Annotated in this window: 53 protein-coding genes, 2 rRNA genes and 1 riboswitch (2 of these 56 running past the window's edge); of the genes, 52 read left to right on the top strand and 3 right to left on the bottom strand. The window is 47.6% G+C overall.

The annotated features are described in order from the left end of the window. From SK066_RS00055 to SK066_RS00065, 3 genes are all read left to right on the top strand, one after another. Window positions 1-370 (top strand): 23S ribosomal RNA (locus tag SK066_RS00055); it begins 2553 nt to the left of the window's first position. Window positions 371-436: 66 nt separating this feature from the next. Further along, window positions 437-553 (top strand): 5S ribosomal RNA (gene rrf, locus SK066_RS00060). A gap of 398 nt (window positions 554-951) precedes the next feature. Beyond that, window positions 952-1716, top strand: a complete 765-nt coding sequence (locus SK066_RS00065) for an SDR family oxidoreductase (RefSeq protein ID WP_320543194.1) — start codon at window positions 952-954, stop codon at window positions 1714-1716. A gap of 441 nt (window positions 1717-2157) precedes the next feature. Here the strand turns inward: SK066_RS00065 and SK066_RS00070 are convergent, their stop codons facing one another. Continuing rightward, window positions 2158-2682, bottom strand: coding sequence for a hypothetical protein (locus SK066_RS00070; protein ID WP_188778163.1), 525 nt, complete (start codon window positions 2680-2682; stop codon window positions 2158-2160). Window positions 2683-3181: 499 nt separating this feature from the next. Between SK066_RS00070 and SK066_RS00075 the strand changes: the two genes are divergently transcribed. The 9 genes from SK066_RS00075 to rsmI all read left to right on the top strand — a co-directional run bounded on the left by SK066_RS00075 (window position 3182) and on the right by rsmI (window position 11746). Further along, window positions 3182-5059 carry an aminotransferase class I/II-fold pyridoxal phosphate-dependent enzyme gene (locus SK066_RS00075; protein ID WP_407673726.1) on the top strand — a complete coding sequence of 626 codons (1878 nt, stop codon included), beginning with the start codon at window positions 3182-3184 and terminating at the stop codon, window positions 5057-5059. 23 nt (window positions 5060-5082) lie between these two features. Next, window positions 5083-5751, top strand: a complete 669-nt coding sequence (tmk, locus tag SK066_RS00080; RefSeq protein ID WP_320543195.1) for a dTMP kinase — start codon at window positions 5083-5085, stop codon at window positions 5749-5751. A gap of 484 nt (window positions 5752-6235) precedes the next feature. Further along, window positions 6236-6565, top strand: a complete 330-nt coding sequence (locus SK066_RS00085) for a cyclic-di-AMP receptor (RefSeq protein WP_188778160.1) — start codon at window positions 6236-6238, stop codon at window positions 6563-6565. Between the two features lie 483 nt (window positions 6566-7048). Further along, window positions 7049-7492 carry a YaaR family protein gene (locus SK066_RS00090; RefSeq protein WP_188778159.1) on the top strand — a complete coding sequence of 148 codons (444 nt, stop codon included), beginning with the start codon at window positions 7049-7051 and terminating at the stop codon, window positions 7490-7492. 22 nt (window positions 7493-7514) lie between these two features. Then, window positions 7515-8489 carry a DNA polymerase III subunit delta' gene (gene holB / locus SK066_RS00095; protein ID WP_320543196.1) on the top strand — a complete coding sequence of 325 codons (975 nt, stop codon included), beginning with the start codon at window positions 7515-7517 and terminating at the stop codon, window positions 8487-8489. 302 nt (window positions 8490-8791) lie between these two features. After that, entirely contained in the window at window positions 8792-9592 is an 801-nt protein-coding gene (locus SK066_RS00100) for a PSP1 domain-containing protein (RefSeq protein ID WP_188778157.1), read from the top strand. Between the two features lie 30 nt (window positions 9593-9622). Next, the gene (locus tag SK066_RS00105; protein ID WP_320543197.1) at window positions 9623-10006 is read left to right on the top strand and encodes an initiation-control protein YabA; all 384 of its coding nucleotides are present in this window, start codon (window positions 9623-9625) and stop codon (window positions 10004-10006) included. Window positions 10007-10097: 91 nt separating this feature from the next. Beyond that, window positions 10098-10844 (top strand): tRNA1(Val) (adenine(37)-N6)-methyltransferase, encoded by a 747-nt coding sequence (locus SK066_RS00110; protein WP_320544763.1) that lies wholly within the window; start codon window positions 10098-10100, stop codon window positions 10842-10844. Further along, the gene (gene rsmI, locus SK066_RS00115) at window positions 10841-11746 is read left to right on the top strand and encodes a 16S rRNA (cytidine(1402)-2'-O)-methyltransferase (RefSeq protein ID WP_320543198.1); all 906 of its coding nucleotides are present in this window, start codon (window positions 10841-10843) and stop codon (window positions 11744-11746) included. Before SK066_RS00110 ends, rsmI begins: the two co-directional genes overlap by 4 nt. A 437-nt stretch (window positions 11747-12183) precedes the next feature. Here the strand turns inward: rsmI and SK066_RS00120 are convergent, their stop codons facing one another. After that, window positions 12184-12438 (bottom strand): AbrB/MazE/SpoVT family DNA-binding domain-containing protein, encoded by a 255-nt coding sequence (locus SK066_RS00120; protein WP_188778153.1) that lies wholly within the window; start codon window positions 12436-12438, stop codon window positions 12184-12186. A 467-nt stretch (window positions 12439-12905) separates the two neighbouring features. Between SK066_RS00120 and SK066_RS00125 the strand changes: the two genes are divergently transcribed. The 11 genes from SK066_RS00125 (at window position 12906) to SK066_RS00175 (ending at window position 24261) form a co-directional block, all read left to right on the top strand. Beyond that, the gene (locus SK066_RS00125; protein ID WP_320543199.1) at window positions 12906-14228 is read left to right on the top strand and encodes an HD domain-containing protein; all 1323 of its coding nucleotides are present in this window, start codon (window positions 12906-12908) and stop codon (window positions 14226-14228) included. A gap of 71 nt (window positions 14229-14299) precedes the next feature. Further along, window positions 14300-15067: a TatD family hydrolase gene (locus SK066_RS00130; RefSeq protein WP_320543200.1), complete on the top strand. Its 768-nt coding sequence runs from the start codon at window positions 14300-14302 to the stop codon at window positions 15065-15067. Window positions 15068-15262: 195 nt separating this feature from the next. After that, a riboswitch (cyclic di-AMP (ydaO/yuaA leader) is annotated at window positions 15263-15496 on the top strand. Window positions 15497-15813: 317 nt separating this feature from the next. Continuing rightward, the gene (locus SK066_RS00135) at window positions 15814-16914 is read left to right on the top strand and encodes a resuscitation-promoting factor (RefSeq protein WP_188778147.1); all 1101 of its coding nucleotides are present in this window, start codon (window positions 15814-15816) and stop codon (window positions 16912-16914) included. A 213-nt stretch (window positions 16915-17127) separates the two neighbouring features. Continuing rightward, window positions 17128-17685: a ribonuclease M5 gene (rnmV, locus tag SK066_RS00140; protein WP_188778145.1), complete on the top strand. Its 558-nt coding sequence runs from the start codon at window positions 17128-17130 to the stop codon at window positions 17683-17685. After that, window positions 17678-18562, top strand: a complete 885-nt coding sequence (rsmA, locus tag SK066_RS00145; RefSeq protein WP_188778143.1) for a 16S rRNA (adenine(1518)-N(6)/adenine(1519)-N(6))-dimethyltransferase RsmA — start codon at window positions 17678-17680, stop codon at window positions 18560-18562. The genes rnmV and rsmA overlap by 8 nt, the downstream gene beginning before the upstream one ends. A 130-nt stretch (window positions 18563-18692) precedes the next feature. Continuing rightward, window positions 18693-18968, top strand: coding sequence for a biofilm formation stimulator Veg (veg, locus tag SK066_RS00150; protein ID WP_188778141.1), 276 nt, complete (start codon window positions 18693-18695; stop codon window positions 18966-18968). 225 nt (window positions 18969-19193) lie between these two features. Further along, the gene (gene ispE / locus SK066_RS00155) at window positions 19194-20048 is read left to right on the top strand and encodes a 4-(cytidine 5'-diphospho)-2-C-methyl-D-erythritol kinase (protein WP_320543201.1); all 855 of its coding nucleotides are present in this window, start codon (window positions 19194-19196) and stop codon (window positions 20046-20048) included. A gap of 176 nt (window positions 20049-20224) precedes the next feature. Continuing rightward, a complete protein-coding gene (purR, locus tag SK066_RS00160) occupies window positions 20225-21061 on the top strand; it encodes a pur operon repressor (protein WP_188778139.1) in 837 nt (278 codons plus the stop codon). Window positions 21062-21255: 194 nt separating this feature from the next. After that, window positions 21256-21540: a septation regulator SpoVG gene (spoVG, locus tag SK066_RS00165; RefSeq protein WP_188778136.1), complete on the top strand. Its 285-nt coding sequence runs from the start codon at window positions 21256-21258 to the stop codon at window positions 21538-21540. Between the two features lie 192 nt (window positions 21541-21732). Beyond that, window positions 21733-23127 (top strand): bifunctional UDP-N-acetylglucosamine diphosphorylase/glucosamine-1-phosphate N-acetyltransferase GlmU, encoded by a 1395-nt coding sequence (gene glmU, locus SK066_RS00170; protein WP_320543202.1) that lies wholly within the window; start codon window positions 21733-21735, stop codon window positions 23125-23127. A gap of 180 nt (window positions 23128-23307) precedes the next feature. After that, a complete protein-coding gene (locus SK066_RS00175; protein ID WP_188778134.1) occupies window positions 23308-24261 on the top strand; it encodes a ribose-phosphate diphosphokinase in 954 nt (317 codons plus the stop codon). An 86-nt stretch (window positions 24262-24347) separates the two neighbouring features. On the opposite strand, the gene SK066_RS00180 is transcribed toward SK066_RS00175, so the two are convergent. Beyond that, window positions 24348-24548: a hypothetical protein gene (locus tag SK066_RS00180; protein ID WP_188778132.1), complete on the bottom strand. Its 201-nt coding sequence runs from the start codon at window positions 24546-24548 to the stop codon at window positions 24348-24350. A gap of 240 nt (window positions 24549-24788) precedes the next feature. Here SK066_RS00180 and pth point away from each other — a divergent pair, with 240 nt between their 5' ends. From pth to lysS, 29 genes are all read left to right on the top strand, one after another. Then, window positions 24789-25349, top strand: a complete 561-nt coding sequence (gene pth / locus SK066_RS00185; RefSeq protein WP_188778130.1) for an aminoacyl-tRNA hydrolase — start codon at window positions 24789-24791, stop codon at window positions 25347-25349. 245 nt (window positions 25350-25594) lie between these two features. Beyond that, window positions 25595-29119, top strand: coding sequence for a transcription-repair coupling factor (mfd, locus tag SK066_RS00190; protein WP_320543203.1), 3525 nt, complete (start codon window positions 25595-25597; stop codon window positions 29117-29119). After that, complete coding sequence (locus SK066_RS00195) at window positions 29106-30221, top strand: peptidylprolyl isomerase (RefSeq protein WP_250345675.1); 1116 nt, start codon at window positions 29106-29108, stop codon at window positions 30219-30221. Before mfd ends, SK066_RS00195 begins: the two co-directional genes overlap by 14 nt. Window positions 30222-30366: 145 nt before the next feature. After that, window positions 30367-32001, top strand: a complete 1635-nt coding sequence (locus SK066_RS00200) for a putative polysaccharide biosynthesis protein (protein WP_320543204.1) — start codon at window positions 30367-30369, stop codon at window positions 31999-32001. A gap of 18 nt (window positions 32002-32019) precedes the next feature. Further along, window positions 32020-33504, top strand: a complete 1485-nt coding sequence (yabN, locus tag SK066_RS00205; protein WP_320543205.1) for a bifunctional methyltransferase/pyrophosphohydrolase YabN — start codon at window positions 32020-32022, stop codon at window positions 33502-33504. A gap of 133 nt (window positions 33505-33637) precedes the next feature. Further along, the gene (locus tag SK066_RS00210; protein ID WP_188778119.1) at window positions 33638-33910 is read left to right on the top strand and encodes an HU family DNA-binding protein; all 273 of its coding nucleotides are present in this window, start codon (window positions 33638-33640) and stop codon (window positions 33908-33910) included. Then, complete coding sequence (locus SK066_RS00215) at window positions 33910-34185, top strand: RNA-binding S4 domain-containing protein (protein WP_188778117.1); 276 nt, start codon at window positions 33910-33912, stop codon at window positions 34183-34185. Before SK066_RS00210 ends, SK066_RS00215 begins: the two co-directional genes overlap by 1 nt. Before the next feature lie 314 nt (window positions 34186-34499). Next, window positions 34500-34871 (top strand): FtsB family cell division protein, encoded by a 372-nt coding sequence (locus SK066_RS00220; protein WP_320543206.1) that lies wholly within the window; start codon window positions 34500-34502, stop codon window positions 34869-34871. A 137-nt stretch (window positions 34872-35008) separates the two neighbouring features. After that, complete coding sequence (locus SK066_RS00225; protein WP_320543207.1) at window positions 35009-35521, top strand: S1 domain-containing RNA-binding protein; 513 nt, start codon at window positions 35009-35011, stop codon at window positions 35519-35521. 162 nt (window positions 35522-35683) lie between these two features. Beyond that, entirely contained in the window at window positions 35684-36616 is a 933-nt protein-coding gene (locus tag SK066_RS00230; protein ID WP_320544764.1) for a protein kinase domain-containing protein, read from the top strand. 103 nt (window positions 36617-36719) lie between these two features. Beyond that, window positions 36720-38153 carry a tRNA lysidine(34) synthetase TilS gene (gene tilS / locus SK066_RS00235; RefSeq protein WP_320543208.1) on the top strand — a complete coding sequence of 478 codons (1434 nt, stop codon included), beginning with the start codon at window positions 36720-36722 and terminating at the stop codon, window positions 38151-38153. Window positions 38154-38208: 55 nt separating this feature from the next. Beyond that, window positions 38209-38748, top strand: coding sequence for a hypoxanthine phosphoribosyltransferase (gene hpt, locus SK066_RS00240; RefSeq protein ID WP_320543209.1), 540 nt, complete (start codon window positions 38209-38211; stop codon window positions 38746-38748). A 170-nt stretch (window positions 38749-38918) separates the two neighbouring features. Then, complete coding sequence (gene ftsH, locus SK066_RS00245) at window positions 38919-40964, top strand: ATP-dependent zinc metalloprotease FtsH (RefSeq protein ID WP_188778105.1); 2046 nt, start codon at window positions 38919-38921, stop codon at window positions 40962-40964. A 506-nt stretch (window positions 40965-41470) separates the two neighbouring features. Beyond that, entirely contained in the window at window positions 41471-42415 is a 945-nt protein-coding gene (gene nadA, locus SK066_RS00250; RefSeq protein ID WP_320544765.1) for a quinolinate synthase NadA, read from the top strand. A 52-nt stretch (window positions 42416-42467) separates the two neighbouring features. Beyond that, window positions 42468-44336, top strand: a complete 1869-nt coding sequence (nadB, locus tag SK066_RS00255) for an L-aspartate oxidase (RefSeq protein WP_320543210.1) — start codon at window positions 42468-42470, stop codon at window positions 44334-44336. Further along, window positions 44326-45192: a carboxylating nicotinate-nucleotide diphosphorylase gene (gene nadC / locus SK066_RS00260; RefSeq protein ID WP_320544766.1), complete on the top strand. Its 867-nt coding sequence runs from the start codon at window positions 44326-44328 to the stop codon at window positions 45190-45192. The genes nadB and nadC overlap by 11 nt, the downstream gene beginning before the upstream one ends. Window positions 45193-45198: 6 nt before the next feature. Then, the gene (locus SK066_RS00265; RefSeq protein ID WP_320543211.1) at window positions 45199-45996 is read left to right on the top strand and encodes a type III pantothenate kinase; all 798 of its coding nucleotides are present in this window, start codon (window positions 45199-45201) and stop codon (window positions 45994-45996) included. A 193-nt stretch (window positions 45997-46189) separates the two neighbouring features. Next, a complete protein-coding gene (gene hslO / locus SK066_RS00270) occupies window positions 46190-47083 on the top strand; it encodes an Hsp33 family molecular chaperone HslO (RefSeq protein ID WP_320543212.1) in 894 nt (297 codons plus the stop codon). A 15-nt stretch (window positions 47084-47098) separates the two neighbouring features. Then, window positions 47099-48016 carry a peptidyl-prolyl cis-trans isomerase gene (locus SK066_RS00275; RefSeq protein WP_320543213.1) on the top strand — a complete coding sequence of 306 codons (918 nt, stop codon included), beginning with the start codon at window positions 47099-47101 and terminating at the stop codon, window positions 48014-48016. A gap of 147 nt (window positions 48017-48163) precedes the next feature. Continuing rightward, the gene (cysK, locus tag SK066_RS00280) at window positions 48164-49102 is read left to right on the top strand and encodes a cysteine synthase A (RefSeq protein WP_250345670.1); all 939 of its coding nucleotides are present in this window, start codon (window positions 48164-48166) and stop codon (window positions 49100-49102) included. Between the two features lie 198 nt (window positions 49103-49300). After that, window positions 49301-50974 (top strand): anthranilate synthase component I family protein, encoded by a 1674-nt coding sequence (locus SK066_RS00285; RefSeq protein ID WP_320543214.1) that lies wholly within the window; start codon window positions 49301-49303, stop codon window positions 50972-50974. Continuing rightward, window positions 50971-51558: an aminodeoxychorismate/anthranilate synthase component II gene (gene pabA / locus SK066_RS00290; protein ID WP_250345668.1), complete on the top strand. Its 588-nt coding sequence runs from the start codon at window positions 50971-50973 to the stop codon at window positions 51556-51558. The genes SK066_RS00285 and pabA overlap by 4 nt, the downstream gene beginning before the upstream one ends. Further along, window positions 51555-52427 carry an aminodeoxychorismate lyase gene (pabC, locus tag SK066_RS00295; RefSeq protein ID WP_320543215.1) on the top strand — a complete coding sequence of 291 codons (873 nt, stop codon included), beginning with the start codon at window positions 51555-51557 and terminating at the stop codon, window positions 52425-52427. Before pabA ends, pabC begins: the two co-directional genes overlap by 4 nt. Before the next feature lie 32 nt (window positions 52428-52459). Further along, window positions 52460-53272, top strand: coding sequence for a dihydropteroate synthase (gene folP, locus SK066_RS00300; RefSeq protein ID WP_320544767.1), 813 nt, complete (start codon window positions 52460-52462; stop codon window positions 53270-53272). Between the two features lie 45 nt (window positions 53273-53317). After that, window positions 53318-53680 carry a dihydroneopterin aldolase gene (gene folB / locus SK066_RS00305; RefSeq protein WP_250345666.1) on the top strand — a complete coding sequence of 121 codons (363 nt, stop codon included), beginning with the start codon at window positions 53318-53320 and terminating at the stop codon, window positions 53678-53680. A gap of 13 nt (window positions 53681-53693) precedes the next feature. Beyond that, window positions 53694-54233: a 2-amino-4-hydroxy-6-hydroxymethyldihydropteridine diphosphokinase gene (gene folK, locus SK066_RS00310; RefSeq protein ID WP_320544768.1), complete on the top strand. Its 540-nt coding sequence runs from the start codon at window positions 53694-53696 to the stop codon at window positions 54231-54233. Window positions 54234-54445: 212 nt separating this feature from the next. Beyond that, window positions 54446-55498: a tRNA dihydrouridine synthase DusB gene (gene dusB, locus SK066_RS00315; protein WP_320543216.1), complete on the top strand. Its 1053-nt coding sequence runs from the start codon at window positions 54446-54448 to the stop codon at window positions 55496-55498. A gap of 366 nt (window positions 55499-55864) precedes the next feature. Further along, window positions 55865-56341, top strand: a complete 477-nt coding sequence (gene greA / locus SK066_RS00320; RefSeq protein ID WP_320543217.1) for a transcription elongation factor GreA — start codon at window positions 55865-55867, stop codon at window positions 56339-56341. Between the two features lie 446 nt (window positions 56342-56787). Beyond that, a protein-coding gene (gene lysS / locus SK066_RS00325; protein ID WP_320543218.1) for a lysine--tRNA ligase crosses the window boundary here: on the top strand, window positions 56788-57500 show its 5' portion. 826 nt of this gene lie beyond the right edge of the window; the window shows 713 of its 1539 coding nt (coding positions 1-713); the start codon lies at window positions 56788-56790; the stop codon falls past the right edge of the window.

Raw genomic sequence — 57500 nt, forward strand, 5'->3', positions numbered from 1 at the left:
TGGGGCTGAAGTAGGTCCCAAGGGTTGGGCTGTTCGCCCATTAAAGCGGTACGCGAGCTGGGTTCAGAACGTCGTGAGACAGTTCGGTCCCTATCTGTCGTGGGCGTAGGAAATTTGAGAGGAGCTGTCCTTAGTACGAGAGGACCGGGATGGACGCACCGCTGGTGTACCAGTTGTTCCGCCAGGAGCATCGCTGGGTAGCTACGTGCGGAAGGGATAAGCGCTGAAAGCATCTAAGCGTGAAGCCCCCCTCAAGATGAGATTTCCCAGTATGTAAGACCCCTTGAAGACGACGAGGTAGATAGGTTGGAGGTGGAAGTGCAGTAATGCATGGAGCTGACCAATACTAATCGGTCGAGGGCTTATCCTATTTTTCTAAATACGCGATGATTCGTTTCGGATTCAGTTTTCAGGTGATCAACCTGTAGCAACAACGTTTGGTGATGATGGCGGAGGGGTTCCACACGTACCCATCCCGAACACGACCGTTAAGCCCTCCAGCGCCAATGGTACTTGGACCGCAGGGTCCTGGGAGAGTAGGACGTCGCCAAGCAATGAGGAAGAGACATGATCCACTATGGATCGTGTCTCTTTTTTGTTGTTTTCGTATTGTTTTCTGTTAGTAGGGTTTCTTTGGTGTATACCAAGAGGCGGTGAATGTTCTATTTTAAGTGGTATGATTTCTTCACTGGATGGTGGGAAGAGGGCTGCCGGTGATTTCTTTTACTTGATCTTCTGTTTGTAGTTCTCCGTTGGATTGCATTCTTTGCTTTGATCTTCTTCGTATAGTCTATTTTTTGTTCTATTGGCTACCTCTATTGGCTGCTTTTATTATTCACTTTCTTTGTATTCTTCTTGTTCTGCGTTCTGTTGTTCTCGATATGTATTATACAATTGCCAGTTGGTATTTTATAATTTTGTATGGACGGATTAGAAAGGAGGATGACGAGTATGAGTCATACTAACCAAGATACACAACGAAAGGTTGCTTTGATTACTGGAGCTAGTAGCTCGAGAGATATGGGCACGGCATTTTGTAGAAAGTTAGCTTCTACTGGGGTGGATATTTTCTTTACCTATTGGAATGTAGATGTGCAGTGGCCAGATATGTTACGACAAGAGATAATGGGTATGGGTGTACGTTGTGCTTGTTTGGAGATTGATTTGGCAGCTTCTACTGCTGCGTCAGAACTTTATGCTGAGGTGTTGAACCGACTGGGGCAGCCTACTATTTTGATTAATAATGCTGCGTATAGCACGAATAATGATTATGTATCGCTGGATGCTAAAGCATTGGATGATCATTATGCCGTGAACATGAGATCGACGTTTTTATTATGTGCTGAGTTTGCACGTTCGTTTGAGAGGACAAACTTGCCTTACGGTCGGATTATTAATTTAACTTCAGGGCAGGATCTGGCACCTATGCCTGGGGAGCTGGCTTATGCGGCGACGAAGGGAGCTATTTCTGCATTTACGAAGTCTTTATCTCGTGAGCTGGCATCGTTAAGGATTACAGTCAATGCGATTAATCCGGGGCCGACGGACTCTACGTGGATGAATGATGAGATACGTGAATATCTATTGCCGCAATTTCCAATGGGACGGATCGGGACGCCTGAAGATGCAGCACGATTGGTAGCTTTTTTGGCGAGTGAGGAAGCAGAGTGGATCACAGGACAGATTATTCACTCGGAAGGTGGATTTATTCGGTAATTGGTGATTGCTAATCATGGAATTAGGTTGTGCATGGTGCGTTAGCTGGTATTGAGTATTGTTTTTGGTTGTACATATTAGATTTTAAATGGGATTGGAAGGGATCGGGGATAAATACAAATAAGAAAAGCTGACCTTTATACTAAATAGGGGTCAGCTTTTTATGTGAGTGAATAGTGGGTGAATGATATGAATAGATCATCTTTGTCCAGTTATCGAACTATAACTCTTTAGGCAGAGATCCTCTGTATGATTGGATATCAACATTAAATGAACTCCTATTGAGAAGTATGAACATGATTTGACATGTATATATGAATGTGATTTGAGCTTTTATATTGTATATCGAATTTGGATCTAGCAGCAATGTGATCGAATGAGCTAATTTAGTATGATACATCGATGCTAGGGCAAGCTGGGATAATGTCGGATCCATGTAATTTAGCTAATATAATATGACACATCGTCCTTGTTAAGCTTGACCATACCATCTTTGCGTTGTCGGAACAGACGGAGTAGGATAAGCAGGCGTGGTAGGCAGAGCCAGACATGCCAGACGACTAGCGAGACGGAAAAGGAAACAGGCAGCCACATGAATAGTACAGCAGTGAAGCATAATCCAATCCATGTTGTATGCAATAGTACGCGTCGGAATGTGGAATAGCTCATATGTTGATCAGGCAGATAACCGATCCAGGGGTATTGGAATTGGAAACGCCATTTTTTACGCAGATGATTTACGGTCATAATTAAGACAGAACGTGAGATTACGAATTGAATCCACAATACCAGAGGGAATGACAATACCCAGAAGCCGATGCTTTCCCATGAAAAGAAATACATTTCTGCGGCTAAGGCGATGACGGGTAAAAGAAGATATGTCCAAAACCAGAGTCGGGTAATATTCCATTTTTTGATTAGCTTATACTGGTAGAACGTTGCGTTTTGTTGCGGCTCTACTGCCATAGAGGAGGGGCCACCTTTCCGATAAATGATGAAATGCATATGGCATATGTGCAGCATTGCAGTGAGCCATGAATGGAGCTTATGTGTATGTATAGGATATTACAAATACAACTGTGTATGGAATCGAGCAGTATCCATTATGTATATCGGTTTTTAGATCGGTATCGAAGAGGAACTTTAGAACCATTTCTACTGGGACTACAACTACATACACTCGACAACGATATACATTAATGATAGAGCACTGGTATATATTCAGTCATACAATGGTCGGAGATTAGATTTAAATTAGGTATCAATGAGGTACGAATTAGACATCAATCGTAGGTAATCGATACATAAGTCGTATATCATATAAATCCATTGGATATGACGATCTAAATTGGCGTCTTGATTCAGACTTAGACTTAATCGCATAGTTCGAGCGTTGCTCTGTTATAATTATAATAAGGATACTAGGAAGTCTACAATAATTTATATGAAAGTTAGCAGGAGTATTATGAATAATAATGAGATGAGTAAGCAGCCATTCTTTTCTGAGAATGCGTATGAATCCCTTTCTATAGATGGTCATCTTGAAGGTGATCGTGTTCGGGCGCCTCTATATGAGAGGCTTATTCAGTATGCACAGTCAGGCAATCGAAGCTATCATGTGCCTGGACATAAAAATGGAGCAGCCTATGAACTGCCTGTTGAGCACGCTGCAAAAGCTCTACCTATGGATTATATGCGAGAGCTACTGCGCCTGGATGTGACGGAAATACAAGGCACAGATGACCTTCATCATCCTGAAGGTGTGATTCAGGAGGGGCAGGAGCTTGCTGCTCGCTGTTTTGGGGCAGAGGAGACGTACTGGCTTGTTGGTGGCAGTACATCGGGGAATCTAGCATTACTGCTATCGGTTTGTCAGCAGCCTGGTGATCTAATTATTGTACAGCGTAATGTGCATAAATCGGTCATTCATGGCTTAATGCTGGCTGGAGCACAGGCAGTGTTTTTGACACCAGAGATCGACCCACTTAGTGGACTTGCTGTGGTGCCATCAGCAGAGACGGTGCGACAAGCGCTAGCGCGGTATCCTCAGGCTCGCGGCGTGCTAGTAACATCACCTAATTATTATGGAATGGGCAGCGATCTATCGACTATGGCTCAATATTGTCATGAGCATGGCATTCCTCTGCTCGTCGATGAAGCGCATGGTGCTCATTACGGACATCATCCACGCTTTCCGCAAAGTGCGCTGGCAGCTGGAGCAGACGGCGTTGTACAATCGACACACAAAATGCTATCGGCTATGACGATGGGCGCGATGCTGCATGTACAGGGTAATTGGATAGATCGGGATGTACTTCGGCAGCGATTGACGATGATTCAAAGCTCCAGTCCGTCCTATCCGATCATGGCTTCACTTGATCTGAGTCGTTATTGGCTGGATTACGCAGGCAATGCATTATTTGAACAGGGATTAGCAGCTCGTGATTATGTTGCAGATCATCTGGCATCGATTGGATGTTATTCTGCTGCATTGGATCATACGCATGCAGGCAGTAAGCAATATGTAGCAAATGAGCAGGTGGATGGTATTGATCGTGAAACTGGCGGACGCTTTGCGATTGTGAGTGAACGGCGTGAGCAATATCGACGATATGTGGAGAAGGATTCTTTGAATGCAGAGCATAAGGATCGTGTAGAAGAAGTCCATTCGGAGAGTCGTTTGGATATACCTGCATATGATGAGATGGCTCAAAGGATCGAGCAGGATCCATTTAAAATGGTTTTGTATGATCGAACAGGATACTTATCCGGGCAGCAGTTACAGCAGCAGCTTGAGCAATATGGTTGTATACCGGAGATGAGTGATGAGCGTTATGTGGTGCTTGTATTCAGTCTCGGCTCACAAATGGAGGATGCAACACGCTTGTTGGACGCATTACGGCAGATTGCTGATGATACAGCTATAGCTGCACAGGAATATGTTCATGCACATGCAGATAATGTATCGATGTCTCCCGTGTTATCAGCTTTATCAATTGGAAAAAGAGTGTCTTCCGGTGCTCTTGATAATTACGGTATAGCCGCCGAACAGCAAGATGCAGATTCCAATCTGCTCATAGTCTCGCGCATATCCGAGCCCGTATCTTTTCAAATGAAGCCTATCGCACAGCAACAGATCGAGACGATACCGCTGGAGCAGGCAGCCGGACGGAGATGTGCAGAGATGATTATTCCTTATCCTCCGGGTATTCCTGTATTGTATGCAGGAGAAATGATCAGTACGGAATTGCACGCACGGCTATTACAGGTACGCCAGCATGGTATGAAAATACAAGGAGCTGCGGATGCTTCGCTACAATCAATCCGTGTCTATCACGATTAACTATAGAAAGCAGGAATGAAAGTATGACAGCAAAAGGATTATTTATTGCAATCGAAGGGATGGATGGGAGCGGCAAGACCAGTCAGCTGGAACGAATCGTACAGTATTTGAACGAGCGTCAGCTTCCATTTTTATCAACTCGTGAGCCGGGAGGTATTCCGGTATCCGAGCAGATTCGTAATGTGATTTTGAATGTGGACAATCATATGAGCGGGATGACTGAATGCTTGTTATATGCCAGCGCACGGCGCGAGCATCTGATGCAAAAGGTGTTACCTGCGCTGGAGGCAGGTCAGCTGGTTATTTGTGATCGGTATGTGATGTCCTCGCTCGCATATCAGGGGCATGGGCGTCAATTGGGTAAAGCGGTGCTTGATATTAACCGCATGGCGATTGAGGTTGAAGGTAAAGAATACTGGGCAGATATGAATCTGTACATCGAAGTGAAGCCTGAGGTTGGATTGCAGCGCATCATGGCTAAAACGACAGATCGTGAAATTAATCGTCTGGATCTGGAAGCGATCGATTTCCATCATCGTGTCTATGGCGGTTATCAGCAGCTGATCGCTGAATATCCAGAACGTTTTACGATTGTAAATGGGGAGCAATCTCCAGATGAGGTGTTTGAAGATATTCGGGAGCAACTTGATCGCCTGATCGATGGCTGGCTCTCTCAATCCACAACAGAGTGAGTTAGCAGGCTAAATTAGGGTAATAAAGGGTACGATATTTGACTAGCATTGTTATGATCTTGTATTGCATGGCATACGAAAAATGAAGCAAAATTAAGGGACTGAGCTGAATTTTAGACCGTGAGATATATACAATTGGGGAATCAAATAAGGAGCAGGGATGATGCTAAAGATAGCAATTGTCTAACAAAGGATTAAATGAGTAATGGTTTTTGCGAAGCAAAATACCTTACAGCTATAGTGTTAGCGGTTGCCTAACACGAGGTCAAATGAAAAGTGATTTTTGCGAAGCAAAATATCTTACAGCTACAATTTATGAAATCCATGCTCACCTTCCATCCAGTAGATTCTCACATCTCTTAGCTAGCTTCCCCCAATTTCAATATTGTTCCATTAAAGCCAGCGCAATTAGAGGATATTGCATCGGTTATGTCAAATAAAGAATAGACGCATTGGTTGAATTTTGCTAAAGGAGGCTATAACGATGAAACTGATTATAGCGATCGTGCAGGATAAAGACAGCAATCGTCTGTCCGGAGAGCTGGTAAAAGCCAATTTCCGTGCGACCAAGCTGGCAAGTACAGGTGGCTTTCTGCGTGCCGGTAATACGACATTCATGATTGGTGTGGACGATAGTCAGATCGAAGCGGTTCTGGAAGTCATTCGCAACAGCTGCAAAATTCGTGAGCAGCTGGTTACACCGGTAACACCAATGAGTGGAACGACCGATTCGTATCTACCATTGCCAGTCGAAGTACAGGTGGGCGGCGCTACGGTATTCGTCATGCCTGTTGAACGCTTCGAGCATTTCTAAATCAGGCTTCATGAAGCGTGATGACAGCCTTAGGGCTATTCGCTGGTCGGTGAGATTTATGCTGTGCTATCCGAAATGCTGCTGATGATAGCGTATAGACGTTAGTACAGCATAAGCCCTGGCGAAAAAGTCGCGTTAGTTTGTAATTTGATGAATCAAATGGGTCGTTTAATAGTATAATAGAAGGAAGAGAAGGATCGGGTACCATTATGGGACCGGTCCATCTTTATTATAAAGAGGTAAAATTAATAAAAATTGCGGAATAGAGCGGATTTTTTCATTTTCCTATTCGCAAAACCTTCATTTTGAACGATACTGATTATAAGGGCTTTTACAGGTTAGTTATAAATAGGGACCGTTCGCTTACTAAGCTCGTGTCCTATTGTGCTGCTCGGTTCACTCAACGGATTGGCATGCGATATAGGCAGGCGAATCATGGAGAGTATCAGTATATAGATTCGGTATATGGAGAGGAAGATCATAATGAAAATCAATCCCGGTTATCCTCCGTTAAAAAGCAATTCGGTCTTGTCGGAGACGCCAACGAAGGTTGTGCAGCAAAAGAATTTCTCAGACGTGCTGCAAAATCACGGGACGCAGGCTACCCACGACGAGATTCAGCGTCAATTCAAGGCCATTCAGCTTCAGGGGGATCGTCTGGCTAAGTCGATGACCCTGCGTGAGCTGAAGGCTTATCAGATGCTGGTGAAGCGCTTTTTGGAGGATACGGTACGCCGCGGAGTCAAGCTGAAGGATACGCAAAGCTTTGATCGTCGCGGACGCAGTCGCAAATACAAGCTGCTGGATGAAGTGGATTCTGCATTGCTTGGCATGGCTGAAGAGCTTCTTAGCAGCGAGGAAGGCCGAATTGAGTTATTGCAGCGTATGGGCGAAATTCGCGGTCTGCTGGTCAATTTGCTGTATTAAGTGCTTCAGATAAGGAGGCAGTATGTCTTTTCAAGAAATTATAGGGCAGGAAACTGCCAAAAAGGTATTACAAAATGGGCTTCGTCAGCAAAAAATATCCCATGCCTATCTATTTCATGGCCCGGCAGGTAGTGGGCAATTGAAGATGGCACTTAGCTTTGCTAAAGCGCTCGTCTGTCTGGAAAAGGGTGTCGATGCGTGCGGACATTGCATAGAGTGCCGTAAAATGGAGCACGGGAATCATCCGGATTTTCTGCTGGTAGAGCCGGATGGCAGCTCGATCAAAATCGATCAGATCCGCGAGCTACAGCGGATTTTTTCATACCGTTCGGAAGCGGGCAACCGCAAAATCTATATTATTCAGGATGCAGATAAAATGACGGTACAAGCCGCCAACAGTCTGCTCAAATTTCTGGAGGAGCCGCCAGCTCCGGCTGTTGCGATGCTGCTGACAGATAATGTACAGTCTATTTTGCCGACGATTCGTTCGCGGACACAGCCAGTGCTATTCACCGCTGTCGATCCCAAGCAAATGATCCAATTGTTAGCGGATGAAAATTACCCGCTACCCCTCGTTCGCTGTGCGGTTCATCTCGTTTCTGACCCAGAGGAATGCCGGAAGCTGCTCGCCGAGAATTGGTTTGCAGAAATTAGAAACGTAGTGTTACAATTAGGGAAGGAGTCTGCCTCTAGAGGCAGTATGAGCCTGATTACCGCACAACAGAAGCTATTTAAAGGTGGACTGGGTGATCATGTGGATCAGGTATTTGACCTTTTTCATCTATGGTTCAAGGATCTCATTCATATTCAGATTGGCCAGAACGAAAGTATCGTTTTTATAGATCAGTTAGAGTCTCTCTCCAAGGTGGCTCACACCCGCAGCATGCAGCATTGGATCTCCTGTATGGCGCTTGCTGCCGAATGCAAGAAAATGCTTCGCTCGAACGTTAACGGGCAGCTATGTATGGAGCAATTTCTCATAGGGGTAAGCGGCTAAGGTATAGAATAAACTTCTATATAGGACGGACAGTATACATCATGCGGAAGAACATCTGATGAAAGAGCAGTGACTTTTTCGAAATACGCCATGTCCGTGCAAACCAGGTGTGTAGGCAAGCCGATCTGCTAGTTCGATATAAGTGCCATATGTAGCTCAACAATGGCTGCTTCAGACGAAGGCTAGCAGGAGCTGATCGATATAGCGGCTCACTCGCAGTTTGCGTATACACCGTAGAAGTTATTGTTTGTATCGTTTTTGCATCAGTAGGGGCGGTATTGGCAAATGAGGAGGCTTTTCTTTTGTATAACGTAGTAGGTGTCCGCTTTAAAAAAGCGGGTAAAATATATTATTTTGATCCGCTCGATTTTGCAATCGATAGCGAAGAGCATGTTATCGTAGAGACGGCAAGGGGTATAGAGTACGGCAAGGTCGTTATCGGACGTAAACAGGTGAAGGAAGATGATGTGGTATTGCCGCTAAAAAAGGTAATCCGTATCGCCGGGCAGGATGATGCTCGTATCGTCGAGGAGAACCGGACAGCAGCGAAGAATGCATTTGCTACATGTCTCAAAAAGATTAGAGATCATCAGCTCAAAATGAAGCTGGTGGACGTCGAGTATACGTTTGATCGCAATAAGATCATTTTCTATTTTACGGCAGAGGGACGCGTCGATTTTCGTGAGCTCGTAAAGGATCTGGCAAGTATTTTCCGTACGCGTATCGAGCTGCGTCAGATTGGTGTACGTGATGAAGCGAAAATGCTGGGCGGGATTGGCCCTTGCGGACGTATTCTGTGTTGTTCGTCCTGGCTGGGTGATTTTGAGCCCGTGTCGATCAAAATGGCGAAGGATCAGAGCCTGTCACTGAATCCGACCAAAATCTCGGGTCTATGTGGACGTCTGATGTGTTGTCTCAAGTTTGAGCATGACAATTATGAAAGTATAAAGGAAGAACTCCCGGCTGTCGGTAAATTTGTCGTGACCTCGCTTGGTGAAGGCAAGGTTGTTGGCATTAATGCGGGTTCTCGTACGGTACATGTTCAGATCTTCGAAATTAGTAAGGTCAAGGAGCTACCGTTCGATGAGGTCGTGGTGAAGTAAACCGTCAAAGGCTGCGTTTGAGGTGGAAACTTGGAAAAGAAAAATCTTTTTGAGTATATTCATGAACTGGAGACACAGATGAACCATATGCACGGGGATATGGGAAGGCTCAAGCTGGCAGTCAAGGAAGTACTGGAGGAAAACCAGCGCCTGACGATTGAAAATGAACAGCTACGTCGTGTACTGAAAAAAGAAGTACCTGGCGAGCCAGAGTTGACTGATGCTCAGGCGGTTGAAATTCTGGCTGATTCGGATCTGCACAATCATCCGTATCCAGAAGTCGTCGGTGAAGGCTACGATAATCTCGCCCGGTTGTATCATGAAGGATTTCATATCTGCAATGTATACTATGGCCATCTGCGTACGGAAGGCGACTGTCTGTTCTGTCTGTCATTTTTGAACAAATCCGAATAATACGAACCAAAGCCGCAGATACTGTCTGCGGCTTTATCGATGTGGAGAGGAAATCGGGAAATTGGAACAAAACAACAAGCATGAGCAGTATATGGAACTGCTACAGCCGGGTGAGCGGATGGATGATCTGCTGACCCACAGGCTGCATATTATTCAAAGCCCGGATGTGTTTAGCTTCTCGATGGATGCGGTACTACTGGCGCGCTTTATAGCGGTTCCACCGCGTGGTAAGGTGATGGACCTGTGTACAGGGAACGGTGTTATTCCGATCCTGCTGAGCACGCGCACCGCGGCGTCTATTGAAGGGGTAGAAATTCAGGAACGGCTGGCGCATATGGCTGAGCGTAGCGTACAGATTAACGAATTACAGTCACAGATTACGATTCGCAATCAAGATCTGAAGGAACTACCGCTACAGGGTGAGCATGGTACGTATGATGCTGTAACAGTGAATCCACCGTATATGCCAATGAACGGCAACGAGGTCAAGCTGAATATGCACCATGCAATGGCACGTCATGAGATCGGTTGTACGCTGGAAGATGTCGTCCGCACAGCAGCAGGTTTACTCAAAAATGGGGGCAAGCTGGCGATGGTGCATCGTCCGCACCGCCTGGTCGATATTGTGCTGATGATGCGTCAATATGGAGTAGAGCCGAAACGTATTCGTTTTGTCCATCCACGCCGTCATATGGAAGCGAATATGGTACTGGTGGAGGGCATTCGCGGTGGTAAGCCAGAAGCGCGTGTGCTGCCGCCATTGATCGTATATAATGATCAGAATGAATATGTTCCAGAAATTATGGATATTTATTACGGTCAAAAGGAGTCTTTATGAGCATACAAGTCCAAAAAAGCTTTGCCGCTGCATCGGAGTTGCCACAAGGTAAAGCGCCAGGTACGCTGTATCTGGTCGCAACACCGATCGGCAATCTGGAGGATATGACCTATCGCGCTGTTCGCATATTGCAGGAATGCGATATTATCGCGGCTGAGGATACACGGCAAAGTCGTAAGCTATTGAACCATTTTGAGATTACGCCACGCAAGCTCGTCAGTTATCATGAGCATAATAAGCATAATAGTGGGCCGGAGCTGATTCGCTTGATTATGGAAGGGCAAAGTCTGGCGCTGATCAGCGATGCGGGCTTGCCTGCTATTTCTGACCCAGGGCAAGAGCTGGTACAGCTAGCTGTAGAGCAGGGTATCGCGATCGTACCAATCCCAGGAGCTAATGCAGCGCTGTCTGCATTGATCGCGTCAGGACTGTCGACCAATCGGTTCACCTTTATCGGCTTTCTGCCGCGCGATCATCGTGGACAGGCAGAGGTGCTACAGGGAGCGCGTGCAGCAGAAGGAACGCTGCTATTTTATGAGTCTCCACATCGCATTATCAAAACGCTACAAGCGATTCTGGAGCATGTGGGTAATCGTCGCATCGTACTGGCGCGCGAATTAACGAAACGGCATGAGGAATGGCTGCGTGCCTCGGTGGAGGAAGCGCTGGAATGGCTGGAGGAGCATCCGCCGCTGGGTGAATACTGTATCGTGCTGGAAGGACAACCGCAGGAAGAAGCGATTGCCGAGGCGAATGAATGGTGGCAGGCATTGTCGATTGCCGAGCATGTCGCGCATTATGAGCAGACCGAGCAGCTATCGCGTAAAGATGCTATGAAGCGTACCGCTAAGGATCGTCAATTGTCCAAGCGTGATATTTATCAGGTATTGTTGGAGGAATAGAGCGTAGGATTCATCATTTCCGCCAAATTCTTGGTGATGAACGGATCGAAATGATTTGAGCATGGTTAACTGCTTCGGTATGTGCGTTTATGTATATGTACACTCTAATTCATAAGGTACGCTAGACCGGATAGGATCATCGCCAAGCGACGTATATATTATGACGTATATATTATATAGAAGAAACTCGATCAGCGAGCTCTGTTGGAGCAGTAAATTCGAGTTTATATGAAGGGACCACGACCGAGCGTCGAGGTCCCTTTTTGTTGCCACATTGGCTTACTATGTGAAAATCGGTATAATGTCAGGTAGAGGAAAACATGCAGAAAGCAAAAAAATACCTTTACCCGAGCAATGTCGGATAAAGGTCCAAGGAGATATAAAAAGGTTAGAATTAATAAAGTTTATGGTTCTAGCTTTATTATAGCTTATTTTAATTATTTTGTCACAGGAACTGGAATTTCGGAGATGCAGTCGTTACAAACGATTTTGCCTTTGAAGTACGTTACATTTTCAGCATTGCCGCAGAAGATACAAGCTGGCTCGTATTTTTTCAGCATGATGCGCTCGCCATCAACGTAGATTTCCAGAGCGTCTTTCTCACCGATTCCCAGTGTGCGACGCAGTTCGATCGGAATTACTACACGGCCCAGCTCGTCTACTTTTCTTACAATACCTGTTGATTTCATCATGATAATCAATCCTCTCAAATGTGTTTTTATAATAGTCGTAAAATTCGCTTGTCGAATAGGGTTCGTAACGGCTGTTCCCGATTAATAGAAATGAAGTAAGCCATCGTATAAGCTGCGATACTTCTCTAGCTGGTTAGCGCCAGGATGCAATTATTGAACAAGCATTCATGTTTTAAATGTCATCTTTCGACAAAGTTCTATCTTTTATGATATTCATAATACCAACGTTTCCCAAATCAGTCAACATAGAAATTGCATGAAATTGCCTATTTCAGCATAAAATCGTAAAATTTTTTTTGCGGTTAAAGGATTTTGGGTTTATTTTTACGATATGATGGGCGTATACAGCTTTTGTCGATTTGGAAATCGTTGCTGATCATATAACGACACTGTTCGACATAATTGACATAATTCTATTTTATACGATTCAAAATACGGTAATCAAGTTTCGCGAAGGAGCGTTAAGTATGAAATCGCTACAGCCTTTGGATGAGGAAAAAGTATTCAAGGACCCTGTTCACAATTATATTCACGTCCAGGATCGGTTAATCTGGACATTGATCAATACACCTGAGTTTCAACGACTGCGTCGCATTCGTCAGCTCGGTACATCCTATCTGACCTTTCACGGTGCAGAGCATAGCCGCTTTTCCCACTCTCTCGGAGTGTATGAGATTACGCGTCGTATCATTTCTCAATTCGAGCGAAGCGGATATGAGGATTGGCCGAGCGAGGAGCGTATGGTGGCACTTTGTGCTGCGCTGCTGCATGATCTGGGACATGGCCCATTTTCGCATTCTATAGAAGAAGCGTTTGAGATGAATCATGAGGAATGGACGTGTCGCATATTATTAGAAGATACTGAAATTCATCGTGTGCTGGAGGACGTAGAAGCTGGCTTCTCCGAAAAGGTTGCTGCGGTTATTCGCAAGGACTATGAGAAGGCAGTTGTGGTCAATCTGGTGTCCAGTCCACTGGATGCAGATCGGATGGATTACTTGCTGCGCGATGCATATTTTACAGGGGTGAATTACGGTACGATCGATATGGATCGCATTATTCGTGTGCTGCGTCCGCATAATGGACGTGTGGTCGTGAAGGAGACGGGAATGCACGCGATTGAAGACTATCTCATGTCACGGTATCAGATGTACTGGCAGGTGTATTTCCATCCGGTGACACGCAGCTCGGATATCGTATTACGTCATATTTTCCAGCGAGCAAAAGAACTGTTCGATAGCGGCTACAATTTCACATTTTTACCACATCCGCTACCTGCACTGTTCCGCAATGAGTTAAATGTAAAAGAATATTTGCTGCTGGATGAAGCGCTGGTACAAACGACGTTTATGCAGTGGACGCTTGAAAAGGACGAAATTCTTGCTGATGTGTGTGCTCGTTTTATGGAGCGACGGTTATATAAATATGTAGAAACCGAATTAATCGACCTCGATATGATCGATCAAATTCGCCGCGAATTTGCGGAAGCGGGTCTTCATCCGCAGTATGATCTGGAGATCGATTTCCCAACTGATTTGCCATACGATGTTTTCCGTCCTGGTGATCCGAAAAAGGAAAAGCAGATTTTGCTACTGGATCGTCAGAACAAGGTACAGGAAATATCCGAGGTATCCGATATTGTGCGCTCGATCAGCGGTATTCATCGTGGACGATATCATCTGTATTTTCCACAGGAGAAGCTAGAAAGGGTAAAACACAAGCTGTCACCGCATATAGCGGACATTTTCGAAGATAAACTGGGACCTGCACAAATGGAGTTTGAAATATAAAAAATGTATGAAGCTGATAAAAAAGTTCCATAGCAGTTACGTAAAAAAGCCTGCAAAGGAGAATGAATACTATGTTATTTGATACACATACTCATTTGGATTCCAAAGATTTTGATGAGGATCGCAAAGAAGTGATCGAGCGTGCTTACAATAATGGAGTCACTCGAATGGTGAATATTGGATTTGACCGTGAGACGATTCCAACTACGATGCAATTAATAGAAGAATACGATTTTATCTATGCGGCAGTGGGCTGGCATCCGGTCGAAGCGATCACGATGCAGCCGGGCGATCTGGAATGGATTGCATCTTTATGCAGTCATGAAAAAGTAGTCGCAATCGGTGAGATCGGACTGGATTATCATTGGGATAAATCACCCAAGGATGTGCAGCATCGTGTACTTCGCGAGCAAATTGGCCTGGCGCGTGAGCTGAAAATGCCAATTGTCATTCATAATCGGGAAGCGCATGAAGACATTGTTCGGATTTTGCGTGAGGAAAAAGCAAGTGAGGTTGGCGGCATTATGCATGCATTTTCCGGTAGCTGGGAAACGGCAAAAATGTGCCTTGATATGGGCTTCCATATTTCGTTTGGCGGCCCGATCACATTCAAAAATGCAAAGCAGCCAAAAGAGGTACTAAAGCAGGTTCCGATGGATCGTTTATTACTGGAAACGGACTCCCCATATTTGACTCCACATCCTAATCGTGGAAAAAGAAATGAGTCTGGATATGTACGTTTGGTGGCAGAGACAGCTGCCGAGCTTAAAGGGGTAAGTCTGGAAGAAATTAGTGAAATTACAACAAAAAATGCGTTGGCATTATTTGGCATTCGATGAAAACGAGAGAAAAACCGATGAAAAAACGAGCTATACCGATATATGAATGAATTTTAACGAAAAAATGCGGAAATGTTACAAGTTTTTAACCACTTTTTAAGAAAAACGGAGTTGCCTCTCGCTTTACAGTGAGGTTGTGTTCGGGATATCATTTCATCAGTGATTTAATCTTCGTGTCGATACACGAGATTCCATGATTCGGTCTCGCTGAGTTTCCTACATAGGAGAACGGGGGAACCAACAGCTGTCTTCATTCACTTTTAACCGGCAATACCGGAAGGCAGATGTTTGATTCCTGATACAGGGTCTTTGGGGTGAATTGAGGCTACTTGCGCCATGAGCGAAGGACGTCTCACAGGGTACCATCTACACGCAGTAGTGCTTATCCGAACCCGACAGCTAACCTCGTAAGCGATGCAGAGGCAACCTCTCATTTTCTAAGTTTCCAATGGACGTACAATGTCGGGAAGCCACGGAAGAGTTGCTCTTGCACTTTTCCCTAGGCTTTTTTGTTTTGTGCAAAAGGAAGTCAATGAAAAAGAGAAGACCCGGTTTTCACTATCCGGGATCGGTATGCCGCTAGGACTGACCATGGCGCAGGCAATTTTCAACTAGAACGAAGTACCGTAATGCGCCGGTATTTCATCATCAGCATTATAATGCCTGTGGAAATTCTGATATAGTCGCGTCTATAATACATTTTCTTTACAGCAAGACGGCGAGACTATGTAAGGAGGACGGAAGAAGTGGGAATTGCTCCTTTCAAAGAAACCCATGGTTCACGCTCATCCAGCATGTCTTACGCGCTGCGTTGGAAGCAAAAAAATCTACGCTCTGTACTGCTCACTTCACTGGCAGTGATTGTGGTTATTGCCATGGCACTCTGGTTGATGTACATGCAGGCAAGCAAAAATATTTATGTCGTTATTGATGGCAAGGCTCAAATGGTCGAAACCCATAAGCTACAGCTATCGGATCTGCTGGCTGAACAAAATATTCAAGTAGCACCACAGGATAAAGTATCAATGTCCATGAACGGAGCAATCCAGGATGGCGACAAGGTATACATTAACCATGCGGTAGCCGTAAATATTACGGCAGACGGTAAAACAAAACAGGTGTACACTACAGCCAAAACGGTTGGGAATACACTGGAACAAGCCGGGATCGATCTCGGTAAAGAAGACAAGCTGACACCTCCGGTGGAAGCGGGCGTCCAGCATGATATGGACATCAAGGTAGTTAGAACAACTTCCTTTGTGGCCAAACAGGTCGTTGAGCTGCCTTATCAGGTCGTTCAGAAAGAAGACGGCAGTCTGCTGGAAGGTAAAACAAAGCTCATTCAGAGCGGTCAAAAAGGTAAGGTTGTCCAGTATATCGAGAAGGTATACGAAGACGGAGAGTTCGTCTCCAAGCGCATGATTGATAAAAAGACAACCGCTGATGTACAGGACAAGATCGTTGCGATCGGTACGAAAAAAGAGCAGCCTAAGTTGCTTGCAGCGAGTGCTTCGTCCAGTTCAAATTCCGACAAAGATTTCTCTTATGCCAAAGTATTGAATAATGTTACGCTGACAGCCTACTCCTCTCAGGAGCCGGGACTGGGTACACGTACTGCATCTGGAACGCGAGTGACAGAAGGACGGACGATTGCCGTAGATACCGACGTGATCCCAATGGGATGGTGGGTCTACATTGAAGGCCTCGGTTACCGCCGTGCAGAAGATACCGGCAGCGCCATTAACGGCAATAAGATTGACGTATATATTGATAGCCTGAGCCAGGCAAGAGCGTTCGGACGCAAGTCCGGTTATACGGTCTATGTGATCGGGCCGGTAAAACCTTAATTTATCGGTACAAATCGGTTGCCTGTGCTGGCAGGACTGTTATATGATATAAGCATTATTAACCATGAGCGTATAGGAACCAACAGGAGAAGGGGATGATTCCCCTTCTTTTTGTTTGTTGTTTTGTTATACTGAGGACAATATGAATATGATCGCGGGGAAAAGGAAATGACGTCTGTACGCCCCCGATCCGGAAGGGAAGCGTACCATCCATTGATTAAAGAGGTCATTGTTGTAGAGGGACGGGACGATACGGTAGCGATTAAGCGTGCAGTCGAAGCGGATACGATCGAAACGGGTGGCTCCGCGATTGGCGCTCACGTGATTCGTCGTGTACGTCTGGCACAGGAGCGTAGAGGGGTTATCATTTTGACCGATCCCGATCATGCTGGAGAGCGGATACGCAAAATCGTCTCACAAAAGGTACCGGGCTGTAAGCATGCCTTTATCCCGGAGAGTGAAGCGACGTTAAAAGGCGATATCGGAGTCGAGAATGCATCGCCTGAAGCGATTCGGGCAGCTCTGGCACGTGTGCATACGGAAATGCCAGAGGCAGAGACGCTCATCGATTGGGATGATCTGATTACGACCGGACTGGTGATTCATAAGCAAGCTGCCGCACGCCGGATGAAAATGGGCAATCTGCTCGGCATCGGTTATGGCAACGGCAAGCAATTTCATAAACGGCTACGTATATTTGGCATCACCCGCGAGGAATTCGCGGCAGCACTTTCACAACTTGAAGCGGAGGAACAGCAATCCAATGAATGATAGACACGATATCGCCACGCCCGGACGGACGAAAGAGATTATTAATAAGCACGGCTTTTCGTTTAAAAAGAGCCTCGGTCAGAACTTTTTAATCGATAGTAATATTTTGAATAAAATTGTCGACGCAGCGGACTTGAATGAACAGCGTGGGGCGCTGGAGATCGGACCGGGGATCGGCGCATTGACAGAGCGTCTGGCACGTCAGGCGCATAATGTGACCGCGGTGGAGATCGATCAGCGTCTGCTGCCGATTTTACAAGACTCGCTCGGTGACTATGATAATGTGCGTGTGCGTCATGGCGATGTACTCAAGGTCGATCTACAGGAGCTGTTCCGTGAGGATTTTGCGAATGTGGATAAGGTCAGTGTCGTTGCGAATTTGCCGTATTACGTCACTACGCCGATTCTGATGAAGCTGCTGGAAGAGAAGCTTCCGCTCGATAATATCGTCGTGATGATTCAGAAGGAAGTCGCACAGCGTATGGCAGCTGCGCCAGGTGGCAAGGATTATGGCAGCCTGAGCATCGCTGTTCAATATTATTGCATCCCAGAGCTGGTATGTATCGTGCCGAAAACGGTATTTATTCCGCAGCCGAATGTGGAATCAGCGGTGATTCGTCTCAAGCTGCGTGAGGAGCCACCTGTGCATGTACAAGATGAGCAGCATTTCTTCGAGCTGATGCAGGCATGCTTTGTTCAGCGCCGTAAAACGATTGCCAACAACCTCAAAACACGTTATTTCAGCGGAAGCGATCGCGAGCAGCTGGAGCAGCTTCTCGCGGAGGCTGGTATCGAGCCATCCCGTCGTGGGGAGACGCTGAGCATTGAGGAATATGGACGTTTGAGCGATGTATTCCTGGCAGCAGGGATTCGTTAAAGCGAGCTTTTTAGCACCTCACAAAAAAATCATTGACAAAATAAATTTTGTATAGCATAATTTAATATTTGATTGACATTTCTTTTCCTTTTTGTTACAATAGGAGGTAGGAAAAGAGGTGGTTGTGAGCATGGCTAACAATGCGCTTACCGAAATCAAACGCAATCTTGATGCTCATGTAGGGCACAAAATCACATTGCGCGCACACGGTGGTCGGAAAAAGACCATTGAACGTACCGGAATTTTGGAAGAAACCTACCCTTCTGTTTTTACTGTAAAGCTTGATGATGAGCATCAAACTTTTGAACGAGTGTCTTACAGCTACGCAGACGTATTAACCGACTCGGTTGAAATCACAGTTTGCGAGGATGATTCCCATACAAGCGTCGAGTACGCTGGGAATTGAATAACTGTTTTATGATAAGGCAGTCTTTATCTCCTGCGGGGGTAGAGACTGTTTTGCTTTGTGAATAGACTTTGCAATTCATTTTTTCTATAATTGGAGTATTCGTGGCTATACATAGCTACCTGTTATGCGTGGGCATCAACGGATTGGCATTCATGCTCTCCAGTATGTCAACGGATACAGTAACAATAAGAACGGACGGAATGTTGAAGGTGGAGGAACCTCATGAAGCTATATGAAAAAGCGCCAGCAAAAATAAATCTGATGCTGGATGTGCTGCACAAGCGCCCGGACGGGTACCACGAGGTAGAGATGATCATGACGATGGTTGATCTCGCCGATCGATTGACGATTACGGAGCTGTCCGGTAATACGATCACGATATCCAGTCAGGCTGGTTACATCCCTCTGGATGATAAAAATCTTGCCTATCAGGCTGCGAATAAGATCAAGGAGCGCTACGGCATCCGCCAGGGCGTGCATATTCATATCGACAAGCAGATTCCGGTCGCAGCAGGTCTGGCAGGAGGCAGTAGTGATGCCGCCGCCGCATTGCGTGGACTGAATCGGCTGTGGAAGCTGGATATCCCTCATGCGGACATGATGGAGCTGGGCGCTTCGATTGGCTCGGATGTTCCTTTTTGTATTACGGGCGGCACAGCGCTTGCGACAGGACGTGGCGAACTACTGACGCCACTACCAAGTCCGCCGGATTGCTGGGTCATTCTGGCAAAGCCGCCGATCAATGTATCAACAGCAGGCGTCTACGGACGTCTGAGAGCGGATCAGATCAAGCAGCATCCGTCAGCAGCTGCGATGCAGAAGGCGATTGAGCAGCAATCGTTTGAAGCGATATGCGGTGAGCTGGGGAATGTGCTGGAGGATGTGACGCTCAGTCACTATCCAGAGGTGCAGCAGCTGAAGCAGACGATGCAGCAGCTTGGTGCAGACGGTGTACTCATGTCAGGTAGCGGGCCAACGGTATTCGGTCTCGTTTCCAAGGAATCCAAGGTGGCACGCATTTATAATGGGCTACGCGGATTTTGCCATGAGGTATATGCTGTACGTATGTTAACCTGAGAAGTCCAGGTCGCAATCTTTTTCCAAAAGCCTTCAAGCATGAAGGAGACATTTGGAAAAAGATTGCGATTTTCTTTTACAAAGCCGTACAAAAATGTTATATTCACTTTAATTATTCGGATTTGGGATTTTTTTAGGATATAAATGTAAATTTTCGTAGATGGTGAGGAGTTAAAGTGAAAAAATTAAAACGGAGCGCGCGTCTGGTCGAGCTGACGCAGTATTTGACCTCAAGACCGCACACGCTTATTCCATTAACGACCTTCGCTGACCGGTACGGAGCGGCCAAATCATCGATCAGTGAAGATCTGACTATTATTAAAGAGGTCTTCGAGGAAGAGGGCATCGGCGAGCTTCAGACGCTGGCAGGTGCAGCGGGTGGTGTGAAATACATCCCGCGCCTGTCCAGAGAGAAGGCGTTCTCGTTTATGAGCGAGCTTTGCGTGCAGATGGAGCAGCCAGATCGACTGTTGCCAGGGAATTATATCTATATGTCTGATCTGCTCGGTCAGCCGGCTACATTAAACGAAGTCGGCAAAATTTTTGCGTCTGTTTTTGCAGACACCCCGATCGATGTGATCATGACGGTAGAGACGAAAGGGATTCCGCTGGCGCATGCGACAGGCACGCAGCTGAATCTGCCTGTTGTGCTGGTGCGACGTGACCATCAGATGACAGAAGGCTCGGCGGTTAGCATTAACTATGTGTCCGGTTCGCATAAGAGTCTGCATACGATGACCTTATCCAGACGCGCCTTGAAGGAAAAGTCGCGCGTGCTGATTATCGATGATTTTATGAAGGCAGGCGGCACGATTCAGGGCATGGTTGATCTGCTTGGTGAGTTCAATGCGACGGTAGCAGGTGTGGGCGTATTGCTGGAATCCGGCAATGTAGAGGTGGAGGATCGCCTGTGGGCGGATTATGTATCACTCGCCAAATTAACAGAAGTTGATGCAAAAAGTAAGAAAATTACGGTTCAACCGGGAAATTACTTTGAAAATGTGATTATTTGAATGATTTAGCTTATAAATTGTGAAGTCCAATTGAGAATAGGTATCAGTCAATTTTCTTGAATTCGGCAGAAATCGGCAAAAAACGGCGATCCGACAAAAAAATACACAATTAATTTTCAGAAAAAAGAAGGTGTTTTACTTCCATGTGTGGAAATACACAACCAAGTCTTTATGCAAAAAGGTGGTGAACACACATGGAAATCACGGATGTAAGACTCCGCCGCGTAAATTCCGAAGGTCGGATGAAAGCCATTGCCTCCATCACAATCGATAGTGAATTTGTCGTTCACGACATTCGAGTAATTGATGGTAACAACGGGATGTTTGTCGCGATGCCGAGTAAGCGGACACCGGATGGCGAGTTTCGCGATATCGCGCATCCTATTTCTTCTAGCACACGGGAGAAGATTCAGTCGGCAGTACTGGCTGAATACGAGCGTGCCGGACTGGAAGAAGAAGTTATCGAAGAAGGCGCATAAGCAAGTTCTTTATACTTATTGGGGTTTAAAAGAAAAGGGAGCCACTGGAGCGAGAGCTGTGGCTCCCTTTTCTTTTTGCCCGGAATAAGATATATTCAGTATGGAGTTTTTTTGCGGAATATGAAATGAAAATACACATATACAAGGCTTGAAGCAATCATCATACATTCCATCGATGGAGGGACAACTATTTTGAAAAGATTAGCGATTGTACTGGCAGCAGGCAAAGGAAAACGCATGAAGTCCAAGCTGTATAAGGTGCTGCATCCTGTATGCGGAAAGCCTATGGTCGGTCATGTACTGGATTCGATTCAGCGTATCGGCTGTGAGCGTAGTGTAGTTATTGTGGGTCACGGTGCTGAGGCCGTTAAGGGCTATCTAGGCGATCGTGCGGAATATGCACTGCAAAGCGAGCAGCTCGGAACAGGTCATGCGGTACGTCAGGCAGAGCCGATGATCGGTAATGAAGAAGGGATTACAATCGTCATCTGTGGCGATACACCGCTCGTTACACCTGAGACGCTGGAGCAATTGATTGCACATCATCAGAGTGAAGGCGCGGCAGTGAGCATTTTGACAGCTTCGATGGACGATCCAACTGGCTATGGTCGTATTATCCGCGGCGAGGATGGCGGCGTAACGAAGATCGTCGAGCAAAAGGATGGTACACCGGAAGAGCTGTTGACGAAAGAAATCAACACAGGTACGTACTGCTTTGATAACAAGCTGCTGTTTGATGCACTATCCAAAATTGATAACAACAATGCACAGGGCGAATACTATTTGACTGACTGTATCCGCATTCTGCATGCTGACGGTAAGCGTGTTGCTGCCTACGAGACGCTGGATCTGGCAGAATCGATCGGTGTGAATGATCGTGTCGCATTGTCTGAGGCAGAAGGCTTTATGCATGAGCGTCTGGCGAAAAAGCATATGTTGAACGGTGTAACGATCATCGACAAGGCATCTACGTATATTGGTGCAGATGTAGAGATCGGTTCGGATACGATTCTGTATCCAGGTACGATGTTGAAAGGTAATACCGTAATCGGTGAAGATTGCATCATTGGCCCGAACACAGAGATCGATAATTCTGTCGTAGGGAATGGCACAACGATTCGTCAATCGATTGCAGCGGAAGCGAAAGTGGGCAACGCTGTGAATGTGGGACCGTTTGCTTATCTGCGTCCAGGCACAGAGCTGGCAGATGAAGTGAAGGTTGGCGACTTTGTCGAGCTGAAAAATGCAAAAATTGGTCATGGCTCCAAGGTTCCGCATCTGAGCTATGTAGGAGATGCTGAGGTAGGTGCTGGCGTAAATATCGGCTGTGGTGCGATCACAGCGAACTACGATGGCTACAACAAATTCAAAACGATCATCGAGGATGATGTGTTTATTGGCAGCAACTCCAACCTGATTGCACCGGTACGCATCGGTAAGGGAGCTTATGTTGTTGCAGGCTCGACAATTACAGGCGATGTGAAGGAAAATGATCTGGCGATTGCACGTGCACGTCAGGAAAACAAAGCCGGTTATGCGGATAAAATCCGTGCAAAAGCGAAAGCAATTAAGGAACAAAACAAATAATTACTGAATCGCGAACAAAATGCCCTATTCGCTGACAAATTATTATATAATATGTAGTGCACAATGCTTGTTGAATAATCGTATCGAACTAATGGCCAAACGCAAATCAAGAGCGAATATAGAGACATAAGCCGAGCTGATGAGCATTCCAATGAACCACCACGGAGGGTTTTAACCATTATGACTTATTGTGATTCCAAATTAAAGATTTTCACTTGTAATTCTAACCCCAAGCTGGCGGGACAAATTGCCGATTATATCGGTATTCCGATGGGCGAGTCGCACACGACCAGTTTTAGTGATGGCGAGATTCAGGTGAAGCTGTCCGAGAGCGTACGCGGTTGTCATGTGTATGTGATTCAATCCACCTGTGCTCCGGTCAATGATAACCTGATGGAGCTGCTCGTTATGGTAGATGCACTGAAGCGTGCTTCTGCGAAAAGCATCAACGTTGTTATTCCGTACTACGGTTATGCACGTCAAGACCGTAAAGCCCGTTCCCGTGATCCAATCACGGCGAAGCTGGTTGCTAATCTGATTGAAAAAGCAGGCGCCCATCGTGTAATTGCTATGGACCTGCACGCAATGCAGATCCAGGGATTCTTCGATATTCCGGTGGATCATCTGCTCGGCGTGCCAATTCTGGCACAATACTTCCGCTCCAAGCAAATCGAGAATCCAGTTGTCGTATCGCCTGACCACGGTGGTGTGGTTCGTGCGCGTAAGCTGGCTGATCTGCTCAGCGCTCCACTGGCGATTATCGACAAACGTCGTCCAGAGCCGAACGTGAGTGAAGTTATGAACATCATCGGTAACATCGAAGGCAAGACTGCCATTCTGGTAGACGACATTATCGATACTGCCGGTACGATCGTACTCGGTGCGAACGCACTGATCGAGGGTGGCGTGAAGGAAGTGTACGCTTGCTGTACACACCCTGTACTGTCTGGCCCAGCTATGGATCGTCTGGAAAATTCACCGCTCAAGGAAGTGATCGTGACGGATACCATTCCGATCACACATCCGAATCCGACCAGCAAGCTTAAAGTGTTGTCGGTAGCGCCGCTTATGGGCGAAGCGATCATTCGTGTTCACGAAGAGCTGTCCATCAGTAAACTGTTCGAAATCGAATAATAATCCAGTTATGCAAGAAGGGTTACTTCCTCTGTGAGAGGCAAGTAACCCTTATCGGCGTATCTGCTTGGAATCATCCGGCATCGTCAATAGCCGGGTCTTGAGATGAAGGTATGACGCTGACGATGATATAGCACACGGTTCATCTCGATAAACTGGTGATCATAGGCGGTAATCAGTCCAATATCGACAGGAATGCCATGACGGTAAACCTGGACAGGCATTTCTTGCCGGAAATGATCATAGAAATGGCGATTTTTCAGCAATTGCTGCCCGAAGGTATACATGCTGATGTCCTCCTTGTGCTGGAATGCAGACCGGGATGAGGCATCCATCGCGCGGGTGTACCTGTTGAACAATGTAAACCAATTTTAACAAAAAATAAACGTTCCTGCACAGGACATTCTATTTGAGCGTTCTGCTACTCCCTTTTACAGTGCAACAAGGAGGTAAAGTGGCGAGTACGCAGGCTAGTGGTATATAAATAAAGCAAACCGATATTTTACTGAAAAGAGGAACATACGACGATGAAATGGATTGTTGGGCTGGGAAATCCGGGCTCCGAATATGCCAAGACACGCCACAATGTGGGTTTTATGGCGCTGGATCGGCTGGCGGATCGCCACGGCATTTCCATTAGCCAGAGCAAAAGCAAGTCGCTGATTGGCGAAGGCCATATTGGTGGAGTGAAGGTTGTACTGATCAAGCCGATGACGTATATGAATCTGTCCGGTGAAGCGGTACGTTCGTATATGGACTATTACAAAGTAGCGCTAGAGGACCTGATCGTCGTTTATGATGATATGGATACAGAAACCGGGAAGATTCGTCTGCGCTACAAAGGCAGTGCCGGTGGTCATAATGGGATCAAATCGATCATTCAGCATACCGGCACACAGGAGTTTGACCGTATTCGAATGGGCATCTCCAGACCGGAGCCAGGGCATGCGATCGTCGATTATGTGCTGTCTCCTTTTCCGAAAAAAGAAAAGGAATTACTCGACGATATGATCGAAGCTACCTGCGATGCGATCGAATTTAGTTTAAAACATACGTTTGAGCAGACAATGGCTAAGTTTAATGGGTAATGATATAATAAGAATTGCTATAAGAATTGTAAATTTTACACGATAACTCCATAAGTACCGCCTTCCACATCCTGTTTTTGCGGGTGAAGAAGGCGGTTGTTTGTAGGCAAACCGAAGTTCAAACCGGTTTGTCGTTTTACCGTTGTGTCGTTTGTGATCGTAATGTCTATATATTCACATTTTCGCTGGTAGGCGGAAGTACAGCATAGATTTGATTTTGACCTGAGGATAAGTGAGGTGCCGCTTTGTTACACACTTTGATTGAGACGTTAGCCAAGGATCAGGACTTTGGCTCTGTAAAAGATGGAATTTTGTCCGGGATGAAGGAGCAGCTCGTATCCGGATTGTCTGGCTCTGCCCGGCATTTGCTGATTGCGAGTCTGTACCATGAGACACAGCGACCGATTCTGGTCGTTACACATAATATGTTCCATGCACATAAGATTGCGGAAGATTTGCAGGAAGCGCTTACGCCAGAGCAGGTGCTGCTCTATCCTGCTAATGAGCTGGTCGCAGCGGAAAGTGCGATTTCCAGCCCGGAGACGCTGGCTCAGCGTCTGGATGTGCTAACCCAGTGTGCAGCTGGCTTCCGTGGTGTGATTGTCGTGCCATTTTCGGGGGTACGGCGTTATTTGCCTGCGCGCGAGACGATTGCAGGGGCGAAGATTGTGCTGGAGGATGGCGGTACACTGGAGCTGGAAGCCTTCCTCAAGCGTATGATCGAGCTTGGCTATGAGCGCGTAGAGCGTGTAGAGTCGCGCGGTGAGATGAGCGTGCGCGGTGGGATTATCGACTTTTATCCGGTGACGACGAATCTGGCTTATCGGATTGAGCTGTTCGATGATGAGATTGATTCGATCCGTACCTTTGATCCGGATGATCAGCGTTCGATTGATAAAGTGAAATCGGTAACGATTTTGCCATGCCGTGAGATTATTGCGGATCAGGATCGTATGCGTCAGGCAGCCGATCAGATCGCTGCACGTCTGGAAATGCAGATCGAGAAGATGAGCGATCGTCAGGCGAAGGCCAGACTGCGTGAAGAGATTGGTCGCGAGATGGAGCTGCTGCGTCAGCATGTGTATTTCCCGGAGATGTACAAGTACATTTCTCTGCTCTATCCAGAAAAGGCAACACTGTATGATTATTTGCCAGAGGATACGGTCATTGTGATGGAGGAGCCTGCACGTCTATTGGAGACGGCGAAGCAACTGGAGCGCGATGAGAGCGAATGGGATATGCATTTGCTGCAAAATGGCAAAAGCTTACCGAATCTGGAGCTAGCAGGGCACACGGATGATGTGATGTACCGCAGCGGTCATCAGACGCTCTGGATGTCGGTCTTCCTGCGTCAGGTGCCACATGTACAGCCAGGCAATATCGTGAACGTGGTTAGCCGCACGATGCAGGATTTCCACGGACAGATGAATGTACTCAAATCGGAAATGGAACGCTGGAAAAAGTCCGGCACCAAGGTCATCATGGTGGCAAGCGGCGAGGAACGCATGGAGCGTGTGCGCCGTGTGCTGGATGACTATGATATCGAAACGCCGATTATGATGGATGGTAATCTGCAATCCGGCTTTGAGCTGCCATCGATTCACCTCGCTGTCATTACCGAGGGCGAAATGTTCTCGAAAAAGCAGCGTAAAGTGCGCAAGGTCGGCAAAAATGTCGATAATGCTGAACGTATTCGTAGCTATACCGAGCTCAAGGTTGGCGATTATGTCGTACACCAGAATCATGGTATCGGTAAATATATGGGAATCGGTACGCTTGAGGTCGGCGGTATCCATAAGGATTACATGCATATTATGTATGCAGGTGGCGATAAGCTGTCCGTACCGATTGAGCAGATTGATCTGATCCAGAAGTATGTCGGCTCGGAGGAAAAGGAACCGAAGGTATACAAGCTGGGCGGTAATGAATGGACACGGGTGAAAAATAAAGTTCGTTCATCTGTACAGGATATTGCGGATGACCTGATCAAGCTGTATGCCGAGCGTCAGGCGGCGCCAGGCTATGCATTTGAGAAGGATACGAATGAGCAGCATGAGTTTGAAAATACATTCCCATACGATGAGACACGTGACCAGTTGCGTGCGATCGACGAGATCAAGGGCGATATGGAAAAAAATCGTCCGATGGATCGTCTGCTATGTGGTGATGTGGGTTATGGTAAAACCGAGGTGGCGATTCGTGCGGCGTTCAAGGCAGCGATTGAGGGTAAGCAGGTAGCCGTGCTCGTGCCAACGACAATTCTGGCACAGCAACATTATGAGACGTTCCGCGAGCGCTTTGCGGAGTATCCATTTAACATCGGCGTACTGAGCCGCTTCCGTACGCGTAAGGAGCAAAATGATACGATCAAGGGCTTGAAGCAGGGTACGATCGATGTCGTTATCGGCACACACCGCCTGCTATCACAGGATCTGATTTTCAAGGATCTGGGCTTGCTGATCGTTGATGAGGAGCAGCGCTTTGGCGTATCACATAAGGAGAAGCTGAAGCGTCTGAAAACGAACGTAGACGTGCTCACACTAACAGCGACGCCGATTCCGCGTACGCTGCATATGTCGATGCTCGGCGTGCGTGATCTATCCGTTATCGAGACACCACCGGAAAATCGTTTCCCGGTACAAACGTATGTGGTAGAGCATAGCCCGACCCTTGTACGTGAAGCGGTAGAGCGCGAGCTGAATCGCGGCGGACAGGTGTACTATTTGTATAATAAGGTACAGGGCATTCACGAAATGGCAGCTCACATTTCCGAGCTGGTGCCAGATGCGCGTGTCGCTGTTGGTCATGGACAGATGTCCGAGCAGGAGCTGGAGAAGGCCATTCTCGACTTCCTGGATGGTGAATTCGATGTACTCGTCAGCACAAGTATTATCGAGACAGGCGTCGATATTCCAAACGTGAATACGCTCATTGTGCATGATGCCGACAAGATGGGTCTATCACAGCTGTATCAACTTAGAGGCCGAGTAGGGCGCTCTAATCGAATCGCTTATGCGTACTTTACGTATCAGCGTGATAAGGTGCTGACCGAGGTAGCAGAGAAGCGTCTGCAATCGATTAAGGAGTTTACGGAGCTTGGCTCTGGCTTCAAAATCGCCATGCGAGATCTGTCGATTCGTGGCGCAGGTAATCTGCTTGGTGCGGAGCAATCTGGCTTTATCGCATCGGTCGGTTTTGATCTGTATTCGCAGATGCTGGCTGAGGAGATTCAGAAGCGTAAGGTGACGATGCTGGGCGAGCAGGATCTGAAGGCGAATGACTGGAATACGACGATTGATCTGTCAATCGATGCCTATTTGCCATCGGATTACATTTATGATAGTATCCAAAAAATAGAAATTTACAAAAAGGTTGCTGCTGTCTCTTCCTTCGACGATATTGCCGAGCTGGAAGACGAGCTGCTGGATCGCTTTGGTGAGCTGCCTGAGGCAGTGATCCAGCTGATGCAGGTAGCGCGTCTGAAGCTGTATGGTAAACGGTATGGTATCGAGCAGATTTCACGTCAGGGGGACGATGTGAAATTGAAGTTCCATGAAGGACAGGAGAAGGCGTTCGATATGCCGATATTATCCGATGTTGGCAATCGCTTCGAAAGGCGTGTACAATTTAATCAGGGTTCCACCATGGTCATTCAGGTCAAAGGTAAGGGCCTGACCGACCGCGAGCTTCTTGAGCTGCTGTGCAGTTTCCTTGAAGGCGTGATGGAATCATACAAATTAAAGGGGGAACTACAGAATGTGGCCAATTAAAAAAGCTGCTCGCAAAACAGCGGTTTTGACAGCAGGAGCTGTACTTAGCATCAGTCTGTTAGCAGCTTGCACCAACGGGAAGGCAACAGACACCACACAACAGCAAAAGGACAACAGCCCGGTTGTTGCTCAATACGATGGTGGCACCATCACTGAAAATGAGTTCAACAAAGAAGTCAGCATGATGAAATTTTTGACCCCACAATATGCACAAGCATTTGATCAGGATCAATATAGAGACCTTCTGCTTCAGCAGGAAGTCGCTTATAAATCACTGGCAGACCAGGCGAGCCAGGCTGCTAAGGAAGCAGGCGCGAAGCAAGCAGATGAGCAGATCAAGCAGCTCACCTCCAGCGTTGACCCTGAGCAGCTGCAAGAGATGCTGAAAACATCGAACCTGACTGAGCAGGATGTAAAGGATTATATGACACGCGCATTGACCGCTTCCGAAGTAATGAAGGAAAAGGTTACCGATGCAGATGTGCAAAAATATTTTGACTCTCATAAGGATGAGTACACTACAGCTAACGTACGTCACGTGCTGATCGGTCTGCAAAGCGCAGATGGTAAAACAAAACGTACTGATGCAGAAGCGCTGAAGCTGGCAAAAGAAATCAAAGCGAAGCTGGATGGCGGCGCTGATTTTGCTGAAATCGCGAAAAAGTACTCGGACGATCCAGGCTCCAAGGATAAAGGCGGTCTGTATGAGAACCAGCCTGTTAGCAACTGGGTAGAGCAATTTAAAGAAGCAACACTGAAACAAAAAATCGGTGTGATCGGTGATCCAGTCAAAACAGACTATGGTTACCACATTATCAAAGTAGAGTCCCGTACAGAAAAATCATTTGCTGATCTGACAACCGAAGAGAAGGACACTATCAAGTCCCAGCTCGCTTCGCAAAACTTCAGCAACTACATGGCGACTGAAATTCCAAAAATGATTAAGAGCAAAAACCTGCCTAAGGTTGAAGGTGCCGCAGAAGGTGCTACTGATGGAGCGGGTGCAGGCGCTGGCGCTTCCACAGGTACAGGCACTGACGCAACGGGTGGCAGCAATGCAACCGAAGGTACAGCAACAGAAGGCAGTTCCAGCAGCAAATAAGCAGATCCTATTCTGCATGGAAACTGGATGCAATCGAACGACCGAAAATAGCGCGGATATCCGCGCTATTTTTGTGTGATTTATTAGTAGGATTAGATAAGCAACATGGCGACACGTATATGCCGCCATAAGGAGGGCCGAATGAATGAAAGACACAGCATCACCGTCATCGCGACTGTTACGCGGCGCCTTTATCCTCGTACTGGCCGCAGTATTATCCAAGCTGATTGGAACGGTTCAGAAAATTCCGCTGCAAAATATTGGCGGTGACGGTGTATTCGGCATTTATAATGCGGTGTACCCGTTTTATACACTGGTGCTACTGATTGCGACAGCAGGCTTTCCGGCTGCGGTATCGCGCTTTGTAGCGGAAGAGATGGCGGCAGGTAGAACAGGCGGTGCACGACGTGTGCTGCGTGTATCATCCTGGATGCTCATCGTCCTTGGACTGGTATGCGGAGCGATCATGTACGCGGCTGCGCCGCTCCTGGCAGCATGGATCGATAATATGCATACCGAGCCAGCGATCCGCAGTGCAGCGCTAGCCTTGCCGCTCGTACCCATTATGGCAGGCTTACGCGGTTATTTTCAGGGAATGCATGATATGATGCCAACCGCGGTGTCGCAGGTGGCAGAGCAGACCATACGTGTTGCCGCCATGGTTATTTTACTGCTGTGGCTGCATAGTCTGAGCGCATCGGATGACTGGATTGCAGCCGGGGCGACATTTGGCTCGGCAGCAGGTGGTGCAGCAGGCTTACTCGTCATGCTGATCTACTGGTGGCTTCATCGGCGACGCACGCGCGATAATGTGGCGATCACGCTACAGGAGGAGCAACAGCCCGTCTGGCCGCTGCTCAAGGCATTATTGCTCTATGCGCTGCCTATTTGCCTCGGCTCGCTGTCAGCGCCGCTGATCAGTCTGGTGGATACATTCACTGTACCGCGTCTGCTCAAGGCGAATGGCTGGACTGAAGCAGAGGCGATGGTGCGCTTCGGTATATATAATCGAGGCATTCCGCTGGTGCAGCTGATGGCGATGCTGGCAACCTCAATGTCAGTATTGTTCATCCCAGCATTGACGGATGCGCGTGTCAGAGAACAGCACGATTTGATTCGCAATCAGACGAAGCAGACGGTAAACTGGTTCTGGCTGCTTGGTCTGGCTTCCTCTGCGGGTATTGCTGTGCTTGCCGTACCGATCGATGTGATGCTGTATGAGGATGCTGTAGGCAGCGATACGATCCGCTGGCTGGCGTTTACTGGTGTCGGAGCTACCTTATCGATTGTAACGGCAGCACTACTGCAAGGGCTTGGTTCTGTGCGTGCTCCGGCAGTGCATCTGCTACTATCCACTGTGGTCAAGGCGGTGCTCAATATTATACTGGTGCCACATTACGGTATTAATGGTGCAGCCATTGCCGGTATTGTAGCGTATAGCCTGGCTGCGGTGCTCAATGTACTGCTACTCATTCGAATAACACGCTTCTCGGTGTCATGGCGTGAGATGATTGGCAAGCCGGTGCTGGTAACTGTCGTGATGTGTGCAGGCGTGCTCGTCTGGCTCATGTCGATGCAGCTTGTGCTAACCGGGCTCGGCATGCACGAACGATTAGAATCGTTGATCATTGCTGGCGGCGGTGTGGTCATCGGGGGAGCGTTATTCCTGATCGGCTTGTTCCGTACAAGATTGATGACCGAGCAGCAGGCAGCTGCCCTTCCCAAAATCGGCAGCCGTCTGGTACCCTTATTGAAGCGAATGAAAATTATAAATAGATAACCGATCGGAGGAGAAGCGATGAGTGCTGTAATTACGATTGTCGGGCTTGGCTCTGGCGATACAGACCAGCTCACTGTAGGCATTTACAATAAGCTACAGGCAGCCAAGCGGCTCTATGTGCGCACAAAGGATCATCCGGCATTGTCAGCGGTCACGGCTGAATTTGTGACCTTTGATGATGTGTACGAATCACGAGATTCCTTTCCAGAGGTGTATGCGGAGATTGCAGAGCGTCTGTTACAGGCAGCCAGTGATGCTGGGGTAAGCGAAGAGATCGTTTATGCAGTTCCGGGTCACCCGATGGTAGCGGAGCGTACGGTGCAGATTTTGCGGGAAAAGGGCAAAGCACTGGGAGTCGATGTGCAGGTACTGGGCGGCGAGAGCTTTTTGGATGCGGCGTTTACGCGTCTTGGGTTTGACCCGATTGAAGGCTTTCAGCTGCTGGATGCTTCTGGACTGAACGCACATCTGCTCCAGCCCCGTTTGCATACGGTGATTGGACAGGTTTATGATACGTTTACCGCTTCGGATGTGAAGCTTAGCTTGATGGAGCTATATCCGGATGATTATGAGGTGACTGTCGCTCATGCGCTTGGCGTACAGGGACAGGAGCAGATTCGTCAGGTGCCGCTACATGAGCTGGATCATGTGCAGGATTATGGTAATCTATCGCTGATCTATGTACCGCGTACAGACGATGAGGCTGTGCGTTACCGTACCTTTGAGCGGTTACATGAGATTGTGGAGATTTTGCGCAGTCCAGGCGGCTGTCCATGGGATCGCGAGCAGACGCATCAATCGCTACGTCAGAACTTTATTGAAGAAACGTATGAAGTGCTGGAGACGATTGATGAGGATGATCCCGATCATATGCAGGAAGAGCTGGGCGATGTGCTGCTGCAAATTATGCTGCATGCTCAGATCGAAGAGGAGACGGGTACATTTAATGTGTATGATGTGATCGAAGGATTGAATCGAAAGCTCATTTTCCGTCATCCGCATGTGTTCGGTGATCGCGAGGCTGACGATGCACAGGCAGCCCTGCAAAATTGGGATGCGATGAAGGCAGAGGAAAAGCGTCTGAAAGGTCAGAATCCAGACGAGGCATCGGTACTGGACGGCATTCCACGTGATCTGCCAGCATTACTAACCGCATACAAGCTGCAAAAGAAAGCGGCCAAGGTTGGCTTTGACTGGGACGATGTAGAGGGTGCACTGGGCAAGCTTGATGAAGAGCTAGGGGAACTGAAGGAAGCGATTCGCGACGGGCAAACCGCTGAGGAGCAGCTGCTGGAGCTGGGCGATCTGCTATTTTGTACCGTTAATGTAGCACGCTTCATGGGTGCTGATCCAGAGCAAGCGCTGGCGCTCGTAAACCTCAAGTTCAAGCGTCGCTTCGGCTATATCGAGCAGTCGCTCCGTAGCCGTGGACTCACGCTGAAGGATGCCAACTTAAAGGAAATGGATCGGCTGTGGGACGACGCTAAGGCGCAAAACAAGTGAATATTTTGCAGGAATTTGGGCTTGAGCCAAGAATGTACTATACTTAGAGAGCGGCTGTGTGTTAACATGCTGTTCATGGGACAGCACATGTGACCCAGTTGAATTTTTCTGAAAATTTGGGAGGCTTTTAATAATGAACAAAACAGATCTGATTAACAACATTTCGAACAATAGCGGTTTGACTAAAAGAGACGTAGAAGTTGTACTGAACGGTTTTCTGGATGAAATCTCCGGCGCACTGTCCAAAGGTGACAAAGTTCAACTGATCGGCTTCGGAACTTTCGAAACTCGTAAACGCGCTGCACGTACTGGTCGCAACCCACAAACTGGTGCAGAAATCAACATCCCTGAATCCAACGTACCTGCTTTCAAAGCTGGTAACAAGCTTAAAGAAGCGGTTAACTAATGCGTCTGGACAAATTCCTGAAAGTGTCCAGACTGATCAAGCGCCGCACCGTGGCCAAAGATGTGTCTGAACAGGGAAGAGTCCTGTTAAACGGGCGTGAGGCCAAACCGAGCGCCACGGTTAAGGTCGGCGACGAGATCACCGTCCAGTTCGGTCAAAAGCTGGTTACCGTTCGGGTAGAACGTCTGGCAGAGACCACACGCAAAGACGAAGCAGCAACGATGTATACGCTGATCAAGGAAGAGGCGGTTCCACGAAGCAACGATCTGTTCTGATTGCTCTAGCAATCTGATGACCATTCGCGGACAAGCTTGTTCTCGGGTATACAGATGCGGCGACGAATTTGCTCCATCACATATCAAAAAGCTACTTTGACGTCGTTTTCGACAGACAAAGTAGCTTTTTGTCATTTTCTTTTAGTTACAAAGTGTTACTTTTTCTTGAATTGTGGTAATGTAAAGGTATATTCGGTAGTTATGTTAATCAGAATCAATTCGTTATGATGATATAGCGTGCTACGATGTTATCCATTTGTCCGAAGGAACGGACAGATGACTCGATATGAAGTATTGTTCAAGGAGGAACCCCGATGATACCAAAACCAGTATCCGTACATAACAGTCGCCCGCAGCCGCAGAGAAGGCAGTCATCACCGTCCCCGTCACCGAATCCTGGCGCGCGCAAGCGTCTTCGGCTCTGGATGGTGTTCATGGCGTTATTCCTAGCATGGGCGGTGTATTCATTTATCAACCAATCCCTGCAATTATCTGCCAAGCATGAGCAGCTTGCCGAGCAGCAGCAGAAGCAGGCAGAGACACAAGCCGCGCTGAATCAATCACAACTTGAGGTGAAGCGTTTGGAAGATCCAGAGTACATCGGTCAGATTGCACGTAAGCAGTATGGCATGTATTTACCGGGTGAGAAACCGATCTGGGCGACCGAACCACCAGCAAATAAGTAAATATTGACGCGAAATAAGCCGTAAGACGGGGGTTTATCGGTTGACCTTGTTAGGGGCTTCCGGTATAATTTAATCACCGCAGGTAGCAATCCAAGTAGGATTTTACTGTACATTTTAAGGGAGGATCATTTTACTCTATGGCAATTGAAGTGGGCACCAAGTTAGAAGGCAAAGTGACAGGCATTACACACTTTGGAGCATTTGTAGATCTGTCTGGAGGTGTCACTGGTCTTGTTCACATCTCGGAAATTGCCGACAATTACGTCAAGGATGTTAACGACCACCTCAAGCTGGGCGATGTCGTTACAGTCAAAGTAATCAATGTCGACAAGGATGGAAAGATTGGACTTTCGATTAAACAAGCAGTAGACAAGCCAGCAGAAGCAGCACCATCTTCAAGACCACCATCATCCAGACCACCTCGTCCGGAATCACGTGGCGGTGGCAGAGATGGAGGAGATCGTCCTGGTGGTGGCGGTGGTGGTTTCAACCGCGATCGTGGAGGTCGTTCTTTTAACAAGCCTTCTTCTCCTAAAGCTTCATTCGATGATAAATTGACTCGTTTCCTCAAGGATAGCGAAGAGCGCATTTCATCATTGAAAAAAAATACGGAATCCAAGCGTGGAGGCCGTGGTGCCAAGCGAAGCTAATCCTCACCTGGCATACAGTATATAAATAACGACCGCGGACGCAGTAGCGTCTGCGGTTTTTTGCATACCCATCAAAATAACCACGAATCGTAAATAATGGAACTGGATATGGTACACTGGGAAAAGCACATCTGGAAGGAAGGAGAGACTCGGTTGTCGACAATGGAACATTCCGAACTGCCGGCAGGCACAACGGTGACGGGAAGATCAAGAGGGCAGCAGTACGTGATTCAGCGTACACTCGGCAAAGGCACCAATGGGATTGTATATCTCGTGAGTACGATGCAGGGACAGCTCTATGCACTCAAGATGGCAACCGTGAACCATAATTTGCAGCCGGAGATCAAGCTCCTTTTTTCTTTACATAAGCATTGGAAAATAACCGGGCGCAACGATTCTAACCGTTATTTGTACGATGTGGATGATTATGAGCAGGATGGCAGCGTCATTCCCTTTTATGTGATGAAGTATGTAAAAGGTCAGCCGCTCAGCGCCTTCCTACGTGCACGCGGAGCAGACCGGATCGGAATGGCAGGCACAGGCGTGCTAGAGCTACTGTCCGAGCTACATGAATCAGGCTGGGTGTTCGGTGACCTGAAGGCAGAGCATGTTATTGTGAGCGATGAGGGTGGGGTCGATCTGATCGACTATGGAGGCGCTCGTCCTCAAGGGCAGAGCATTCACCAGTTTACCGAATGGTATGATCGTAAATACTGGAATGCTGGCGATCGGGTTGGCGATTATGCCTATGATCTGTTTGCCTTTGCGGTGATCTGTCTCAAACTGTTCAATGAGCCGGGGCTTCAGCGAATTATTGCTACCCAGCTACCACAGGTACGCGGTGAATCCGATCTGGTGCAGCTCATCGATCAGACGCCCGGACTGCGACTATATAGCGATTGGCTCAAAAAGGCAGTCCGTGGTGAGTTCCGCAGTAGCCGGGAAGCCTACCATAGCTGGAGAGCGATCAGTCGCTCTGGCTTGCCAGCAAGCCGCAATATGAACGATATGATGACCGTGCGACTGCGCCGCGCGTTTTTGTGGTCTTTATTCGGATTAGGGATTGTACTGCTGGCTATTTATTTTCGCGGTTAATATAGAGCAGAGAATATAGGATTTAGTAATGTGACATTGTAATAGGTGCGCCTCGCCTTGAGCAGTCGCACAGGCAACACCAGAGGATAGGAGAGAGCAGGGGATGAGATCACAGACATGGCACGATATGCTGGAGCATGTGCGGGAGCTACGTCGTGAATGGGGCTTTGCGGCTGAGGGATGCACGATCGTTGTCGCAGTATCCGGTGGGCCCGATTCCATCGCGCTGCTGCATGTGCTGCATGCGCTATCTGGCGAATATAACTGGACGCTCATCTGTGCGCATATGAATCACGGCTTTCGCCCGGAGGAGTCAGCGGAGGAAGCGGAGTTTGTACGAGGGATTGCTGCTGAGCTAGATATTCCCTTTGAGCTGGCAAGCGTCGATACGCCTGCTCATATGGAGGGTACCGGACAGGGAGCACAGGAGGCTGCGCGTGAGCTGCGTTATGATTTTTTGCAGCGAACTGCGCAGCGCTACGGAGCAACTACGCTTGCACTTGCTCATCATATGGACGATCAGGCCGAGACAGTACTCATGCGTATTTTGCGCGGAACCGGGACAGAAGGACTCGGCGGAATGAAAATATATCGCGTCGAAAAAAATCTGGAACTTATTCGCCCATTTTTACGTATATACAAGGCAGACCTTGTACATGTATGTCAGCAAGGCGGTTTGGCGTATCGGCTGGACAGCAGTAATAGGCAGCGTAAGTACACACGCAACCGCATTCGACTGGACGCTCTTCCTTTTCTAGAGCAGTTCAACGGGCAGCTGGTTCCTACACTTGCAAGGCTGGCTGAAATTGCCGGAACAGAAAATGATTATATCCAGCAACAGACCGAGGCGCTCTATGCGAAACTGGTTAAAGAGAAAGCAGGATCATTTTCATTTTCCGCAGCTTCCTTTTGTACAGTGCCTGTCGCTTTACAACGGAGGTTGATTAAACTAATATTAAATTATCTGTCATCGGCGAACGAGACCTTTGATTTCAACAAAATTGAAATCATTCGTTGTCAGATTGAACGAAGCGATCTCGCAAGCTGGAGTCTGGACGTTGGAAGTCGGGTCATCTGCTGCAAAGAGTATGATGAGATTCGTTTGATACGTGCTTCCGAGCAGAAGGTAGAGCCCTTCTGCATTCCTGTACAGCATGCCAATGCTGTCATATCCATACCTGATGCTTCCATGCAAGTGGAAGTGAGCATACAGGCTGGAAAGGATCGTTCTCCCGATGCGCTAAGGCTTTCTTCAGACGAAGCGTTTTTCGATGCGGATGAATTGGATTTTCCGCTTTATTTGCGTTCCCGCCGTCCGGGCGATATCATCACCCTGATCGGAGGCGGAACGAAAAAAGTAAAAAATCTTTTTATCGATGCCAAGATTCCATTATCTCAGCGCGATCGTATGCCGTTACTGGTCGATGCCAGCGGACGCATATTATGGATTCCGGGGCTACGGCGTGCACGAGAGGCGCTGGTTCGCTCTCAGAGTGATCGCTGTCTTTATATGAAAATTGTAAAGTCTGAAGATTAATGTTTGATTTCCATCGATTTAGCTTGATAAGTATAATGTAGGAGGTTCATCCAAGTTGCACAACGATATTAAAGAAGTGCTCATCAGCGAAGAAGAGATTCAACAGAAGATTTTGGAGCTGGGGGCTACGCTCAGTGAAGACTACAAAGGCCGCAACCCGCTCTTTATCTGCGTTTTGAAAGGCGCATTCGTATTTATGGCTGATCTGGTAAAACGGATCGAGGTACCACTTGAGATCGATTTTATGGCAGTATCCAGCTATGGTGCTTCCACCAAATCGTCCGGCGTGGTCAAAATCGTCAAGGATCTGGATGTTTCCGTTGAAGATCGGGATGTTCTGATCGTTGAGGATATTATTGATAGTGGTCTTACGCTTAGCTACCTTATCGAAATTTTGCACGGCCGTAACGCGAAAAGTGTGCGTGTCGTGACACTGTTTGATAAGCCATCCGGTCGTACCGTGAACCTTGAAGCAGACTATACTGGATTCAACATTCCAGATGCTTTCATCGTGGGCTATGGTCTGGATTATGCCGAGCATTACCGGAATCTCCCCTACATCGGGATTTTAAAACCGGAAATTTATTCGAGCTAATTACCTTGCCTGAGAATACCTGGTATTCTGAACCTCATAGACAGAAAGCTAGCTTGGATGGCGATTTGGCTGTCTTAGCTGACAATATCTGTTATTGTGCTCTGGCATCTATTGAGAACGCCAGACGGGCTATGGTAAAATAATTTAAGTGTCTTGAGAGGAGGTAGGGGATGAATCGGTTCATCCGGAATTCTGGTTTCTATTTAATACTTTTCTTAGTCGTGGTGGGCATCGTCCGTTACGTCAGTGACGGAAGCGAAACTACCGATAATCCAAGATATGACCAGCTCAAAGCAGCGCTGGCTGCCGGTAATGTGTCGTCGGTTACGCTTCAATTCGACAACTATGCTTACCTGGTGACCGGTGAGTACAAAACTCAGCCTGCTGATGCCAAATCCAAGCAATTCACTTCGTACATCCCTGCCACTGATGCAGCGTTGGATGAAGTAGATGCTGCGATGGCGAATTCAGGAACGCAGGTGACTGTGAAGCCGATGGAGGGCGACAGTATCTGGCTGTCCTTTATCACTTCAATGATCCCGCTCGTTATTATGTTTATCCTCTTCTTCTTCCTATTTAATCAGGCACAAGGTGGCGGCGGCAAAGTAATGAACTTTGGTAAAAGCCGTGCCCGTCTGTATAACGAAGAGAAGAAAAAAATTACATTTGAGGACGTAGCTGGTGCGGATGAAGAGAAGCAGGAGCTTGTGGAGGTCGTTGATTTCCTCAAGGATCCACGCAAATTCAATACCGTTGGCGCACGTATTCCTAAGGGCGTTCTGCTCGTAGGTCCTCCAGGTACTGGTAAAACGCTCCTTGCCCGTGCAGTAGCAGGGGAAGCTGGCGTACCATTCTTCAGCATTTCCGGTTCGGACTTCGTCGAAATGTTCGTCGGTGTCGGTGCATCTCGTGTGCGTGACCTGTTTGAAAATGCGAAGAAAAATGCACCTTGTATTATCTTTATTGACGAGATTGATGCGGTAGGTCGTCAACGTGGCGCTGGTTTGGGTGGCGGACATGACGAACGTGAGCAAACGCTCAACCAATTGCTCGTTGAAATGGATGGCTTTGGCGCTAACGAAGGTATTATTATCGTCGCAGCAACGAACCGTCCGGACATTCTCGACCCGGCGCTTCTGCGTCCAGGCCGTTTTGACCGTCAAATTACTGTTGATCGTCCAGACGTTAAAGGCCGTGAAGCGGTACTCAAAGTACACGCTCGCAACAAGCCACTGACGAAGGACGTCAAACTCGATATTATCGCAAAACGTACAACAGGCTTCACCGGAGCGGATCTGGAGAACCTGCTGAACGAGGCTGCACTTCTGGCAGCACGTCGTAACCGTCGTGACATTTCCATGACTGAGGTAGACGAAGCGATTGACCGCGTTATCGTAGGTACAGAGAAACGCAGCCGCGTGATCAGCGACCGCGAGAAACGCATTGTGGCTTACCACGAAGCAGGTCATACCGTTGTCGGTTACTTCCTGGAGCATGCGGATATGGTACACAAAGTAACGATCGTACCGCGTGGACGTGCAGGCGGATACGTGATCATGATGCCGAAGGAAGATCGTACACTCGTAACGAAGCAAGAGCTGCTGGATAAAGTAACCGGTTTGCTCGGCGGACGTGTAGCGGAAGAATTGTACATCGGAGAAATTGGTACCGGTGCATATAGTGACTTCCAGCAAGCGACCAGCATCGTACGTAGCATGATCGTTGAATACGGTATGAGTGAGAAGCTTGGACCGATGCAGTTCGGTAATTCTCAAGGTCAAGTATTCCTTGGTCGTGACTTCGGTCATGAGCAAAACTATAGTGATGCGATTGCGCACGAGATCGATCAGGAAATGCACCGTTTCATTACAGACTCGTATGAGCGTTGCCGTGAGTTGCTGCAAAAGCATTCTCGCGAAATGCACCTGATTGCTCAAACGTTGCTTGAAGTAGAGACACTGGACTTCGAACAGATCAAACAACTGATCGAAACAGGTTCTCTGGATGGTACTGGCGAAGGCACAGACGGCGGCAACGACGGCACGCCTAATGAAGCTGGTGAACCAACCTTCGACAGCATCGGTGACTCCCAGGTTCGTCTGGATAAAGATGATACTCCTTCGACTTCTCCGGAAGCAGGCGGTAACATTCCGAACAATCCAAATGACGATTCCGGCGATAACCGTGGACCAGGCGGCGGAACGCCAACGATCTGATCCAATACTCCAATTGTTATTCGTGAACATTCTATTATGCAGGTATTGGCAGTATCCCATATTGATTTACATGATAAACCTCCGAAGGGCTCGTTTCTTCGGAGGTTTTTTTGTTGTACCTTTTTTGTTATATCTAGGATGATATGGATGTTTTACATAAAGGCAGGTCTATTTTAAGTCAGTAGATTGCTGAGTTTTAATGAACGTGTATCCGTATAATTTAATTGAAGATTCGATAGGTAAAATGATCGTCTAAAATTTTAATCATCTTCCACAATTTGAAGATTGACAAGCGACCGCTACATTGTGTACATTATTGGGGAAGTTTATCACAAATTGGACACATTTTACACAGGAGTACGCAATTTTTTTCACAATCTTTGTTCTGCTAATGCAAAGTGAAGATCACAGAAGTTAGCATAGCGATCACTTTATTTGGACAGCAGACAAGGAACGTGGGTGAGCAACATTGTGAAAAGTGTCTCAAACAACAGGGAGATGAAATGATGGAAGCGTTAGCACTTGAAAAAAAAGCAGAACGTGATGCAGAGCTTCGTGAACGTCTGTTACAGCTGAAGAAAGAGCGTAATGCTATTATTCTGGCGCATTATTATCAGCGTGATGAGATTCAAGAGGTTGCCGATTTCCGTGGTGATTCGTTTTTGCTGGCACAAAAAGCAGCGCAGACGGATGCGGATACGATTGTATTTTGCGGTGTTCATTTTATGGGCGAAAGCGCCAAAATTCTCGCACCGAACAAAACGGTCATCATTCCTGACGAGCGTGCTGGTTGCCCGATGGCAGATATGGTGAATGTGGATGGGCTACGCCGTTTGAAGGAAAAGCATCCTAATGCCAAGGTAGTCACGTACATCAATTCCTCTGCGGACGTGAAGGCAGAAACAGACATTTGCTGTACCTCGGCTAACGCGGTCAAAGTCATTCAATCTGTTGATTCTGATGAGATCATCTGGGTGCCAGATAAAAATCTCGGTCACTATGTGCAGCAGCATACTGATAAGAAGATGATCATCTGGGAAGGCTATTGCAATACCCACGATATGCTGACGGTGAAAGATGTGTTCGAAATGAGGGCGAAATATCCTAATGCGCAGTTTGTCGTTCATCCAGAATGTCGTCCTGAGGTTGTGGCGCTCGGTGACTTTGTTGGTAGTACAACGGCGATTATTAAATATTGCAAGGAATCCGATTGTCAGGAATTTATCGTGGGTACGGAAGATGGTACAGGCTATCAGCTTCGCAAGGACAGCCCGGATAAAAGCTTCCATTTTGCCAGTAAATATCTCGTTTGCCCGAATATGAAGGTGAACAATCTGAAAAAGCTGGTGAACTGTCTCGAAACGATGAAGCCACAAATCTATGTACCGCCAGCTGTAGCGGATCGTGCGCGTGTCTCGCTGGAGCGCATGCTGGAAGTTTCCTCGTCTTAATCGCATAAGCTACGATCATCGTTATGTTGACTAGAGAAAGGCAGGCGTGCACATGCCAGAGCGACAACGAACCGTTATGGATAGTGATTCGATTGTTCATACTGATGTATTGATTATCGGGACAGGAATTGCTGGATTATTTACCGCTATTGAAGTAAGTGAATCTAAGAACGTGCTCTTAATCACAAAGGATAAGCTAATGGAGAGCAATACACGCTATGCACAGGGCGGTATCGCCGCAGTTATGGCAGAGGACGATGCGCCATCTTTCCATCTTGAGGATACGCTACTTGCTGGGGCGGGACTATGTGATCGTCAAGCTGTAGAGCTACTTGTGCAGGAGGGGCCGAAGCGTGTGCAGGATCTGATTCGACTTGGTACTGCATTTGATGCCCGTGATGGACAACTGGAGCTAACCCGAGAAGGAGCACACAGTCACCGTCGCATTTTACATGCGAATGGAGATTCGACCGGGTATGAGATTGTACGTGCATTATCTGATCGGGTACGTCAGCAGCCTCGTATTAACGTATGGGAGTATCATTTTACAATCGAACTGATTAAGAATGACGGTGGCGAATGTATCGGTGCTATTGTCCAGCGACCAGATGGGGAAGTGGTCACTGTATATGCGGATGCGACGGTATTATGTACAGGTGGGAGTGGACAGCTGTACGAGCATACGACCAATCCTGAGGTAGCCACAGCGGACGGTATCGCGCTCGCTTACCGTGCAGGGGCAGTGCTACGTGATATGGAATTTATTCAGTTTCATCCTACGGCGCTCTGTCAGCCGGGCGCACCATGCTTTCTAATCTCAGAGGCTGTGCGTGGGGAAGGGGCGATTTTACGTAATCGTCAGGGTGAGGCATTTATGGAGCGTTATCATCCACTGCGCGATCTGGCGCCGCGAGATATTGTCGCTCGTGCGATTGTGAGTGAGCTGGAACGTGAGCATAGCGATTTTGTCTATCTGGATATCACCCATGAACCAGAAGAGCAGCTGGCCGAGCGTTTTCCGACCATTTACCGAACCTGTCTGAAATACGGGATTAATCTAGCACAAGACTGGATTCCGGTTGCACCAGCAGCACATTATATGATGGGCGGCATCCGTACAGATCATCATGGTGAGAGTACATTGCCTCGTCTTTTTGCCTGTGGTGAGGTGTCTTCGACTGGTATTCATGGAGCGAATCGATTGGCAAGCAACTCGTTATCCGAAGCGATTGTATATGGTAGTCGAATCGCACAGCGGATTATAGAGCTGCAACCGAGTGCTGTAGCGTTACATCATGCACAGTACCATCAGATCAGCCACAGGATTCATTTTGCTGACCCTATAAATGTAAATAAATTCACAACCGCCGATCAGCCTATCGTCGTTTGTGAAGCTGCATTGGCTGCTATGCCTGTACAGCTCCATACATCGTCTGAAGCTTCCGAATGGTCGAATAGAGTAGTAGATTTGGCGGTAGCACGACCAGAAATAAGTCTAATGGAGACAGCTCCAACACAGACGGTGCTAAGCGATTGTCTATCGTTAACGGATGAAGCTATACTTCCAGCGCTACGATCACAGCTGCAACGCTGGATGACTTCATATGCAGGTATTCGCCGCCATGCTCATACCTTACAGGAAGGGATTCAGCATTTGCAGCAGCTATATGATTATCTGCATGACTATCAGATAACGGAGAATGCTTCAAAACAAGAGCTTGCTCGTAAACGCGAATATTTGGAGCTTAGTAATATGGTGATTACCGGCTTACTGATTATGCAGGCAGCTTTACATCGAGAGGAAAGCCGGGGCGGACATTATCGGGAGGATTTCCCGCAGCGCGATGATACAAGCTGGCACCAGCATACGATTCAGCACATTCATAACGGGCTAATGGAGGAGACACTGGATTATGTTTAATGGATATCAGGAAGGACTGACTTCGTGGATCAAACTATGGCTACAGGAGGATGTAGGATCAGGTGATGTGACGACTGCAGTTACCGTGCCACAGGGGCATCAGAGTCGCGCGGTCATTCATGCCAAGCAAGCAGGTGTGCTTGCTGGACTGCCTGTAGCCGAGCATGTATTTCGCACCGTTGATCCAGAGCTTCACTTTCAAGCTATTGCAACAGAGGGACAAACGGTGCAAAAAGGTGATATTATAGCAGAAGTAGAGGGCAGTACGCATTCTCTGTTAACCGGAGAGCGACTGGCTCTTAATTTGCTACAGCGTATGTCCGGCATTGCGACCCGTACCGCTGAATATGTGAGTCGGATTGAAGACCTGCCAGTTCGTCTGGTTGATACACGTAAGACAACTCCAGGTCATAGAATGCTAGAAAAGTATGCTGTACGTGTAGGCGGCGGGGCTAATCATCGCTTTGGATTATATGATGCCGTTATGATCAAGGATAATCATATCAAAGCTGCGGGTAGTATTACCGAAGCGGTACAAGCAGCCCGTGCTGTGATTCCGCATACGATGACCATTGAAGTCGAGACGGAATCGCTACAGCAGGTGGATGAGGCGCTCGATAGTGGCGCCGATATTATTATGCTGGATAATATGGAGCCATCGATGATGCGAGAGGCAGTGGCGCGTATTCGTCAGGCGCATCCACATGTTCGAATTGAAGCTTCTGGCAATGTCTCGCTGGATACTATTCGTGCGCTTGCCGAAACGGGTATAGATATCATATCGGTTGGAAGGCTGACGTATTCGTTTGAGAATCTGGATATTAGCCTTGACCTGGGAGCAAAAAAGAAGGAGTGACCCCTATTGATACTGGTGATTGATATTGGCAATACGAATATCGTATTTGGCATGTATAGAGGAGAGAGCCTGCTGCACCATTTTCGTATCAGCACCAATCGCCAGGCGACACCGGATGAATATGGCGTGACGATTCATCAGCTGTTCCATATGTCCGGTGTGTCAGCAGAGGAACTGGAGGGCATTATCATTTCATCCGTTGTGCCTTCGATTATGCATACGCTTGAGGAGATGTGTCAGAAATATTTGCACCATACCCCTATCATTGTCGGACCGGGCATACGCACCGGTCTGAATTTGCGTTATGAGAATCCGCGTGAGGTCGGTGCTGATCGGATTGCCAATGCGGTAGCAGCAATTGCGATCTATGGCAGCCCTGTGATCGTAGTTGATTTTGGGACAGCGACCACCTTTGATTGTATCGATGCAGGCTCGAATTATCTGGGCGGAGCGATTGTGCCGGGTATTGGTATTTCGACCGAGGCGTTATATCAGCGTGCTTCCAAGTTGCCGAATATCGAGCTGGAGAAGCCGCGGCGTGTGATTGGACGTAATACGATCCATGCGATGCAGTCAGGTATCATTTATGGATATGCAGGTCAGGTGGATGGTATTGTCAAACGTATTCGTAGTGAGCTAGGCGAGGAGGCGCGCGTAATTGCTACAGGTGGACTTGCCGCATTGATCACTGATGAAACGGAAACCGTCAGCGAGGTGAATCCGCTGCTTACGCTGGAAGGGCTACGCCTGATCTATGAGCGTAATCGTACGACGAATCGTTCATCGTCGCGTACCGACTTCTAAAAGCTTGTATCTGCAAAACTTTTGACGACAGTTTGACGTCTAATTACAATAGAAGTTGCGCAACCTTTACGGTTGGAGCATTGAGCATTGCAATCGTATTCGAATTATCGGGTAAAGTGCAATATAATAGAACATGTCCTTTATGTATCAATAACAGGAACAAGCGATGTACAATCGAGAGGAGTTTATATAGATGGAACAACATAATCACAAGGCGGATCGTTTGATTCGTGGTATCGCAATGGATGGTAAGGTGCGCGCATTTGCTGTGCGTTCAACAGAGCTGGTCGAGGAGCTGCGTCGTCGTCACGACACCTGGCCAACTGCAACGGCTGCGCTTGGCCGTACACTCAGTACAGCAGCGATGATGGGCGCGATGCTCAAAGGCGAGGAAAAGTTAACGATCCAGGTTAAAGGTGACGGCCCGATCGGACAAATTGTCGCTGATGCGAATGCCAAAGGTGAAGTACGTGGCTACGTCGACAATCCGCATGTACATTTGCCAAGTAATGCAAAGGGTAAACTGGATGTTGCTGGCGTTGTCGGTACGGAAGGCTTTATTTATGTGATTAAGGATCTTGGCTTGAAGGAGCCGTATCGCGGTAGTGTACCGATCGTATCGGGAGAGTTAGGCGAAGACTTTACGTACTATTTTGCAACATCCGAGCAGACCCCTTCTGCTGTCGGCGTTGGCGTATTAGTGGAGAACGATAATTCGGTCATTGTAGCAGGTGGATTTATTTTGCAGCTGCTGCCGGGCCTGTCAGATAAAGAGATCGATGCAATCGAGAAGGCACTATCTGAGATGCCGCCGGTAACGACCTTGCTGGAGCAAGGCCTAGAGCTGGAGGATATGCTGAAGCGTCTACTACCTGATGTGGAAATTATGGATCAAATGGACATCATGTTCAAATGCTCCTGTTCCCGTGAGCGTGTCGAGCAGACACTGGTTAGTCTGGGTGAAACAGAATTGACCCAGCTGATCGAGGAAGATGGTCAGGCAGAGGTTGTATGTCACTTCTGTAATGAGAAGTATCAATTCCAACGTGCTGATCTGGAAAAGCTTCTCGCTGAAGCCAAAAATTAAGGGAAGCCAAGACATATGACGAAGGATAAATCACCCTTACGGACAGCCGTCATGGTCTTGATCATAGTCATTATTATGCTGCTCGGAGCCTTTTGGGTCATCCGGGCAGTTCAGCATTCTGGCAGCAATAGCTCGGCTGTAGCTGTCGTAGGCAACGACACGATCAGTGACGACCAATGGACCGCCGAATTGAAGAAACGATACGGGCAGGAGATTTTGTTACAAATGCTGAATCGACGTGTTGTCAATATGGAAGCACAGGCACTGCATATTGGGGTAAGTGAGCAGGAGATCGACGATAATCTTCAGGAGCGCATGAGCGGCTATAGCTCACCGGAAGCCTTTTACAAGGAAATGAGCAGTCAATTTGGACTGAGTCGTCAGGATCTGCGCGAGGAATCTCAATATCAGATTGAGCTGGAAAAGATCGCAACGGTGAATATTCAAGTGAGCGATGAGCAGGTCAATCAGTACATTCAGCAAAATGAGCAACAGAGTGACCAGAAGCGACAATATGAGCTGGCCTGGATCAAAACCGATGATGAAGAAAGCGCGAGCGAAGCAGTACAGCGCATCGAAAATGGTGATTCCTTTGCCGATATCGCCAAGCAGATGTCAACCGATGGTTTTTCCTCTAACAAAGGAGGCGTACTTGGCTGGATCGACGACGATGATCCCTTTCAGCCATCTGAGGTGATGAAGGCGATCCAGACGATGCAGCCCGGTGATATTGTCGGGCCGATCAAGCTGAGTAGTGGTGGCTATGCCGTTGTTCAGGTGATCGATATTCGCCAGCCACAATCCGCTCATCTGGAAATAAGCCCGGAAACCGCACGCCGCAAAATCGCATTAGAGCAGGCAAGACCCCTGAATGAGATTGAGCAGGAGCTGCGTAAGAAGTACAGTGCCTATATTTTGTCTGCCAAACCGTAGGATTCTAGTGCTGTGACATTGACAATGCCTTAGCGTATTGATAATATTAATTATATTAATACCTACTGTTTTACTCGGATTAGCATAGATTACACATATAGCGTTCTATCATCGCTACGTTCTATTATTTGAAGGAGGGCAACAGGCATGGCAAAAGTCGTAAATAGTGTGACAGAATTGATCGGAGGAACTCCACTCGTTCGTTTGAACCGTGTAGTGCCGGAAGATAGCGCAGAAATCTATCTGAAGCTGGAATATCAAAATCCAGGCTCCAGTGTAAAGGATCGTATTGCGATCAGCATCGTAGAAGAAGCGGAAAAGCAAGGCCTTTTGAAACCAGGCGGTACCATCGTTGAAGCGACGAGCGGTAACACAGGGATTGGTCTGGCGATGGTCGCTGCGGCAAAAGGCTATAAATGCGTGATCGTAATGCCGGAAACGATGAGCTTGGAGCGTCGCAATCTGCTGCGTGCTTACGGTGCTGAGCTGGTGCTGACTCCGGGTTCCGAAGGTATGAACGGTGCGGTTAAAAAAGCCGAAAGTATCGTACAGGAGAATCCTGACTACTTTATGGCAGAGCAATTCAAAAATAAAGCGAACGTGAAAATTCACCGTGAAACGACAGGTCCAGAGATCGTGGAAGCGATCGATTCGATCGGCGGCTCCCTGGATGCCTTTATCGCAGGTATCGGTACAGGTGGTACGATCACGGGTGCAGGTGAAGTGCTCAAAGAGCGTTTCCCGGATATCAAAATCTATGCGGTAGAGCCTGCGGCATCCCCAATTCTGGCGGGTGGACAACCAGGCCCTCATAAAATTCAAGGGATTGGCGCGAACTTCATCCCTGAAATTTTGAACCGTGATGTATACGATGAGATCATTCACGTAGAGAACGAGGAAGCTTTTGAAGTGGCACGTCGTGTGGCGAAGGAAGAGGGCGTGCTGTCCGGTATTTCTTCTGGCGCGGCTGTACATGCTGCATTGAAAGTGGCAAAAGAGCTTGGCAAAGGCAAGCGTATCGTTGTCATCATTCCAAGTAACGGTGAGCGTTACCTGAGTACACCACTGTACAACTTCGAATCTTAATTATAGGAGCCCAGCTACAAGCGCATCGTTCCAGCGCAATTAGATGGGTATACGATAAGCCTCTGCACCGATCTTCGGATTTGTAGCAGAGGCTTTTTGCTATCTCGGTGCAGATCTGTCAGGAAAGCTCTTCTCAATTCTACTGCGCTTTAGTATACTAACGAAAAACTACACATGATCAGGTTGGAGGAACGAGGATTGACCAGAGTATGTATATCTTTACAGCAGTGGGAGCAATGGAGCGGGGAAGGTTATACGCATCTACCTTATTTGCTGCGCATCCCGCTACATGAACAGTTGCTGCCTGCGAGCTGGGAGGTACTGTGGAGCGAGCAATTTCCTCATTCCGTATTGCTGGAAAATGGCAAAGGCGGACGCTACACCTATCTCGGTTTGCAGCCTTCCGGTATATTAAGCGGTGATCTGGAGCAAGCTGAGGAGCAAGAGCTGTCTGTTGATTGGACAGGAGAAGTCGCATCGCTATCTTCAACTCAATCATCTGCTGAGTCAGCGTTTCAGCAGACCGAGTCAGTAGATGAGATACGTGGAATGAAGCAGCATCATGGCAAGCCACTGGATGTACTGCGTCAATGGATGTCGAGCTACCGCGCTCCGCGCGTAGAAGCAGCTCCGCCATTCATCGGTGGCTGTGCAGGCTTTCTCAGCTATGATATCGCGCGTTCATTGGAACGCTTACCGAATCGACTGCCAAATGAGCTGGGTTTACCGGAGTATGTATGGCTGCGTTTTGATCAGCTATGGGTCGTCGATCATCTGGAAAAAGAATTATATTGCTGTGTGCATCTTCCAGTAGCATTAGTAGCTACTGATACACAGGCAGATGAAACAGTCACTTGTTCTGCACATTATGAGCAGGCAGCAACGCTCGCTGAGCAGATGGCGCAGCAGTGGCAGCAATGGCTGACGACTGTAAGCAAGGCCGATACACAGCGTCGCGAGCTATTGCAGCAGCATCCAGCCGCATTGACGGATTCACGTACCGAAGGCTATGGCTTTACAACCGGTTTTGAACAGCAAGCATTTCAGCAGGCGGTGCAATCGGTACAGCGTTATATTGGACAGGGTGATGTATTTCAAGTCAATCTATCGCTGCGTAGTGAGCGTGCTATCGAGGGCACGCCAGAATCGATCTATGAATGGCTACGTTTGACGAACCCGTCTCCTTACATGGGATTATTGCGTTTGCCAGGCTTTCAGCTGGTGTCTGCTTCACCCGAGCTGCTCGTATCTGTACGTGATGGAGCCGTTGCCGCACGTCCGATTGCAGGTACAAGACGTCGTGGCACGACCGAGCAGGAAGATCTAGCGATGGAGCAGGAACTACTGCAAACGGAAAAGGAACGTGCCGAGCATATTATGCTGGTCGATTTACAGCGTAATGATCTGGGCAGAATTGCGCGGTATGGAAGTGTCCGTGTACCGGAGCTCATGACGATCGAGCGCTATTCTCATGTGATGCATCTCGTATCCGGTGTTGAGGCAGAGCTTGCGGAGGATAAGGACGTGTATGATGTGATTGCAGCGACCTTCCCGGGTGGCACAATCACAGGCGCACCGAAAATCCGCACCATGGAAATTATCGAAGAGCTGGAGCAAACGAGACGCGGAGCGTACACCGGCTCAATGGGCTGGATTGACTATAGTGGCAATATGGAATTAAATATTATTATCCGAACATTAACCGTCAAAGATAACATTGCTTATATGCAGGCTGGGGCAGGGATCGTTATCGATTCCGACCCGTATCGTGAATACCGTGAATGCTTTAACAAATCGAGAGCTTTAGCCAGAGCGGTCATGCTGAGTGAACAGCAGGAGCGTCTTCGGCAGGAGAGGGAGGAACAGCGATGATACTTGTAATTGATAACTACGATTCCTTTACGTACAATCTGGTGCAATACCTGGGTGAACTGGGCGAGGAGGTTATCGTACGCCGTAATGATGAGATCGATATGGATGGCATTCGTGAACTGAATCCAGATCATATTTTGCTGTCGCCAGGCCCTTGTACACCAACAGAGGCAGGCATTACGATCGATGTCATCCAGACCTTCAAGGGTGAAATTCCAATTTTCGGCGTATGCCTTGGTCATCAGGCGATTGGACAGGCATTTGGTGGGAACGTAATTCGTGCAGAACGACTGATGCATGGTAAGACGTCACCAATACTGCACCAATCTACATCGGTATTCGAGAATCTGCCAGCTCCATTTACAGCTACACGCTATCATTCCCTGATCGTCGAACGTAGCAGTCTGCCAGATTGTCTGGAGATTACCGCTGAGACAGCCGAAGGCGAGATTATGGGTCTGCGTCACAAGGAATATGCAGTGGAAGGTGTGCAATTCCACCCCGAGTCGATTGTAACCGATCACGGTCATACCATTTTGCGTAATTTCCTGAGTCGTAAAGTGGATAAAGCAGCTAGCGTATGAAGTACATTAGTATAAATGGTGTGATTACACCGATCGAGCAAGCCGTGGTATCCGTCATGGATCACGGCTTCTTGTATGGAATGGGCTTGTTTGAAACGATGCGTACGTACAATGGACGCCCGTTTCTGCTGGATCGTCATCTGCGGCGTTTACAGACGAGCTGCGCTTCACTAGGCATTCGCTGGTCGACGACAACGGAGCAGGTAGAGCGGCAGATGAGCGATCTGATGCAAGCCAATGAGCTGCAAGAAGCATACCTGCGTTATACCGTATCCGCAGGCGAGGACATACTCGGTCTGCCCTCTGGCGTCTATACCGAGCCGAACGTTATCATTTATGCCAAATCATTACCCACTGCTTCCATACGTCCAACCAAGTCGCTACGCAAGCTGCATACGGTTCGTAACACGCCCGAAGGCGACATTAGACTCAAATCGCTTCATTATATGAATAGTATTCTTGGCAAACGTGAACTGTTGCTCTATGCGGATGAGCCAGCAGCCTCTGTCGAAGGGCTGATGCTAACCGCCGAAGGACATCTCGCCGAAGGCATCGTGAGCAATGTCTTTTTTATCAAAGAAGACATTCTATACACACCCTCTGTAGATACAGGTATTCTACCGGGTATCACACGAGCATGGGTGATAGAGCTGGCAGAGCAACAGGGCTTATCCGTTGAAAAGGGACTGTACACATGGGAGCAGCTTATCGATGCAGACGAAGTATTTGTAACTAATTCGGTGCAGGAGATTGTACCCATCGTCCGTTTACTGGATGATGATCATGAAGTGATCGTCGGTGACGGACAGATCGGTCAGCATACCGCTATGCTTTGCACCGTTTATGAAAGAGAGGCTTACCAAACGTGAAGCAACCCGTACATCCTATTCGTGAATATCATATGGGGACAGCCACTCTACGGCTGGATCAGACCACACAGATCATGGGCATTTTAAATATTACACCGGACTCCTTTTCCGACGGAGGGAGCTATACATCTGTTGAGCTCGCCGTAGCGCATGCCAGGCAGATGGTAGAAGAAGGAGCAGATATCATCGATATCGGTGGCGAGTCGACCCGACCTGGGCATGAGCCTGTATCGGAGGAGGAGGAGTTGAACCGCGTACTGCCGATAATCAAGGCACTACAACAGCAGATGCCGCATGTGCCCCTTTCGATCGATACGTACAAGGCAGAGGTGGCGCGTCAGGCGATTGAAGCAGGCGCGCATATGATCAATGATGTATGGGGCGGACTGGAAGATGAGCGTATGTTTGATGTGGTCGCTGCGCTCGGCTGTCCGTACATTTTGATGCATAATCGCTACAATATGGACTATACCGATCTAGCGACAGATGTACGACATGATCTGGAGCAGCGTATTCAGCAGGCACTGGCAGCAGGGGTTCAGCCACAGCAGATTATTGTAGACCCGGGTATCGGCTTTGCCAAGACAGGCGCGCATAATCTGGAGCTAATGCGTCGGCTGGACGAGCTGCATCCATTAGGCTATCCTATGCTGCTAGGCACCTCGCGCAAACGATTCATTCGCAGTGTGCTGGATGCAGCGCCTGATGATGTAGTGGAAGGCACACTCGCAACGACTGCTCTCGGTATCGCTCAGGGCTGTCAGATTATTCGAGTACACGATGTGCGTGCCAATAAGAAGCTAGCCATGATGTGCGATGCGATGCTACAGCAAGGTATATCCTGATACGATCAACGATGGTCATATGTAATCATGAAGGGAATGAGCGTTATGGATAAAATGATATTGACCCGTATGGAATATTACGGCTACCACGGCGTGTTTGAAGAAGAGCGTAAGCTAGGTCAGCGCTTCTATGTAGATTTGGAGCTTGAGCTGGATTTGTCCGAAGCCGGTCGTACCGATCAGCTGGAGACAACGATTAATTATGCAGAGATTCATGAGAAAGTTAAAGAAGTCGTGGAAAAGAAATCGTTCAAATTAATCGAAGCGCTGGCAGAATGTATTGCAACGGTTTTGCTGGACGCTTATACTGGGGTACATGTATTGACCGTTCGAGTTACCAAGCCGCATCCACCGTTTGATATTCACTTTCAAGGCGTGACCGTGGAGCTGCGGCGTACACGAAAGTGAGCGTAGGTAAGTGATGAATTCCTTCCATTCCTCTGATTCGTCAGAGGCTTATATTGCTTTAGGCGCCAATCTAGGCGATCGAGAGCAGACATTATACGATGCGATTCAATTGCTGAATAATCATCCTCAGATTGAGGTACAGCGCTGCTCAGGCATGTATGATACAGCACCTGTCGGCTATACCGAACAGCCAGCCTTTTATAATATGGTGATTCGGGTGTCTACTGGTCTGCAACCACTGGAATTACTACAAACGATGCTCGATATTGAACATCAGCTAGGCCGTGTACGCGATATTCGCTGGGGTCCGCGTACCGTTGATCTCGATTTGCTATGGATGGATGACATCCAAATGGACACGGAGCGCTTGCAACTGCCACACCCTCGTATGCATGAGCGTGCTTTTGTGCTGGTACCGCTACACGAAATTGTGGAGCAACAACAAGCGCCGGAGCTATACCAGCTTGTGACCGATTCCCTTCAGCATGTACAGGACCAAGATATTCAATACGTACATGCCTGTGAACTGCCATTTCCTTCAAAATTGAAATAATCAATGTTGTTTATTCCTTATAATAGGATAAGCAGTCATTCTAATGAATAAACGATACGTCTAAAACAACCGTAATCGTAGTCGTAAGGCATTTGTGATAATGGTAAATGCTAGTCATCTGTTTTGTACGTTGTATCCACCTCCTGTCTTCGGCGACAGTCCTCTCGATCCGTTCCATGACCGAAGCAGAAGTAAAAGGAGTGAACTCTCCGATGTTAACAATCGGTGATATTGAATTAAAAAACCGAGTTGTGCTCGCCCCAATGGCGGGTGTGTGCAACCCAGCGTTTCGTCTCATTGCCAAGGAATTTGGTACAGGTCTTGTTTGCGCCGAGATGGTTAGCGATAAAGCCATTTTAAGCGGTAATAAGCGTACCCATGAAATGTTATTTGTCGACGAGCGCGAAAAGCCACTAAGTCTGCAAATTTTTGGCGGAGATCGTCATTCACTGGTAGAAGCAGCGAAAGTTGTCGATCAGGATACGAATGCTGATATTATCGACATCAATATGGGCTGCCCTGCACCTAAGGTCAACAAGATCGATGCGGGTGCACGCTGGCTGCTTGACCCGAATAAGATTAATGAGATGGTCGCTGCTGTAGTCGCGAATGTGAGCAAGCCCGTTACCGTGAAAATGCGTATCGGCTGGGATCATGATCATATCTATGTGATCGATAATGCGAAGGCAGTAGAAGCAGGTGGCGGCAAAGCGATCAGTGTGCACGGACGTACACGCGAGCAGCTGTATACCGGACAGGCAGACTGGTCTTACATCAAGCAGGCCAAGGAATCCGTCTCCATTCCGGTAATCGGTAATGGTGATGTGGTTACACCAGAAGATGCAAAACGCATGCTAGACATAACAGGCTGTGACGGTGTCATGATTGGTCGCGGTGCGCTGGGTAATCCGTGGATGCTGTATCGTACAGTGGAATACCTGAACACCGGCACACTGATGCCTGATCCAACCGCAGAAGAGAAGATTCGCATTGCTATTTTGCATATGGATCGTCTGGTTGCGCTGAAGGGTGAAGTCGTCGCTGTGCGTGAGATGCGTAAGCATCTATCCTGGTATCTCAAAGGTCTCAAAGGCTCCGCAAGCATCAAGAACTCTATCATGGAAGGCACGAAGCGTGACGAAATGGTGCGGATTTTGCATCAATTCCTCGAAGACCTGCCTGATCATGTTGCCTCTGATGCTGACCATGAAGCCGTACCGTTTGTACAGGTGCAATGCGCTACACCAGCACAAGCCTCTGTTTAATTGCTTGGCAGACATGTACCGATGCAGCTTCACGACAATAGACAGCCGCATATCGCTTGAAATGGTTAGTTAAAATAGAGATATCACACACCAAAAAGGACCCTATCTGAGCCATCGAGCCAGGCGGGTCCCTTTTTATTGACATTTCATAATCATTCCCATATACTTTTGCAGTATAAATTTGACTGAGCTAATGGTTAGATTTGATATAGCTTCTGGGAGATTTCCCGGTACAATTACCGTTTTTGCGATCTTGTATGAGTCTTCGCTGCTTTCGAATGACCGGCTAATATTCATGCGGGAAGCTCCGAGAGCGAATTTTTGAACCGATTGAAAATTATTCACATGACAGGAGATTTGGTTAAGATGAGCGATAAAGAAGTCATTTTGACACAGGACGGTCTGAAGAAGCTGGAAGATGAACTCGAAAACCTCAAGTCCGTAAAACGCCGCGAGGTGGCAGAACGTATCAAGGTTGCCATTGGATATGGCGATATCAGTGAGAACTCCGAGTATGAAGATGCCAAGAACGAACAGGCCTTCATCGAAGGACGCATTATTACACTGGAAAAAATGCTGCGTAATGCACGTATCATTAACAGTGATGAGATCAATACAGATGCAGTGAGCATCGGTGCAACTGTAATTGTAGAAGATCTGGAGTTCGGCGATACGACAGAATACACCATCGTAGGTACAGCAGAATCCGATCCTTCTCAAAATAAAATTTCTAACGAAAGCCCTGTAGGCAAAGCTATCCTGGGCAAACAAAAAGGTACTGTTGTAGACGTAAACGTACCTGCTGGCGTAATCCAGTACAAAATCGTCGAAATCAAGAAGTAAGCTTCGATCAAGCCACTGTATGACCTAAGCATCTATATATCGTAAACACATTTACGATCCAATGCCGAACTTATACAATAGCGTTTGCATCCTGTTCGTTCTACATAAGAACGCCTACAGCCTGCTCGAAGTGCTACAATGATGTATAGTCGAAAATGCTCTATGTATGAAAAAGCTTCCGTTAAGGGAGCTTTTTTCTTGAAATTATACTGAAATTCCATACAATTACCGTTTTGCGGATTTCAGTTTCAGTTCAAATCAAGTAAACTATAACTATGTGCCATATAGATTGAACGGGGAAAATACCCTTTGAATGATTCATCCTTGCTACCGGTACGGATACAGTAGCGTCTCCTAGGTGGTTCTTGCCAGAGCGAGATCAGGATGAATCCGTATTTGAAGATCATGACGCATATGTATTTTATTGAAGGAGTTGAAATTCAGCGATGTCTGATGAAACATTGAATCCTGGTCAACAGGAAGAAAACGTAATAAGCGAAAGCGAAATGAACGAACTGCTCAAGGTGCGCCGGGCGAAGCTGGATGAGCTACGCGGACTGGGCATCGACCCATTTGGCAAAAAGTATGTTCGTACCTCGACTGCAAACGATGTGCTGAGCACGTACGATACCCTTACCAAAGAAGAGCTGGAAGAAAAAGAAGTGACTGTAAGTCTGGCTGGTCGCATCATGACCAAGCGTGTCATGGGTAAAGCTAGCTTTGCACATATTCAGGACCTGAGCGGACGTATCCAAATTTACGTACGTAAAGATACCGTTTCCGAAGCTCAATACGAAGCGTTCACGATCCTCGATCTGGGCGATATCGTAGGTGTTAAAGGAACAGTCTTCAAAACAAAAACAGGTGAAACGTCCATCAAAGTACTGGAGCTAGAAGTGCTCACCAAATCTCTGCTGCCACTACCCGACAAATATCACGGCATCAAAGACGTTGAGCTGCGTTACCGTCAGCGCTATGTGGATCTGATCGTGAATCCGGAAGTACAGCGTACCTTCATTACACGTTCCCGCATCATTCAATCGATGCGCCGTTATCTGGATTCGCTCGGCTATCTGGAAGTAGAAACACCAACACTGCACAGCATTGCGGGTGGTGCGGCAGCGAAGCCGTTTATCACGCATCACAATGCGCTGGATAT

This window comes from Paenibacillus hunanensis (genome assembly GCF_034055775.1).
GTDB lineage: Bacteria > Bacillota > Bacilli > Paenibacillales > Paenibacillaceae > Saccharibacillus > Saccharibacillus hunanensis.

Coding starts and splice junctions, on each gene's coding strand:
- rsmI (WP_320543198.1), top strand. CDS start 10,841: ATGAGCATACAAGTCCAAAAAAGCTTTGCCGCTGCATCGGAGTTGCCA.
- SK066_RS00075 (WP_407673726.1), top strand. CDS start 3,182: ATGAATAATAATGAGATGAGTAAGCAGCCATTCTTTTCTGAGAATGCG.
- SK066_RS00085 (WP_188778160.1), top strand. CDS start 6,236: ATGAAACTGATTATAGCGATCGTGCAGGATAAAGACAGCAATCGTCTG.
- cysK (WP_250345670.1), top strand. CDS start 48,164: ATGGCAAAAGTCGTAAATAGTGTGACAGAATTGATCGGAGGAACTCCA.
- SK066_RS00200 (WP_320543204.1), top strand. CDS start 30,367: ATGAAAGACACAGCATCACCGTCATCGCGACTGTTACGCGGCGCCTTT.
- SK066_RS00175 (WP_188778134.1), top strand. CDS start 23,308: ATGACTTATTGTGATTCCAAATTAAAGATTTTCACTTGTAATTCTAAC.
- pabA (WP_250345668.1), top strand. CDS start 50,971: ATGATACTTGTAATTGATAACTACGATTCCTTTACGTACAATCTGGTG.
- nadB (WP_320543210.1), top strand. CDS start 42,468: ATGCCAGAGCGACAACGAACCGTTATGGATAGTGATTCGATTGTTCAT.
- greA (WP_320543217.1), top strand. CDS start 55,865: ATGAGCGATAAAGAAGTCATTTTGACACAGGACGGTCTGAAGAAGCTG.
- rsmA (WP_188778143.1), top strand. CDS start 17,678: ATGAATGATAGACACGATATCGCCACGCCCGGACGGACGAAAGAGATT.
- tmk (WP_320543195.1), top strand. CDS start 5,083: ATGACAGCAAAAGGATTATTTATTGCAATCGAAGGGATGGATGGGAGC.
- SK066_RS00180 (WP_188778132.1), bottom strand. CDS start 24,548: ATGTATACCTTCGGGCAGCAATTGCTGAAAAATCGCCATTTCTATGAT.
- holB (WP_320543196.1), top strand. CDS start 7,515: ATGTCTTTTCAAGAAATTATAGGGCAGGAAACTGCCAAAAAGGTATTA.
- SK066_RS00120 (WP_188778153.1), bottom strand. CDS start 12,438: ATGATGAAATCAACAGGTATTGTAAGAAAAGTAGACGAGCTGGGCCGT.
- veg (WP_188778141.1), top strand. CDS start 18,693: ATGGCTAACAATGCGCTTACCGAAATCAAACGCAATCTTGATGCTCAT.
- pth (WP_188778130.1), top strand. CDS start 24,789: ATGAAATGGATTGTTGGGCTGGGAAATCCGGGCTCCGAATATGCCAAG.
- folB (WP_250345666.1), top strand. CDS start 53,318: ATGGATAAAATGATATTGACCCGTATGGAATATTACGGCTACCACGGC.
- hslO (WP_320543212.1), top strand. CDS start 46,190: ATGGAACAACATAATCACAAGGCGGATCGTTTGATTCGTGGTATCGCA.
- spoVG (WP_188778136.1), top strand. CDS start 21,256: ATGGAAATCACGGATGTAAGACTCCGCCGCGTAAATTCCGAAGGTCGG.
- folP (WP_320544767.1), top strand. CDS start 52,460: ATGGGGACAGCCACTCTACGGCTGGATCAGACCACACAGATCATGGGC.
- SK066_RS00220 (WP_320543206.1), top strand. CDS start 34,500: ATGATACCAAAACCAGTATCCGTACATAACAGTCGCCCGCAGCCGCAG.
- SK066_RS00130 (WP_320543200.1), top strand. CDS start 14,300: ATGTTATTTGATACACATACTCATTTGGATTCCAAAGATTTTGATGAG.
- SK066_RS00210 (WP_188778119.1), top strand. CDS start 33,638: ATGAACAAAACAGATCTGATTAACAACATTTCGAACAATAGCGGTTTG.
- SK066_RS00110 (WP_320544763.1), top strand. CDS start 10,098: ATGGAACTGCTACAGCCGGGTGAGCGGATGGATGATCTGCTGACCCAC.
- SK066_RS00125 (WP_320543199.1), top strand. CDS start 12,906: ATGAAATCGCTACAGCCTTTGGATGAGGAAAAAGTATTCAAGGACCCT.
- nadA (WP_320544765.1), top strand. CDS start 41,471: ATGGAAGCGTTAGCACTTGAAAAAAAAGCAGAACGTGATGCAGAGCTT.
- tilS (WP_320543208.1), top strand. CDS start 36,720: ATGAGATCACAGACATGGCACGATATGCTGGAGCATGTGCGGGAGCTA.
- SK066_RS00230 (WP_320544764.1), top strand. CDS start 35,684: ATGGAACATTCCGAACTGCCGGCAGGCACAACGGTGACGGGAAGATCA.
- folK (WP_320544768.1), top strand. CDS start 53,694: ATGAATTCCTTCCATTCCTCTGATTCGTCAGAGGCTTATATTGCTTTA.
- pabC (WP_320543215.1), top strand. CDS start 51,555: ATGAAGTACATTAGTATAAATGGTGTGATTACACCGATCGAGCAAGCC.
- dusB (WP_320543216.1), top strand. CDS start 54,446: ATGTTAACAATCGGTGATATTGAATTAAAAAACCGAGTTGTGCTCGCC.
- yabN (WP_320543205.1), top strand. CDS start 32,020: ATGAGTGCTGTAATTACGATTGTCGGGCTTGGCTCTGGCGATACAGAC.
- SK066_RS00225 (WP_320543207.1), top strand. CDS start 35,009: ATGGCAATTGAAGTGGGCACCAAGTTAGAAGGCAAAGTGACAGGCATT.
- SK066_RS00065 (WP_320543194.1), top strand. CDS start 952: ATGAGTCATACTAACCAAGATACACAACGAAAGGTTGCTTTGATTACT.
- ftsH (WP_188778105.1), top strand. CDS start 38,919: ATGAATCGGTTCATCCGGAATTCTGGTTTCTATTTAATACTTTTCTTA.
- SK066_RS00215 (WP_188778117.1), top strand. CDS start 33,910: ATGCGTCTGGACAAATTCCTGAAAGTGTCCAGACTGATCAAGCGCCGC.
- SK066_RS00195 (WP_250345675.1), top strand. CDS start 29,106: ATGTGGCCAATTAAAAAAGCTGCTCGCAAAACAGCGGTTTTGACAGCA.
- SK066_RS00090 (WP_188778159.1), top strand. CDS start 7,049: ATGAAAATCAATCCCGGTTATCCTCCGTTAAAAAGCAATTCGGTCTTG.
- SK066_RS00070 (WP_188778163.1), bottom strand. CDS start 2,682: ATGGCAGTAGAGCCGCAACAAAACGCAACGTTCTACCAGTATAAGCTA.
- ispE (WP_320543201.1), top strand. CDS start 19,194: ATGAAGCTATATGAAAAAGCGCCAGCAAAAATAAATCTGATGCTGGAT.
- SK066_RS00275 (WP_320543213.1), top strand. CDS start 47,099: ATGACGAAGGATAAATCACCCTTACGGACAGCCGTCATGGTCTTGATC.